Annotated in this window: 57 protein-coding genes, 1 tRNA gene and 2 pseudogenes (2 of these 60 running past the window's edge); 32 read left to right on the top strand and 28 right to left on the bottom strand. The window is 51.2% G+C overall.

Going from position 1 to position 57216, the window contains the following annotated elements:
• The 5 genes from argP to scpC form a co-directional block, all read left to right on the top strand.
• Positions 1-651 carry the 3' portion of a DNA-binding transcriptional regulator ArgP gene (gene argP / locus A9180_RS16915; RefSeq protein WP_000828349.1) on the top strand. It extends 243 nt beyond the left edge of the window, so 651 of the gene's 894 nt are visible here — the last part of the coding sequence; its start codon lies beyond the left edge, outside the window; its stop codon occupies positions 649-651.
• A 203-nt stretch (positions 652-854) separates the two neighbouring features.
• Positions 855-2999: a methylmalonyl-CoA mutase gene (gene scpA / locus A9180_RS16910; protein WP_064529770.1), complete on the top strand. Its 2145-nt coding sequence runs from the start codon at positions 855-857 to the stop codon at positions 2997-2999.
• Entirely contained in the window at positions 2992-3987 is a 996-nt protein-coding gene (gene meaB, locus A9180_RS16905) for a methylmalonyl Co-A mutase-associated GTPase MeaB (RefSeq protein WP_064529769.1), read from the top strand. The genes scpA and meaB overlap by 8 nt, the downstream gene beginning before the upstream one ends.
• 10 nt (positions 3988-3997) lie before the next feature.
• Positions 3998-4783, top strand: a complete 786-nt coding sequence (scpB, locus tag A9180_RS16900; protein WP_064529768.1) for a methylmalonyl-CoA decarboxylase — start codon at positions 3998-4000, stop codon at positions 4781-4783.
• A 25-nt stretch (positions 4784-4808) separates the two neighbouring features.
• A complete protein-coding gene (scpC, locus tag A9180_RS16895) occupies positions 4809-6287 on the top strand; it encodes a propionyl-CoA:succinate CoA transferase (RefSeq protein ID WP_064529767.1) in 1479 nt (492 codons plus the stop codon).
• Here the strand turns inward: scpC and srsR are convergent.
• From srsR to argO, 3 genes are all read right to left on the bottom strand, one after another.
• On the bottom strand, positions 6284-7180 hold the full coding sequence (gene srsR / locus A9180_RS16890; protein ID WP_064529766.1) for a LysR family transcriptional regulator SrsR: 897 nt from the start codon (positions 7178-7180) through the stop codon (positions 6284-6286). The genes scpC and srsR overlap by 4 nt on opposite strands.
• Before the next feature lie 170 nt (positions 7181-7350).
• A complete protein-coding gene (locus tag A9180_RS16885) occupies positions 7351-8091 on the bottom strand; it encodes an oxidative stress defense protein (protein ID WP_064529765.1) in 741 nt (246 codons plus the stop codon).
• 92 nt (positions 8092-8183) lie between these two features.
• Positions 8184-8819, bottom strand: a complete 636-nt coding sequence (gene argO / locus A9180_RS16880; RefSeq protein ID WP_074399610.1) for an arginine exporter ArgO — start codon at positions 8817-8819, stop codon at positions 8184-8186.
• A 115-nt stretch (positions 8820-8934) separates the two neighbouring features.
• On the opposite strand from argO, the gene A9180_RS16875 reads away from it, so the two are divergent.
• Positions 8935-9978: a C4-dicarboxylate TRAP transporter substrate-binding protein gene (locus A9180_RS16875; protein ID WP_064529764.1), complete on the top strand. Its 1044-nt coding sequence runs from the start codon at positions 8935-8937 to the stop codon at positions 9976-9978.
• 41 nt (positions 9979-10019) lie between these two features.
• On the opposite strand, the gene mscS is transcribed toward A9180_RS16875, so the two are convergent.
• The 4 genes from mscS to epd form a co-directional block, all read right to left on the bottom strand.
• The gene (gene mscS, locus A9180_RS16870) at positions 10020-10895 is read right to left on the bottom strand and encodes a small-conductance mechanosensitive channel MscS (RefSeq protein ID WP_064529763.1); all 876 of its coding nucleotides are present in this window, start codon (positions 10893-10895) and stop codon (positions 10020-10022) included.
• Between the two features lie 361 nt (positions 10896-11256).
• The gene (gene fbaA / locus A9180_RS16860; protein ID WP_000034372.1) at positions 11257-12336 is read right to left on the bottom strand and encodes a class II fructose-bisphosphate aldolase; all 1080 of its coding nucleotides are present in this window, start codon (positions 12334-12336) and stop codon (positions 11257-11259) included.
• A gap of 90 nt (positions 12337-12426) precedes the next feature.
• Positions 12427-13590: a phosphoglycerate kinase gene (gene pgk, locus A9180_RS16855; RefSeq protein WP_064529761.1), complete on the bottom strand. Its 1164-nt coding sequence runs from the start codon at positions 13588-13590 to the stop codon at positions 12427-12429.
• Positions 13591-13638: 48 nt separating this feature from the next.
• Positions 13639-14658, bottom strand: coding sequence for an erythrose-4-phosphate dehydrogenase (gene epd, locus A9180_RS16850; RefSeq protein WP_064529760.1), 1020 nt, complete (start codon positions 14656-14658; stop codon positions 13639-13641).
• 372 nt (positions 14659-15030) lie between these two features.
• Here epd and A9180_RS16845 point away from each other — a divergent pair, with 372 nt between their 5' ends.
• From A9180_RS16845 to A9180_RS16825, 5 genes are read left to right on the top strand one after another with little or no spacing between them, the layout of a single operon-like run.
• Entirely contained in the window at positions 15031-15462 is a 432-nt protein-coding gene (locus tag A9180_RS16845) for a PPC domain-containing DNA-binding protein (RefSeq protein WP_064529759.1), read from the top strand.
• 22 nt (positions 15463-15484) lie between these two features.
• Positions 15485-16063: an ECF transporter S component gene (locus A9180_RS16840; RefSeq protein ID WP_064529758.1), complete on the top strand. Its 579-nt coding sequence runs from the start codon at positions 15485-15487 to the stop codon at positions 16061-16063.
• Positions 16064-16771, top strand: a complete 708-nt coding sequence (locus tag A9180_RS16835) for an energy-coupling factor transporter transmembrane component T (RefSeq protein WP_064529757.1) — start codon at positions 16064-16066, stop codon at positions 16769-16771. It abuts the gene before it with no gap.
• Positions 16759-17436, top strand: coding sequence for an ABC transporter ATP-binding protein (locus tag A9180_RS16830; RefSeq protein WP_064529756.1), 678 nt, complete (start codon positions 16759-16761; stop codon positions 17434-17436). The genes A9180_RS16835 and A9180_RS16830 overlap by 13 nt, the downstream gene beginning before the upstream one ends.
• On the top strand, positions 17430-18107 hold the full coding sequence (locus A9180_RS16825) for an ABC transporter ATP-binding protein (protein WP_064529755.1): 678 nt from the start codon (positions 17430-17432) through the stop codon (positions 18105-18107). Before A9180_RS16830 ends, A9180_RS16825 begins: the two co-directional genes overlap by 7 nt.
• Here the strand turns inward: A9180_RS16825 and A9180_RS16820 are convergent.
• Genes A9180_RS16820 through cmtB form a run of 6 tightly spaced genes read right to left on the bottom strand, consistent with a single transcriptional unit; the run spans position 18079 to position 23433 of the window.
• Entirely contained in the window at positions 18079-18792 is a 714-nt protein-coding gene (locus A9180_RS16820) for a nucleoside/nucleotide kinase family protein (protein WP_064529754.1), read from the bottom strand. The genes A9180_RS16825 and A9180_RS16820 overlap by 29 nt on opposite strands.
• The gene (gene fumE / locus A9180_RS16815; protein WP_064529753.1) at positions 18789-19298 is read right to left on the bottom strand and encodes a fumarase E; all 510 of its coding nucleotides are present in this window, start codon (positions 19296-19298) and stop codon (positions 18789-18791) included. Before fumE ends, A9180_RS16820 begins: the two co-directional genes overlap by 4 nt.
• A gap of 21 nt (positions 19299-19319) precedes the next feature.
• The gene (gene glpX / locus A9180_RS16810) at positions 19320-20285 is read right to left on the bottom strand and encodes a class II fructose-bisphosphatase (protein ID WP_064529752.1); all 966 of its coding nucleotides are present in this window, start codon (positions 20283-20285) and stop codon (positions 19320-19322) included.
• Positions 20282-21559, bottom strand: coding sequence for a zinc-binding dehydrogenase (locus A9180_RS16805; RefSeq protein ID WP_064529751.1), 1278 nt, complete (start codon positions 21557-21559; stop codon positions 20282-20284). The genes glpX and A9180_RS16805 overlap by 4 nt, the downstream gene beginning before the upstream one ends.
• Positions 21560-21573: 14 nt before the next feature.
• A complete protein-coding gene (gene cmtA / locus A9180_RS16800) occupies positions 21574-22962 on the bottom strand; it encodes a PTS mannitol transporter subunit IICB (protein WP_064529750.1) in 1389 nt (462 codons plus the stop codon).
• A gap of 27 nt (positions 22963-22989) precedes the next feature.
• Positions 22990-23433 (bottom strand): PTS mannitol transporter subunit IIA, encoded by a 444-nt coding sequence (gene cmtB, locus A9180_RS16795; protein ID WP_064529749.1) that lies wholly within the window; start codon positions 23431-23433, stop codon positions 22990-22992.
• A gap of 377 nt (positions 23434-23810) precedes the next feature.
• Here cmtB and A9180_RS16790 point away from each other — a divergent pair, with 377 nt between their 5' ends.
• Entirely contained in the window at positions 23811-24719 is a 909-nt protein-coding gene (locus tag A9180_RS16790) for a prohibitin family protein (RefSeq protein WP_064529748.1), read from the top strand.
• Positions 24720-24936: 217 nt separating this feature from the next.
• Here the strand turns inward: A9180_RS16790 and tkt are convergent, their stop codons facing one another.
• Entirely contained in the window at positions 24937-26928 is a 1992-nt protein-coding gene (tkt, locus tag A9180_RS16785; protein ID WP_064529747.1) for a transketolase, read from the bottom strand.
• A gap of 277 nt (positions 26929-27205) precedes the next feature.
• Here tkt and loiP point away from each other — a divergent pair, with 277 nt between their 5' ends.
• Positions 27206-27964, top strand: a complete 759-nt coding sequence (gene loiP, locus A9180_RS16780) for a metalloprotease LoiP (protein WP_064529746.1) — start codon at positions 27206-27208, stop codon at positions 27962-27964.
• Between the two features lie 246 nt (positions 27965-28210).
• On the opposite strand, the gene speB is transcribed toward loiP, so the two are convergent.
• From speB to yqgD, 6 genes are all read right to left on the bottom strand, one after another.
• Positions 28211-29131, bottom strand: coding sequence for an agmatinase (speB, locus tag A9180_RS16775; RefSeq protein ID WP_000105566.1), 921 nt, complete (start codon positions 29129-29131; stop codon positions 28211-28213).
• A gap of 135 nt (positions 29132-29266) precedes the next feature.
• Positions 29267-29998: a hypothetical protein gene (locus A9180_RS16770; protein WP_064529745.1), complete on the bottom strand. Its 732-nt coding sequence runs from the start codon at positions 29996-29998 to the stop codon at positions 29267-29269.
• Positions 29999-30143: 145 nt separating this feature from the next.
• Positions 30144-32120 carry a biosynthetic arginine decarboxylase gene (speA, locus tag A9180_RS16765; RefSeq protein ID WP_064529744.1) on the bottom strand — a complete coding sequence of 659 codons (1977 nt, stop codon included), beginning with the start codon at positions 32118-32120 and terminating at the stop codon, positions 30144-30146.
• 8 nt (positions 32121-32128) lie between these two features.
• Positions 32129-32260 carry an acid stress response protein YqgB gene (gene yqgB / locus A9180_RS16760; protein ID WP_002461303.1) on the bottom strand — a complete coding sequence of 44 codons (132 nt, stop codon included), beginning with the start codon at positions 32258-32260 and terminating at the stop codon, positions 32129-32131.
• Positions 32261-32353: 93 nt separating this feature from the next.
• A complete protein-coding gene (locus tag A9180_RS24955; protein WP_274540060.1) occupies positions 32354-32497 on the bottom strand; it encodes a hypothetical protein in 144 nt (47 codons plus the stop codon).
• Between the two features lie 110 nt (positions 32498-32607).
• Positions 32608-32859 (bottom strand): protein YqgD, encoded by a 252-nt coding sequence (gene yqgD, locus A9180_RS24950; RefSeq protein WP_064529737.1) that lies wholly within the window; start codon positions 32857-32859, stop codon positions 32608-32610.
• A gap of 55 nt (positions 32860-32914) precedes the next feature.
• On the opposite strand from yqgD, the gene metK reads away from it, so the two are divergent.
• The 8 genes from metK to ruvX all read left to right on the top strand — a co-directional run bounded on the left by metK (position 32915) and on the right by ruvX (position 40136).
• Positions 32915-34069, top strand: a complete 1155-nt coding sequence (gene metK / locus A9180_RS16745; RefSeq protein WP_064529736.1) for a methionine adenosyltransferase — start codon at positions 32915-32917, stop codon at positions 34067-34069.
• Positions 34070-34504: 435 nt separating this feature from the next.
• Positions 34505-35899 carry a galactose/proton symporter gene (gene galP / locus A9180_RS16740; protein ID WP_064529735.1) on the top strand — a complete coding sequence of 465 codons (1395 nt, stop codon included), beginning with the start codon at positions 34505-34507 and terminating at the stop codon, positions 35897-35899.
• Positions 35900-35975: 76 nt separating this feature from the next.
• Positions 35976-36473 (top strand): SprT family zinc-dependent metalloprotease, encoded by a 498-nt coding sequence (locus A9180_RS16735; protein ID WP_064529870.1) that lies wholly within the window; start codon positions 35976-35978, stop codon positions 36471-36473.
• 94 nt (positions 36474-36567) lie between these two features.
• The gene (endA, locus tag A9180_RS16730) at positions 36568-37275 is read left to right on the top strand and encodes a deoxyribonuclease I (RefSeq protein WP_000286500.1); all 708 of its coding nucleotides are present in this window, start codon (positions 36568-36570) and stop codon (positions 37273-37275) included.
• Between the two features lie 78 nt (positions 37276-37353).
• Positions 37354-38085 carry a 16S rRNA (uracil(1498)-N(3))-methyltransferase gene (rsmE, locus tag A9180_RS16725; RefSeq protein WP_064529734.1) on the top strand — a complete coding sequence of 244 codons (732 nt, stop codon included), beginning with the start codon at positions 37354-37356 and terminating at the stop codon, positions 38083-38085.
• 12 nt (positions 38086-38097) lie between these two features.
• A complete protein-coding gene (gshB, locus tag A9180_RS16720) occupies positions 38098-39048 on the top strand; it encodes a glutathione synthase (RefSeq protein ID WP_064529731.1) in 951 nt (316 codons plus the stop codon).
• Between the two features lie 108 nt (positions 39049-39156).
• Positions 39157-39720, top strand: coding sequence for a YqgE/AlgH family protein (locus A9180_RS16715; protein WP_064529727.1), 564 nt, complete (start codon positions 39157-39159; stop codon positions 39718-39720).
• On the top strand, positions 39720-40136 hold the full coding sequence (gene ruvX, locus A9180_RS16710; protein ID WP_064529726.1) for a Holliday junction resolvase RuvX: 417 nt from the start codon (positions 39720-39722) through the stop codon (positions 40134-40136). Before A9180_RS16715 ends, ruvX begins: the two co-directional genes overlap by 1 nt.
• Before the next feature lie 228 nt (positions 40137-40364).
• On the opposite strand, the gene A9180_RS16705 is transcribed toward ruvX, so the two are convergent.
• Positions 40365-41345 carry a PilT/PilU family type 4a pilus ATPase gene (locus A9180_RS16705; protein ID WP_074399608.1) on the bottom strand — a complete coding sequence of 327 codons (981 nt, stop codon included), beginning with the start codon at positions 41343-41345 and terminating at the stop codon, positions 40365-40367.
• A 17-nt stretch (positions 41346-41362) separates the two neighbouring features.
• On the opposite strand from A9180_RS16705, the gene yggS reads away from it, so the two are divergent.
• The 5 genes from yggS to hemW are packed head-to-tail and all read left to right on the top strand — an operon-like array spanning position 41363 to position 44668.
• A complete protein-coding gene (yggS, locus tag A9180_RS16700; protein WP_064529725.1) occupies positions 41363-42067 on the top strand; it encodes a pyridoxal phosphate homeostasis protein in 705 nt (234 codons plus the stop codon).
• A gap of 17 nt (positions 42068-42084) precedes the next feature.
• A complete protein-coding gene (yggT, locus tag A9180_RS16695) occupies positions 42085-42651 on the top strand; it encodes an osmotic shock tolerance protein YggT (RefSeq protein WP_001094831.1) in 567 nt (188 codons plus the stop codon).
• Complete coding sequence (gene yggU / locus A9180_RS16690; RefSeq protein ID WP_001277222.1) at positions 42648-42938, top strand: DUF167 family protein YggU; 291 nt, start codon at positions 42648-42650, stop codon at positions 42936-42938. Before yggT ends, yggU begins: the two co-directional genes overlap by 4 nt.
• Positions 42939-42945: 7 nt before the next feature.
• Positions 42946-43539 (top strand): XTP/dITP diphosphatase, encoded by a 594-nt coding sequence (locus A9180_RS16685; protein WP_064529720.1) that lies wholly within the window; start codon positions 42946-42948, stop codon positions 43537-43539.
• On the top strand, positions 43532-44668 hold the full coding sequence (gene hemW / locus A9180_RS16680) for a radical SAM family heme chaperone HemW (protein WP_064529718.1): 1137 nt from the start codon (positions 43532-43534) through the stop codon (positions 44666-44668). The genes A9180_RS16685 and hemW overlap by 8 nt, the downstream gene beginning before the upstream one ends.
• Before the next feature lie 64 nt (positions 44669-44732).
• Here the strand turns inward: hemW and A9180_RS16675 are convergent.
• The 5 genes and pseudogenes from A9180_RS16675 to trmB all read right to left on the bottom strand — a co-directional run bounded on the left by A9180_RS16675 (position 44733) and on the right by trmB (position 49027).
• Positions 44733-45740, bottom strand: a pseudogene (locus A9180_RS16675) (DUF1202 family protein).
• Between the two features lie 116 nt (positions 45741-45856).
• A complete protein-coding gene (gene ansB, locus A9180_RS16670) occupies positions 45857-46903 on the bottom strand; it encodes an L-asparaginase 2 (RefSeq protein ID WP_000394132.1) in 1047 nt (348 codons plus the stop codon).
• A gap of 175 nt (positions 46904-47078) precedes the next feature.
• A complete protein-coding gene (locus A9180_RS16665; protein ID WP_064529717.1) occupies positions 47079-47798 on the bottom strand; it encodes a DUF2884 domain-containing protein in 720 nt (239 codons plus the stop codon).
• Between the two features lie 183 nt (positions 47799-47981).
• Positions 47982-48308 (bottom strand): YggL family protein, encoded by a 327-nt coding sequence (locus A9180_RS16655; RefSeq protein WP_064529714.1) that lies wholly within the window; start codon positions 48306-48308, stop codon positions 47982-47984.
• Entirely contained in the window at positions 48308-49027 is a 720-nt protein-coding gene (trmB, locus tag A9180_RS16650; protein ID WP_064529713.1) for a tRNA (guanosine(46)-N7)-methyltransferase TrmB, read from the bottom strand. Before trmB ends, A9180_RS16655 begins: the two co-directional genes overlap by 1 nt.
• A gap of 160 nt (positions 49028-49187) precedes the next feature.
• On the opposite strand from trmB, the gene mutY reads away from it, so the two are divergent.
• The 4 genes from mutY (at position 49188) to nupG (ending at position 53142) form a co-directional block, all read left to right on the top strand.
• A complete protein-coding gene (mutY, locus tag A9180_RS16645) occupies positions 49188-50240 on the top strand; it encodes an A/G-specific adenine glycosylase (RefSeq protein ID WP_064529712.1) in 1053 nt (350 codons plus the stop codon).
• A gap of 26 nt (positions 50241-50266) precedes the next feature.
• Complete coding sequence (locus A9180_RS16640) at positions 50267-50542, top strand: oxidative damage protection protein (RefSeq protein WP_000091700.1); 276 nt, start codon at positions 50267-50269, stop codon at positions 50540-50542.
• A gap of 64 nt (positions 50543-50606) precedes the next feature.
• On the top strand, positions 50607-51686 hold the full coding sequence (gene mltC, locus A9180_RS16635) for a membrane-bound lytic murein transglycosylase MltC (RefSeq protein ID WP_064529711.1): 1080 nt from the start codon (positions 50607-50609) through the stop codon (positions 51684-51686).
• A 199-nt stretch (positions 51687-51885) separates the two neighbouring features.
• Positions 51886-53142, top strand: coding sequence for a nucleoside permease NupG (gene nupG, locus A9180_RS16630; protein ID WP_064529710.1), 1257 nt, complete (start codon positions 51886-51888; stop codon positions 53140-53142).
• Positions 53143-53190: 48 nt separating this feature from the next.
• On the opposite strand, the gene speC is transcribed toward nupG, so the two are convergent.
• On the bottom strand, positions 53191-55326 hold the full coding sequence (gene speC, locus A9180_RS16625) for an ornithine decarboxylase (protein WP_064529709.1): 2136 nt from the start codon (positions 55324-55326) through the stop codon (positions 53191-53193).
• 401 nt (positions 55327-55727) lie between these two features.
• Here speC and A9180_RS16620 point away from each other — a divergent pair, with 401 nt between their 5' ends.
• Both A9180_RS16620 and A9180_RS16615 read left to right on the top strand, forming a co-directional pair.
• Positions 55728-56435: a DUF554 domain-containing protein gene (locus A9180_RS16620; RefSeq protein WP_064529708.1), complete on the top strand. Its 708-nt coding sequence runs from the start codon at positions 55728-55730 to the stop codon at positions 56433-56435.
• 105 nt (positions 56436-56540) lie between these two features.
• Positions 56541-56616: transfer RNA gene (locus tag A9180_RS16615), tRNA-Phe, on the top strand.
• A gap of 199 nt (positions 56617-56815) precedes the next feature.
• On the opposite strand, the pseudogene A9180_RS16610 reads toward A9180_RS16615, so the two are convergent.
• A pseudogene (locus A9180_RS16610) lies at positions 56816-57216 on the bottom strand (VasL domain-containing protein) (its annotated part continues 706 nt past the right edge of the window); the annotation flags it as partial.

Here is a 57216-nt window from a genome sequence, read left to right as displayed (position 1 = left end):
GGCGATGAACAAACGGGTTCCACCCCACTACTGCTCTCGCTGGCAGTCAACGCCGACAGTCTGGCAACCTGGTTGCTTCCGGCACTGGCTCCTGTACTGGCTGATTCGCCCATTCGCCTGAACTTACAGGTGGAAGATGAAACTCGCACCCAGGAACGCCTGCGTCGTGGTGAAGTGGTCGGCGCGGTGAGTATTCAACATCAGGCGCTGCCTAGTTGCCTGGTTGATAAACTTGGCGCGCTCGACTATCTGTTCGTCAGCTCCAAACCGTTTGCCGAGAAATACTTCCCCAACGGAGTAAGCCGCTCTGCGCTGCTCAAAGCACCGGTAGTCGCCTTTGACCATCTTGACGATATGCATCAGGCATTTTTGCAGCAAAACTTCGATCTGCCGCCAGGTAGCGTACCGTGCCATATCGTTAACTCGTCCGAAGCCTTCGTGCAACTCGCTCGTCAGGGTACAACCTGCTGTATGATCCCACACCTGCAAATTGAAAAAGAATTGGCCAGCGGAGAGTTGATTGACCTGACGCCCGGGCTATTCCAACGGCGAATGCTCTACTGGCATCGCTTTGCCCCAGAAAGCCGCATGATGCGTAAAGTCACTGATGCTTTGCTCGACTATGGTCACAAAGTGCTTCGTCAGGATTAATCAATCAGTTAACGTCTGGTAGCACATATCAGGCGTTTTTCTTTTTTCCTTTTTTATTCTTTGAATAACGTCACAAAACAGACAAATCTCACACGGCAAAAAAAGACGCCCCATTACATTTTTTTTGCTGGCGACAAACCCGTATAAAAAGCTCACCGTAAGCGCAAACCCCCTAATTTTTATTGCGTTTTATGGAGCAAATAATGTCAAACGTGCAAGAGTGGCAACAGCTTGCCAACAAGGAGTTGAGCCGTCGGGAGAAAACCGTCGACTCGCTGGTTCAGCAAACGGCGGAAGGGATCGCCATCAAGCCACTGTATACCGAAGCCGATCTCGACAATCTGGAAGTGACCGGTACCCTTCCTGGCTTGCCGCCCTACGTTCGTGGTCCCCGCGCCACTATGTATACCGCCCAACCGTGGACCATCCGTCAGTATGCCGGTTTCTCGACAGCAAAAGAGTCCAACGCTTTTTATCGCCGTAACCTGGCTGCCGGGCAAAAAGGTCTTTCCGTAGCATTTGACCTTGCCACTCACCGTGGCTATGACTCCGATAACCCGCGCGTGGCGGGCGATGTTGGCAAAGCGGGCGTCGCTATCGACACCGTAGAAGATATGAAGGTGCTATTCGACCAAATCCCGCTGGATAAAATGTCGGTTTCGATGACCATGAACGGTGCAGTCCTGCCAGTGCTGGCCTTTTATATCGTGGCGGCAGAAGAGCAAGGCGTTCCCCCTGATAAACTGACGGGTACAATTCAGAACGATATCCTCAAAGAGTACCTCTGCCGCAATACCTATATTTACCCACCGAAACCTTCTATGCGCATTATCGCTGACATTATCGCCTGGTGTTCCGGCAATATGCCGCGCTTCAATACCATTAGTATCAGCGGCTACCACATGGGCGAAGCTGGTGCGAACTGCGTGCAACAGGTGGCGTTTACTCTCGCCGATGGGATTGAGTACATCAAAGCCGCTCTCTCTGCTGGCTTAAAAATTGATGACTTCGCCCCGCGCCTGTCATTCTTCTTTGGTATCGGCATGGACCTGTTTATGAACGTCGCCATGCTGCGCGCCGCACGTTATCTCTGGAGCGAAGCAGTAAGCGGATTTGGCGCCAAAGATCCGAAATCGCTGGCGCTGCGCACCCACTGTCAAACCTCCGGCTGGAGTCTCACCGAACAGGATCCCTATAACAACGTTATCCGCACCACAATTGAAGCGTTGGCAGCCACCCTTGGCGGAACTCAGTCGCTGCATACAAATGCCTTTGACGAAGCGCTTGGTCTGCCGACCGATTTTTCGGCACGTATTGCCCGTAACACCCAGATCATTATTCAGGAAGAGTCTGAACTCTGTCGCACCGTCGATCCACTGGCCGGTTCTTATTACGTTGAGTCGCTAACCGATCAGATCGTGAAACAGGCCAGAGCCATCATTGATCAGATCGACGAAGCCGGAGGCATGGCGAAGGCGATCGAAGCAGGTCTGCCAAAACGGATGATCGAAGAAGCGTCTGCCCGTGAACAGTCGTTGATCGACCAGGGTAAACGCGTGATCGTCGGCGTCAACAAGTACAAGCTGGATCACGAAGATGAAACTGATGTCCTTGAAATCGACAACGTGATGGTACGTAACGAGCAAATTGCTTCGCTGGAACGCATTCGCGCCTCCCGTGATGATGCCGCCGTAACTACCGCGCTGAACGCCTTGACTCACGCTGCACAGCATAACGAAAACCTGCTGGCTGCCGCTGTTAATGCGGCTCGCGTTCGCGCGACGCTGGGTGAAATATCCGATGCGCTGGAAGCCGCTTTTGATCGTTATCTGGTACCGAGCCAGTGTGTTACTGGCGTCATTGCGCAAAGCTATCATCAGTCGGAAAAATCAGCCTTCGAGTTTGATGCAATTGTTGCGCAAACGGAGCAGTTCCTCGCGAATAATGGCCGTCGCCCACGCATTCTGATCGCCAAAATGGGACAAGATGGACACGATCGCGGGGCGAAAGTCATTGCCAGCGCCTATTCCGATCTTGGTTTCGACGTTGATTTAAGTCCTATGTTCTCCACGCCGGAAGAGATCGCCCGCCTGGCAGTGGAAAACGATGTTCATGTGGTGGGCGCGTCCTCGCTTGCAGCTGGACATAAAACGCTGATCCCGGAACTGGTTGAAGCCCTGAAAAAATGGGGGCGCGAAGATATTTGCGTGGTCGCCGGTGGCGTTATTCCGCCGCAAGATTATGCCTTCCTGCAAGAGCGTGGCGTGGCGGCGATTTACGGCCCTGGTACTCCCATGCTCGACAGCGTGCGTGATGTGCTAAACCGGATTAGCCAACATCATGATTAACGAAGCCACGCTGACAGACAGCATTCGGCGCCTACGTCTGGGTGAGCGTGCTACGCTCGCCCAGGCCATGACGCTGGTTGAAAGCCGCCACTCTCGCCATCAGGCACTCAGCACTCAACTGCTTGATGCCATCATGCCGTTTTGTGGTAACGCCCTGCGACTGGGCGTTACCGGCACGCCAGGAGCAGGAAAAAGTACCTTTCTTGAAGCCTTCGGCATGTTACTGATTCACCAGGGGCTTAAGGTCGCAGTGATTGCCGTCGATCCCAGCAGCCCTGTAACCGGTGGCAGCATCCTTGGGGATAAAACTCGTATGACCGAACTGGCGCGTGCCGATGCAGCGTTTATTCGCCCGGTTCCGTCATCTGGTCACCTTGGCGGCGCCAGTCAGCGGGCGCGGGAGTTAATGCTGTTATGTGAAGCGGCGGGTTATGACGTGGTGATCGTTGAAACCGTCGGCGTCGGGCAGTCAGAAACGGAAGTCGCCCGCATGGTGGACTGCTTTATCTCGCTACAGATTGCCGGTGGCGGCGATGATCTCCAGGGCATTAAAAAGGGTTTGATGGAGATGGCAGATCTGATTGTCATCAACAAAGATGATGGTGATAACCACACGAATGTCGCCATTGCCCGCCATATGTACGAAAGCGTTCTGCATATTCTGCGTCGAAAATATGACGAATGGCAGCCCCAGGTCCTCACCTGTAGTGCACTGGAAAAATGCGGCATCGATGAGATTTGGCGCGCAATTATCGATTTCAAAACCGCACTGACCACCAGCGGTCGTTTACAACAGGTGCGGCAACAACAATCGATGGAATGGTTGCGTAAACAGACCGAAGAAGAGGTGCTGCACCACCTGTTCACTAATGAAGATTTCGATCGCTATTACAGCCAAACGCTATTAGCGGTCAAAAATAATATGCTCTCGCCGCGCACAGGTTTACGGCAGCTCAGTGATTTTATCCAGACTCAGTATTTTAATTAAGGGAATTTTTATGTCTTATCAGTATGTTAATGTAACCATCATCAGCAAAGTGGCGGTCATTGAGTTTAACTATACCCGCAAACTCAATGCGTTAAGTAAAGTCTTTATTGATGATTTGATTCAGGCATTAAACGATCTCAACCGTCCAGAAATCCGCTGCATCATTCTGCGCGCCCCAAGTGGTTCCAAAGTCTTTTCCGCAGGTCACGACATTCATGAGTTGCCATCAGGAGGTCGCGATCCGCTCTCTTACGATGATCCACTACGTCAAATTACCCGCGTGATCCAAAAATGCCCTAAACCGGTAATTTCGATGGTCGAAGGTAGCGTCTGGGGTGGCGCATTTGAAATGATCATGAGTTCTGATCTGATCATCGCCGCCAGTACTTCTACCTTCTCAATGACGCCAGTCAACCTGGGCGTACCGTATAACCTGGTGGGGATCCACAACCTGACTCGCGACGCGGGTTTCCACATTGTCAAAGAGCTGATTTTTACCGCTTCGCCAATCACCGCCCAACGCGCGCTGGCTGTTGGCATTCTCAACCACGTTGTTGAGGCCGACGAACTGGAAGATTTCACCTTACAAATGGCTCACCACATTTCCGAAAAAGCACCGTTAGCCATTGCAGTAATCAAGGAAGAGCTGCGCGTACTGGGTGAAGCACACACCATGAATTCAGATGAATTTGAGCGTATTCAAGGGATGCGTCGGGCGGTTTATGACAGCGAAGATTATCAGGAAGGTATGAACGCCTTCCTGGAAAAACGTAAACCTAATTTCGTCGGTCATTAATGATCCACGAACTAAGGAGCAAAGGATGAATATTACCCGGACAAGGATGACCGCCGATGAAGCGGCGGAAATTATCCAGCACAACGATATGGTGGCATTCAGTGGTTTTACCCCTGCGGGTTCGCCCAAGGCTCTTCCTGTCGCCATTGCCCGTCGCGCCAATGAACAACATGAGGCGAAAAAACCGTATCAAATTCGCCTGCTGACCGGAGCGTCGATTAGTGCCGCCGCCGATGACATTCTCTCTGAAGCTGACGCCGTTTCATGGCGCGCGCCATATCAGACATCATCGGGATTACGTAAAAAGATCAATCAGGGGGCGGTTAGTTTTGTTGATCTGCATTTGAGCGAAGTGGCGCAAATGGTCAACTACGGCTTTTTCGGCGACATTGATGTTGCGGTAATTGAAGCCTCAGCCCTCGCTCCGGATGGTCGCGTCTGGTTAACCAGTGGGATCGGTAATGCCCCGACCTGGTTGCTGCGTGCAAAGAAAGTGATCATTGAGCTCAATCATTATCACGACCCTCGCGTCGCAGAACTGGCGGATATTGTGACTCCTGGTGCACCACCGCGGCGCAATAGCGTTTCGATCTTCCATGCGATGGATCGCGTCGGTACACGTTATGTACAAATCGATCCGAAAAAAATTGTCGCCGTCGTGGAAACCAACTTACCTGATGCAGGTAACTCGCTGGATAAACAAAATCCCATGTGCCAGCAAATCGCCGACAATGTGATCACCTTTTTGTTGCGTGAAATGGCGCAGGGGCGCATTCCGCGGGAATTTCTGCCACTGCAAAGTGGGGTAGGCAACATCAATAATGCGGTAATGGCGCGCCTGGGTGAAAACCAGGATATTCCTCCGTTTATGATGTATTCGGAAGTGCTACAGGAGTCTGTGGTTCATCTTCTGGAAACCGGTAAAATTACCGGCGCCAGCGCCTCCAGTCTGACAATTTCTGCCGACTCACTGCGCAAGATTTACGCCAATATGGATTACTTCGCCAGCCGCATTGTGTTACGTCCGCAGGAGATTTCCAATAACCCAGAAATTATCCGCCGCCTTGGTGTTATCGCTCTGAATGTCGGCCTCGAGTTTGATATTTACGGACACGCCAACTCAACGCACGTAGTCGGCGTTAATTTAATGAATGGTATCGGTGGTAGCGGCGATTTTGAACGCAATGCTTACTTGTCGATCTTTATGGCGCCATCTATCGCCAGGGAAGGTAAAATCTCAACCATCGTGCCTATGTGCAGCCATGTTGATCACAGCGAACACAGCGTGAAAGTGATCATCACAGAACAAGGGATCGCCGACTTGCGTGGCCTCTCTCCACTTCAGCGCGCGCGCACAATCATCGATAACTGCGCGCATCCTATGTACCGTGACTATCTGCATCGCTATCTGGAGAATGCGCCCGGCGGGCATATTCACCACGATCTTAGCCACGTTTTCGATCTGCATCGTAATTATCTCGAAACTGGCTCAATGCTGGGTTAATCGCTCGTACCGTCACGATCTTCAGCAATTTGCTGTAGCAGCGTGGCGGTATAGCGATGATTTTTCAGTGAATAAAGATATTCCTGCATATACATTGGCGTATGCGGTGCATCAAAATATTTCAACGTAGCTGGGTTCACCAGCCGCCATGCAAAATGTGGGATCACCGTAAGAAAATGTCCATGCTCAACGGCGCTGATTTTGGCCATAAAACTGTATGGGCGATAAATAATTGTTGGATTGATCCCACAAGGGCGCATGTTCGCATCAATCATCGCTTCATAATTAGCACGGTTTTGAAAGCGCATCTGTAACCAGGGCAGCTCCTGTAATAACTCCTGCTCCTGACGCTCTTCATAACGGCGAGAAACGAGAAACCCCAGTCGTAGCGGCGGTAGTTCACTCATTGTTAGATTATCCAACCCCTGTACACGAGCGGAAACATGCTGCGGAGAGATAATAAAATCAAGCTGACGATAGAACAGATTGTCGATAACCTCATTTTCGCTGAACTCAACCGGCTGGGCCGTCACACCTTCATACTTATCCCCCAGGCTAATTAACTGATCAAAAATAATCGTCGGATAAGTATTATCGATACCAATCACAATTTCACGAGAACGACGTCCGGAATTATGAATTTCATTATCGATAGCAGAAAGCCGTTGGTAAACCGGGAAGAGTTTTTGATAAAGCTCCTGCCCGGCTTTATTAAGACTGATATTATTATCTTTACGGGTAAATAATGTATAACCAATTTGTTCCTCCAGGGCGGAAATACTTTTGCCGAACGGTGAAGCAGTCATATGTAACTTTTCTGCCGCCCGGGCAATATTATTGGTTTGCGCTAATAAAATAAAATTGCGCATCTTTTTCGAAATAAAAATATCCATCGCCGCTTCCTCCAAACATCCCTGTCCGCTTAACCGTTTCAGTCAGTTCATCCTTAATGAAATCGCAAGCAAAAATAGGTGCTTACGTCATGGTTTTACAGAAAATTACAGAAAAAAGAGGCGATATCAGATAAAGACATTAGCCCGACAAATAAGTCGGGCTACAAGTATTATTGTGCGGCAGGTGTTTTAGCGGGCTGTTGATCCACTGGTTCTAACTGGAAGACCACATCGACCTGATCATCAAACTGAATAGCGGCCTGCTCGTAAGTTTCCTGGGCGGAAACCGGCGCGGCATCGGCTTTCATCATGCGTACCATTGGGCTGGGCTGATAATTGGAAACATGGTAGCGCACGCTATATACCGGCCCCAGTTTGCGATTAAAGCCGTTCGCCAGCTCCTGAGCCTGATGAATCGCGTTATCAATCGCTGCCTTACGCGCTTTGTCTTTATAGGCATCCGGCTGCGCCACGCCCAACGACACAGAACGAATTTCGTTGAGTCCGGCCTTCAACGCGCCATCCAGCAAGGAATTCAGTTTGTCTAACTGACGAAGCGTGACTTCCACCGTTCTCACGGCACGGTAGCCTTTCAGGATACTTTTACCATCCTGGTAATCGTAGTCTGGCTGGGTACGCAAATTCGCGGAACTGATATCTTTTTTCGCGATCTGATTGAGTTCAAGGAAAGAGATATATTGCGCGACGCGCTCATCCGCCTGCTTCTTGGCAGACGCGGCATCCTTCGCCGTCACGTTAACTTCAATAGCAAGAATAGCGATATCAGGCACCGCATCAACGCTTGCCGTTCCTGAAGTGACAATGTGCGGACCATCCGGTAGTTCATTGGCCTGTACTGCCATCCCGCTGAAACCCATCAATGCCGCCAGGGCGATAACTTTGAACTTCACGTTAGTCTCTCCGTGTTAATTGACTTGCCCAAAATTCAGGACCTCTGGAGGCAAGCTTAGCGTCTCTGTTTTATTTTTCCATCAGATAGCGCCTAACTGAACAAGGCTTGTGCATGAGCAATACCATCTTTCGCCAGTTGCAGAGCAATAAACCACATAACGCAGCCCACCACAAAATTGATGATGCGCTGTGCTTTTGCCGTGCGCAGACGCGGTGCCAGGCAGGCCGCTAATAACGCCAGGCCAAAAAACCACAGGAAAGAGGCGCTAATCGTCCCGAGCGCAAACCAACGTTTTGGCTCGACATCAAGCTGCCCGCCCAGGCTGCCCAATACCACAAAGGTATCCAGGTAAACATGCGGATTCAGCCAGGTTACCGCCAGCATAGTGGCAATAATTTTCCAACGTCCCTGCTTCCTCACTTCAGCACTGACCAGCTCAATATTACTGCTCATCGCCGTTTTAAAAGCACCAAAGCCATACCACAGCAAGAAAGCCACACCGCCCCAGGTCACCAGCGCCAGCAACCACGGTGACTGCATCAATAACGCGCTACCACCAAAAATCCCGGCGCAAATCAGGACCAAATCGCTCATCGCGCAGAGCAAGGCAATCATAATGTGGTACTGGCGGCGAATGCCCTGATTCATCACAAAAGCATTTTGTGGGCCGAGCGGCAGGATCATAGCCGCACCAAGTGCAAGGCCTTGAAAGTAATAAGATATCACGTAATTTATTCCGGGCTAATTATCTGATGCGCAGACTATAGCGCGGGAATAACATTAGGGATAATTGATAATATTAATATAGTATAAGTTTAATTAATAAACTGAGGGAACAGATATGCACTACCGACAATTACTCCCCTTTCTTTTATCAGGATTACTTCTGATATCTCCCCCCAATTTTGCCACAGAAAAAATCCTGCGCTATACCGATCATGAACCCTTTGGTGGAATGCGTACCCAACTGATTCAAGAGACATTTTTTGCAGAAATTGAAAAAGAGTCGCAGGGACGTTTGAAAATTGAACCACACTGGAACGGTGAAACCGCCATCAGCTATGATGCACTGGCGACGATAAGCGATGGCGGCAAAGCTGATATGGGTATAGTGGTGCCGGAATACACAGCGAAACAATTACCGCTTCATCAAATCTTCAAGAGCTTTGCTATTGGCCCGGATCATGGAGCCAGTCAGGTTGAATTCTTTCGTCGCGTATATGCGGAAATTCCCGAATTTAACGCTGAACTTGAGCGTAACAATGTCGTGAACTTACAATTTTTCCTTGGCTACCCGGTAGGCTTTTTTTCCACCAAACCCATTCAGACATTAACCGATCTTCAGGGAACCACCTGGCGCACAGCCAGTTTCTGGCATCGGGCTTATTTAAGTCATACGGGAGCAAAAACCGTAACCTTACCGTGGAATGAGCAAATCACAACAGCCCTCCGTGACGGGCAACTCGATGGCTTAATGGTCAATCTCGATAGCGGATATGACATCCATGCTGAACGTGCTGCGCCGAATGTGTTGCTATCTCCTTCGCTCTGGCTCGGCCATGTTTATCTTTTGACGATGAATAAACACACCTGGGAAAGCCTCAGTACTCAAGATCGCGAGGCGATTCAACGAGCAGCCATTACAACCCAGAAGGCGCTAGGCCAGGCATTAGATAACAATCTGATCAACATGGTAAAAACGCTCGAGCAGGAAGGTGTACATGTTCGCTATCTGAAAAAATCAGAACTGGACGCCTGGCAGAAAGCGATTGATTATCAGCAAGAGCAAACTCAGTGGGTAGAAAAGCAAAAGACTGAAGGCGTGGACAATGCCGGGGAAGTCATACAAAAAGTTGCCAATATACTTGATGAAACAATGCGTTAATTGGGTAATGCGCCCATAACTTCTATGGGCGCTTTACATGATTAACGTGTTACCGCTTCGCGCTCTTTATTTTCTTTCACTCGCTTGAAGTTCACATCCATTTGCGGATACGGGAAGCTGATACCTGCGGCATCAAACTCGCGTTTAATACGTTCCAGCACATCCCAGTAAACGTTTTGCAGATCGCCGCTGTTGCTCCAGACACGGACGACGAAATTAATCGACGATGCACCAAGTTCGTTCAGGCGTACGGTCATTTCGCGATCTTTCAGAATACGATCGTCAGACTGAATAATATCGGTCAGGATTTGCTTAACCTGATCGATATCGGAATCATACGCCACGCCAATAATAAATTCGTTGCGGCGTGCAGGCTCACGGGAGAAGTTAATAATATTTCCGGCAATAATTTTTCCGTTCGGAATAACAATTATTTTACCGTCTGCAGTACGCATGGTGGTGGAGAAAATCTGTACGCTCTGCACTGTACCGGCAACACCGCCGAGGTCGACATATTCACCGGCACGGAACGGGCGGAACAGCACCAGCAACACGCCAGCGGCCAGGTTAGACAGAGAACCCTGCAACGCCAAACCTACAGCCAAACCTGCGGCACCCAGCACGGCGATAACCGATGCGGTTTGAACGCCCACGCGACCTAACGCTGCGATCAGCGTAAAGGCAATAATCGCATATCGGGCTAATGCAGAGATAAAATCAGCAACGGTGGCATCTATGTTACGGGAGATCATCAGGCGATTCACCGCGTTGGAGATCATCCGCGCGATAATCAAACCAATGATGATGATCGCGAGAGCCGCCACGATGTTTACAGCATAACTCAGCAACAGCGCCTGGTTGTTCACCAACCAGGAACCTGCACCGTGTATGCTATCGACAACATTCAAATCTTCCATTCAATATTCCTTTTCAACTGACTCAAAATGGAGAAATACACTCCGCCGCCTTATGACGGGCTGTCTGACAAGGGTAAACAATAAAGCATAATTTTGCCAAATAGATCACAGATTTCTTAGGTGCATCACCTTGCTTTTGGCGAAAAAATCCCCTCTATCCTGGCGGCCTCAGATTGTTGACAAAGTGCGCTTTGTTCATGCCGGATGCGGCGTGAACGCCTTATCCAGCCTACGCAAGCATGCAAATTCAATATATTGCAGAGATCACGTAGGCCTGATAAGCGCAGCGCATCAGGCAATTTTGCTTTTGGCGAAAAAAAGACCCGCAGAGCGGGCCTTGAGAAAAGCAGAAAGGAATATCTTACAGAACGTCGATCGCGTTCAGTTCCTGGAATGCTTTTTCCAGACGAGCGATCATTGAAGTCTGACCGGCACGCAGCCATACGCGCGGATCGTAGTATTTCTTGTTCGGCTGATCTTCGCCTTTCGGGTTGCCCAGCTGGCCCTGCAGGTAAGCTTCGTTCGCTTTGTAGTAGTTCAGAACACCTTCCCAGGTCGCCCATTGGGTGTCGGTATCGATGTTCATTTTAACTACACCGTAGCTTACGGAGTCTTTGATTTCCTGAGCAGTAGAACCGGAACCGCCGTGGAATACGAAGTTCAGGCTGTTGTGCGGCAGGTTGTGTTTCTTGGAAACATATTCCTGAGAGTCGCGCAGGATGGTCGGGGTCAGAACGACGTTACCCGGCTTGTATACGCCGTGTACGTTACCGAAGGAAGCTGCGATGGTGAAGCGCGGGCTGATTTTGCTCAACTCGGTGTATGCGTAATCAACGTCTTCCGGCTGGGTGTACAGTGCAGAAGCGTCCATGTGGCTGTTGTCCACGCCGTCTTCTTCACCACCAGTGCAACCCAGTTCGATTTCCAGAGTCATGCCGATTTTGGACATGCGCTCCAGGTATTTAGAGCAGATTTCGATGTTCTCTTGCAGAGATTCTTCAGACAGGTCGATCATGTGAGAAGAGAACAGCGGCTTACCAGTAGCAGCGAAGTGTTTTTCACCCGCGTCCAGCAGACCGTCGATCCACGGCAGCAGTTTCTTCGCGCAGTGGTCGGTATGCAGGATAACCGGAACACCATAGTGTTCAGCCATCTGGTGAACGTGATGCGCACCAGAGATCGCCCCCAGGATAGCAGCGCCCTGCGGAACGTCAGATTTCACGCCTTTACCAGCGATAAAGGAAGCACCACCGTTGGAGAACTGAACGATAACCGGCGCTTTAACTTTAGCAGCGGTTTCCAGTACGGCGTTGATGGAGTCAGTACCGACGCAGTTTACTGCTGGCAGTGCGAAGTTGTTTTCTTTTGCTACCTGGAAAACTTTCTGTACGTCATCACCAGTGATTACGCCAGGTTTTACGAAATCAAAAATCTTAGACATGTCTCTTGTCCTGTATCGTCGGGCTGTAGAAAAAGTGCGTGCTACATGAGCGCGCTGAAACAAGGGCAGGTTTCCCTGCCCTGTGATTTTTTACTTCTTAGCGCGCTCTTCGAGCATCGCTACTGCAGGCAGTACTTTACCTTCCACGAATTCGAGGAATGCGCCGCCGCCAGTGGAGATGTAGGAGATTTTGTCAGCAATGCCGAACAGGTCGATTGCTGCCAGAGTGTCACCGCCACCAGCGATGGAGAACGCTTCGCTGTCTGCGATAGCGTTAGCCACGATTTCAGTACCTTTACGGAAGTTCGGGAATTCGAACACGCCAACCGGGCCGTTCCACAGAATGGTTTTCGCATTCTTCAGGATTTCAGCCAGTTCCTGAGCGGAAGCGTCGCCGATATCCAGGATCTGCTCGTCAGCTTTCACGTCGTTAACAGATTTCAGAGTAGCCGGAGCAGTTTCAGAGAACTCGGTTGCTACGCGAACATCAGACGGAACCGGAATGTTGCAGGTAGTCAGCAGACGTTTAGCTTCGTCAACCAGGTCAGCTTCGTACAGGGATTTACCCACATCGTGGCCTTGTGCCGCGATAAAGGTGTTAGCGATACCACCACCAACGATCAGCTGGTCAGCGATTTTAGACAGGGAGTCCAGAACGGTCAGTTTGGTAGAAACTTTAGAACCACCAACGATAGCCACCATCGGACGAGCCGGTTCTTTCAGCGCTTTACCCAACGCGTCCAGTTCAGCTGCCAGCAGCGGACCTGCGCACGCAACGTCTGCGAACTTACCGATACCGTGAGTAGAAGCCTGCGCACGGTGAGCAGTACCGAATGCGTCCATTACGAATACGTCGCACAGTGCAGCGTATTTTTTGGACAGGGTTTCGTCGTCTTTCTTCTCGCCTTTGTTGAAGCGAACGTTTTCCAGAACAACCAGTTCACCTTCAGCAACGTCAACGCCGTCGAGGTAATCTTTAACCAGGCGAACCGGGTTAGACAGTTTTTCTTTCAGGTAGTTAACAACCGGCAGCAGAGAGAATTCTTCGTTGTACTCGCCTTCGGTAGGACGACCCAGGTGGGAAGTGACCATCACTTTTGCGCCTTGTTTCAGGGCCAGTTCGATGGTTGGCAGAGAAGCACGGATACGCGCGTCGCTGGTTACTTTCCCGTCTTTTACTGGTACGTTCAGATCCGCACGGATAAATACACGTTTCCCAGCAAGATCCAGATCGGTCATCTTAATTACAGACATGGTGAATCCTCTCGTTGATTCTAAAAGTTTTGCAGACGCGCACGCGTCTTACCTGAAAGCAACAGCGGCCATGGCTAACGTTGTGTCTAGCATTCGGTTAGCAAAGCCCCATTCGTTATCGCACCAGACCAACGTTTTGATCAGGTGTGCGCCACTGACCCGGGTTTGAGTGCCATCGACAATGGCACTGTGCGGATCGTGGTTAAAATCTATCGAGACTAACGGCAATTCCGTATAGTCAACTATACCATGAAATGCACCTTGTGCTGCTTTTTGCAGCAACTGGTTGACTTCATTGGCTTTTACAGGTTTCTTCACCGTCACGCTTAAATCGATTGCCGTCACATTAATGGTTGGCACACGCACCGCAATCGCTTCAAAACGATCGTTAAACTGCGGAAAAAATCGTGTGATACCCGCGGCCAGTTTGGTATCGACCGGAATGATCGACTGACTGGCTGCCCGGGTGCGGCGCAGGTCAGGATGGTACGCATCAATAACCTGTTGATCGTGCATGGCGGAGTGAATTGTGGTCACAGTGCCGGACTCAATACCGTACGCATCATCTAACAATTTGATGACGGGAATTATGCAATTCGTGGTACAGGAAGCGTTAGAAACGATGCGGTGTTCCGCACGAAGTTGATCCTGATTGACGCCATAAACAACCGTAGCGTCAAGATCGTTACTGCCAGGATGTGAAAAGAGCACTTTTTTGGCCCCGGCGGCAATGTGCGCTTCGCCATGCTCGCGGGTGCCATATACGCCGGTGCAGTCGAGAACCACATCAACACCGAGTTCACGCCAGGGAAGCGATTGCAGTGAGCGTTCATGCAATACGCGGATGGCATCGTCACCAACAAAAAGTTGGTCGCGTTCCTCACGGACTTCCCATGCAAAACGGCCATGGCTGGTGTCATATTTCAACAAATGCGCCATGCCCGCAGCATCCGCCAATTCGTTGATTGCCACCACGGTAATTTCCGCCCGACGTCCTGATTCATACAAAGCACGAACCACATTACGCCCGATGCGACCGAAGCCATTTATCGCTACGCGTACGGTCATAGATCTCCTGCAAGGCTTTCCCTGAGCAAATTTGCCAGACAGAGTAATCCAGCAAATCGTTCGGGGAAACCTTACCTGTCGCAAACTGCGACTGATTGGTTAATTGTCGAACATTTAATCGACTGAAACGCTTCAGCTAGGATAAGCGAAACATGGAATAAAAGGAATGATTGTCCAGTCAAAGAAGACAATTATCTGACTTACGTCACATTTTCAGGCCTGATGCGTTGGAATTTATTCCACTTTTGCAGAATCACGAATAAGCGTAGCAAAATCTTTTCGTTGTGCCGTCACAAACCCTGATTTATATCAGAATATGACTGATACAGCGTCGATATCATCCGCAATACGTCCGAGTTTCGGAGTACTCCAATGATGACATTGCCCTACCCTTATTCTTCCTCCGCACGCTTTTACACGCTGCGCCTGCTCCCCGGGCAGGAAGTTCTCTCCCTATTACATTCCTTCGCGCAACAGCAACAGCTCCACGCCGCATGGATTGCCGGTTGTACCGGCAGTCTAACTGACGTCGCCTTGCGCTATGCCGGGCAAGAAAACACCACTCTCCTCAGTGGAAAATTTGAAGTGATCGCACTGAACGGCACGCTGGAACACACTGGCGAGCATCTTCATCTCTGCGTTTCGGACCCACACGGCGCGATGCTTGGCGGCCACATGATGCCTGGCTGTACCGTTCGTACCACGCTTGAACTGGTGATCGGCAGCCTTGAGGAACTGGCGTTTAGCCGCCAGCCTTGCGCGCTTTCTGGTTACGACGAGTTGCATATTTCCCCCATTAAATAACTATTTTCAGAGAGGTTTTCTTATGGCGCGTCGCCACTTTTCCAGTCAGGCTCTGGTGCTGATCGTTATCTCTATCGCCATCAACATGATCGGCGGTCAACTTGCCAGCATGGTTAAATTACCTATTTTTCTCGACTCAATCGGTACACTTATTAGCGCGGTACTACTTGGCCCGGTTATTGGAATGTTGACCGGCTTACTAACCAATTTACTCTGGGGATTACTGACTGACCCAATCGCCGCGGCGTTTGCTCCTGTGGCAATGGTTATTGGTCTGGTTGCAGGTTGGCTGGCGCGGGCGGGTTGGTTTCGCACTCTGCCGAAAGTCATTGTCAGCGGCGTGATGATTACCCTGGCGGTCACCGTCGTTGCTGTGCCACTCCGTACTGCGCTGTTCGGCGGCGTGACAGGAAGCGGAGCCGATTTGTTCGTCGCCTGGATGCACTCGATGGGGCAAAACCTGGTGGAGTCGGTGGCAATTACGGTAATGGGCGCGAACCTGGTCGACAAAATTCTCACGGCGGTGATTGTCTGGCTTTTACTCCGACAACTGCCGATTCGCACCACTCGCCATTTTCCGGCAATGGCTGCCGTGCGCTAAATGCATCCGTTTACTTCCTTAACGCTGTGGGCGCTGGCGGCCTGCACTACGCTTATCCTGCCCGCACAGACAATATTGCCGGTCTATAGCGCGGCGACTTTTTTCTGTCTTATTGCGCTAAAGGCCACGCGGCGGCGAGCAAAATATGTCGCCTGGCTGATGTTCTCGCTGGGGGCCGGGCTATGGCTGGTGCACGGTGGCTGGCTGACTGAATGGCTAAGTGGCACACCGCGCTCTGCAGAACAGTGGGCGCATGCAATTACGCTCTGGCTGCGGATTCTGGCTATCGTTTCAACCTCGCAGTTGTGGATGCAATACGTCCCCGTGCAACGTTTTATCCGCGCTTTGTTTGCTTCTCGCCTGCCGCCGGGCGTCGCTTATCTTTTTGCCGGGCCGTTGTTGGTCGTGGAGCAATTAAAACGGCAATTAGCGATTATTCATGAAGCGCAGCGCGCTCGCGGCGTGCCGCTGGATGAGAGCTGGTATCAGCGTTTACGCGCGATGCCCGCGTTAATTATTCCGCTGACTCATAATGCGCTTAACGATCTGGCAGTCCGCGGTGCGGCGCTGGATATGCGGGCATTTCGAATCCACAACCGACGTACAACGTTGTGGGCGCCGCCTGATAGTAACCTGGAAAAAATGGCGCGTTACATCATGATCTTGCTGATGCTGGCAGAACCCGGAGTGTGGCTATGGTTACGTTAGAACAGTTTTGCTATTTCCCTGCACACTCAACAAATCCTCCGTTCATTTATGACTTTCACTATGCCAAACCGGGGATGATCGCCATCTTTGGTAACAACGGCTGTGGCAAAAGTACGCTGGCGCAACTGATGGCGGGCTGGTATCCGGATTTTCTGCCCGGAGAAATTGCAGGCACGGGAACGCTTCTCGGTACACCCATTGGGCAGCTCCCGCTTAATGAACAATCCGCCACTATCCAGCTCGTCCAGCAATCGCCCTATTTACAGCTCTCCGGTTGCACCTTTAGCGTGGAGGAAGAGATCGCGTTTGGGCCAGAAAACCTGTGTCTTGCTGAAGCAGAGATTATGGCGCGAATTGACGCTGCCCTGACCCTGGCTGAGTGCCTGCCGTTGCGCCATCGCCACCCTGCAACACTCTCCGGTGGGGAAACCCAACGCGTGGTGATTGCCTGCGCCATCGCCATGCAACCAAAGCTATTAATTCTTGATGAAGCCTTTAGCCGCCTGACGCCGCAGGCCAGCGAAATGTTGTTGCAGCGTTTGCAACACTGGGCGCTGGAACGCGGTTCGCTGGTTATTCTTTTTGAACGTCATCGCACACCTTTCCTGAACTATTGCCAACAAGCGTGGCAACTGCAAAACGGAGCGATCCAGCCATTATGTTAACGTTAAATCAGGTAACTTATCGCTGGCCTGGCGCGGCAACGGATTGTCTTTGCGATATTTCTCTGCAACTCAAACAAGGTGAATGGCTGGCGCTGACTGGCGACAATGGCGCGGGAAAATCGACACTGTTGCGAGTAATGGCCGGTCTTCTTACGCCCACAGCCGGTACGGTTATGCTGCAACAACAGGCGATGAAAAACCTGAAGAACCGCCAACGTGCGGCAAACATTGGCGTATTGTTTCAGGAAGCGGAAAACCAGTTGTTTCACAGTACCGTCGCCGAGGAAATCGCATTTGGCTTGAAACTGCAAAAATGCCCGGCGGATGAAATCGCTCAACGCACCAATGCTGCCCTGCAATGCTGTCAGTTAGCAGACGTTGCCTGCGTGCACCCGTTAGATCTGCATAGTGCGCAGCGACGGATGGTCGCCGTCGCCTGCCTGGAAGCACTCTCTCCGCCACTATTACTACTGGACGAGCCGAGTCGGGATTTTGACGAAAATTGGTTGAGCGCGTTTGAAAGCTGGCTGGAAAAGTGCCGCCAGCGAGGCACGAGCGTCGTAGCAATCAGTCATGACGCCGCATTTACCCGGCGTCATTTCTCTCGCGTTGTGCGACTGGAAGGCGGTGTAATAAGAGACGTTAATCCACCAGGCGATATTCACCCGTAGCGGTCATCATTAAGGTTAAATTTGCGGGCTGACTCTGTTCAAGCACCCGACGAACATTCGGCCCGTCGGTACGTTCATAAAAGGCTTCTGCGTCTGCCTGCGATAATCCGCCCGCCAGCTTGCGCCCCACCAGACGCTCCCGCAATGCAGATGCGGGCGCTTTGATAAATATCGAGAAATCACAAAATTGCGCTAACGTGCGCCACTGCTCGTCATCCAGTAATAGCCAGTTTCCTTCGACGATGACGAGCGGCGCGGTAACGTGCAACGCATCTTCAACAGGATCATGTTTTTGTCGATCATACTGCGGCCACGTACAGTTACCCTGCGCGGCCTGACGTAGATTCTCCGCCAGTTTTGCCACATCGAACGTCTGCGGCGCACCTTTGTAAGGGCGTAGCTGATGTTCATCCAGCCAGGTGTTGTAATGGTGAAAGCCATCCATCGGTAGTGTCTGAATAGCGGGTAGTTCGGGGTCTTGTTGCGCGAGATATTCCCAGAAGGTAGTTAAGGTGGACTTACCCGTCCCCGGTGGAGCACACAGAAATACCACCGTACGCCGCTGCGGATTTACCGTCTGTAAGGCCGCCAGCATACGCAGTAGCGGTTTATGTACATTTTCAATTTCATCATCAGAGTACTGCGCCTGTACCTTTAGTCCATTCACCGTCAGTTCGATTTTCACGGCGTGAATTCCTTTAAAGTTGTCGTTACTGCCAGCGTCAGCGCCGTTTTGACCATCCCGCTAAAACGTGCCTCTGACCAGACGGCGAAATCGGCGAACTTCATCGCTTTTAACGCGTCATAGAGCGTCGCATTGCGGGTTATGCTATTGAGGTTGCTGATAAAATCCCAGGTAATGTCATCGTTAAATCCGGGCATTTCATCCTGTTCGTTCAGGTAATGCCAGAACTGGGAAAAATGCGTGATATCGGCGTACAGCCATTTATCCATTTTCCCCAGCGCATAAATCAAACGCAGCGCAACATCAATATCGTCAAGCGGGCCGCTTTGGGCGAGCAACGGCTTCACTGCATATTCGACGATCTCTTCATCGTTATCGACAAACAGCGACGGCAGAAACTGGCGTATCCCCTGGAGCAAAATGGCATGCGCAGTTTTCATAAATGAAAATAAATTGTCCTGTGCATCCAGTTGCTCAAGCACATCATCTTCTGTCAGCGTCGCCATTGGTCTTCCGATAGATCACCATCAATGCAGGGAGTCTATTATATTACACGTTTGGTCCGCGCCGCCGATTAGTAATGTCTGCGTCCGCACCCCATTCGCCGTCTGTTGGATACCGTTCACCAGCTCTCCGCCCGTTACACCCGTGGCGCTAAAGAGGATATCGTTACCCTTCACCAGTTCGTCGAGCGAGTACACACGGTTCACTTCAACACCCATTTCCCTGCAACGCTGGCGCTCTTGTTCTGCAATTTGCCTATTTTCGGTGTAGTCGCCTTTGGCCTGGCAAACATCGATTAATTCCGCCTGCATATCCCCGCCTAACGCTTTAACAGCACAGGCAGAAATAACGCCTTCCGGTGCGCCGCCGATGGTGTACATCACATCGTAAGGATTATCCTGCCAGCAGGTCAGCACGCTGGCGGCGACATCGCCATCTGGCAGAGCAAAAACCTTCACGCCCAGTTGTGCCGCTTCCTCAATTGCGGCCCGAAGACGGGGTTTATCCAGCGTAACCATGCGAAGCTGGTCCAGTGGTTTACCCAACACGTTTGCCACGTTGCGCAGGTTGTCCGTCAGAGGCAAAGACAGATCAATCGCGCCCGCAGCCAGTCGATTAACAACCAGCTTTTTCATATACATATCGGGCGCGTGTAACAGGCTGCCTCGTGGGGCAAAGGCCATGACCGCCAGCGCATTGCTCTGCCCCATCGCCACCATCCGCGTGCCTTCAATCGGATCAACCGCGATATCGACTTCTGGCCCATCACCCTTACCCACCTCTTCGCCAATCCACAGCATCGGCGCATGGTCAATTTCCCCCTCGCCGATAACTACTCGCCCACGAAAAGCAACGTCGTTCAACGCCTGACGCATCGCAGTAACCGCCAGACCATCAATTTTATTTTTGTCGCCACATCCGGTTTGCGGCCAGGCAGCCAACGCTGCCTGTTCCGTAACGCGAAATAATGGCCACGCCAGGGACATCATTGCGCGGCCTCCCCAATATCAACGCCAAATTGCGCCAGCAGATATTTCTCGGCCTGTTCATTCCAGATGCCGTGCGTTTCCTCAACCAGCCGCGCCAGTTCTTTAAACAGCGGATCGGTTTTCCCTTTTTCGGCAAAATCGGCAATGGCGGTGAGCGGCATGGTCACGCCGTTATAAATGAGTTTTTTACCGCCAGGGATATCCGGCAGATTGAGCACGGTTTCTGGCACCGCATCCAGCCCACCGATATGGGTCACCATAAACGACGGCTGCAACTGCCCCGTGGCGCTAAGGGCAATCGCCTCTTTCATGTCGTCCGTTGAACCGCCGGATGTACCGACGACGTGCGTGCTGTTGTAATGGACGTTGTAGAAATTAAACGGCACTTTGAAGTTTTTATCCGTCGGCCCGGCAAAGAAGTTCAGGCAGCCATCTTCCGCCAGTAATTCGTCAGCCATCTCAACGACAGCAGGCACCGCCGCATAAACAAAAATGTCATCGAACCCGACATCTCCTGTAAGCGCCCGCAGCATCTGGACAGGATCGCTCATCCCTTTGGTATTCACATATACCAGCTCAATGCCTTTACTGGCCGCCAGCTCCACCGGTAGCAGCTTCTGCACCTGCGCCAGTCGTTTTTCGTCGATATCGACCACCACCACCCGCGACGGTTGTATATCGCCGTTAATAGCATAATCGATAGCGCCAATCCCCATCGGGCCAGCACACGCCAGCAGAGCAATATTGCCGCCAGGTTTGACGCCCATGCGATGTTCATAAACATATTGCGTAGTGTGATAATTGGCATGATAAGCGCCAATAATGCAGCACATCGGCTCCGCCAGCGACGCCGCAGCAAAATAAGAGCCGTGATACGGTAATACGCAGCCCAAATTAATCGCGATTTCGGGAATAATCATATAGGTGGCGTTACCGCCAAAATATTCGTAGCTGTAGCCCGCTGAATATCCGCTTGGTAGCCCCATTGCCGGTTGCAATACAAATCGCTGACCTTTTTTATATTTGTCGGTGAGATTTTTACCCACCTCAACAATCACGCCAGCGCATTCATGCCCGGTAATGACCGGATGATTTTCTAAATCGTCGGGTACTCGTTTATGTTCGCTGCCGAGCAACGCCGCTTTCCATGTCGATAAACAGACGCTGTCGGAAATAACACTGACCAAAAGTTCGTTATCAGTAATTTCGGGCAACTCAAATTCGCGCAGACGGACATCCCGCTTGCCATAAATAGCAGCAACTTTAGTTTTCATTTTTACCTCGGCAATCAGTTTTTATGTTCAGCGGTTAATTGACTAAATAAAGTGTCGAGTTTTGGATCGCCAATATAGTTATTAATCAATATCAGCGGCTTATCCGTCACGCGCTTCACTCGCCCTTCCAGACTGGCGTGAGTGACGACGATATCAGCATCCGCAGGTACGTTTTCGATGGCGTAATGTTTTACTTCAATTGCCAGCCCTGCTTTTTCCAGACGCTTACGGAAGGTGGTTGCGCCCATCGCGCTAGAGCCCATCCCCGCATCGCAAACAAAGGCAATACGCTTAATACGGCTTAACGAGAATGCACCTTCCTGCTTCATTGCTTTAACCGCATTGGCAGACTCGGTAAATTCATCTTCACTCTCAGTTTCCACTGTTTTTTCCATCTTCAGTATCAGGGAAGTGATGACAAAAGACACCAGCGTGCCTACCGTAACTCCGGCAATCGTCGCCAGGAACGAGCCTTTCGGCGTCAGCGCCAGGTAGGCAAAGATAGACCCCGGGCTTGGGCCAGCAACCAGACCACCGTCCAGCAAATTAAACATCCAGGTGCCAGACATACCGCCCGCAATCATGGCGATAATGGTCAGCGGCTTCATCAGCACATACGGGAAATACAGTTCGTGTATCCCACCGAGGAAGTGAATAATCATCGCACCAGGTGCAGAGCGCTTACTCATCCCTTTACCAAACAGAGTGAATGCCAGCAGCAGCCCTAAGCCAGGCCCCGGGTTGGACGCCACCATAAAGAAGATGGATTTACCGTTAACCGAAGCCTGTTGCATCCCCAACGGGTAATAGACGCCTTGATCGATCGCGTTATTGAGGAAAAGCACTTTCGCCGGTTCATTGATAACAGACAGCAGAGGCAGATAGCCCGCATGTACCAGCGCCTCAATACACTCTTTGACGAAAGTATTGGCAATTAACACCGCCGGGCCGATAACTTCAAAACCCAACAGACAGAGGATCATCCCCGCGATACCTAATGAGAAGTTATTGATAACCATCTCAAAACCAGCAGGTATACGTTTTTCCAGTGCCTTATCGACATATTTGATGACCAGACCACCTAACGGTCCCATAATCATCGAGCCCAGGAACATCGGAATTTCAGCACCGACAATAACACCGATAGTACCGATTCCGCCCATGACCGCGCCGCGTTTACCGCCGACCAGATGACCACCGGTAGAACCAATCATCACGGGCAATAAATAGGTAATCATCGGGCCGACAATTTTGGCGAAATGTTCGTTAGGCAGCCAACCAGTAGGAATAAATAATGCAGTAATAAAACCCCAGGCAATAAAAGCACCAATATTGGGGATGACCATTGCAGTCAAAAATCCCCCAAAAGCCTGGACCTTTGCACGAGCAGACTTGTTTTCCATAATATTATCCTGTAGAGGAGAGAGTCATTATCCGCGGTTGATAATGTCCGCTAATTGTTTTTCTGATGTTGCTGTTAATAGTTGTTCGAGTATTTCTTCTTCGCACAGTAATTCACTTAACGCCTGAATAGCGTCAATGTGTGAATCGGCATCGGCAGCCGAAAGCCCGATGAGTAATTTAATCGGTTCGTCATTCTCAGGAAAATACACAGGCTGTTCGAGTAATGTCAGCGACATCCCGGTTTTAAGCGCCCCACATTCCGGTCGCGCATGAGGCATTGCTACACCTGGGGCGAGAATATAATAAGGGCCATTGTTAATAGTGGAATCTTTAATGGCCTGAATGTAATTCTCGCTGATATAGTTTTTATCCAGCAATGATGCCATCGAAAAATCGATAGCTTCCTGCCAGTCTTTTGCTGAATGTATAACTGAGATTGATGACTCTGGAAAATAATCAATAAGCCGCATAAATCATCCTTATTTTATTTTTAGGGTACCGTCCAGCGGTAAAAATAAAATACGCGTGAGATTTAATGAAAGCAATTGGGTGCGTGAGAATAAAAATCCCACAAACCAAAATAATAAAACGTTAAATAACAATTAGATGGAATTGATATTTTTAAAGTCAACTTTGTATTTGTTATATACATCACATAATTAACATTTTATGCGTTGCCATATTTGTGATAAATATCACTATTTGTTTATTGAATGTTCGAAAACGTACTTATTTAACCCAATGTTTTTTCGTTCGCCCTCTTTATAGATTCTGAATTCTCACCTGTTGGCTGTTTTCTCTTCACCTTATGTGACATATTCCCACACTTTACTCAAGGAAGATTCACATGAAAGCGCCTGTTTCAATAACCGCATTTCGCCCACAAAAATCTATTGCTATCGCCATTGGCGTTCTTGCCGTGGTTGTGCTGCCATTTCTCTCATATTACACCGTTAATGAAGGCGAACGCGGCATTTTGCTGCGCTACGGAAAAATAGTAAAAGTCGCCGAGCCGGGTCTGGGTTTTAAGATCCCGTTTATGGAAAGCGTGGAGAAAATTTCCACGCGTAATCAGGCCGTGGTCTATCAGGGATTACAGGCCTACAGCCGCGACCAGCAACCGGCACAAATGACAGTATCAGTCAGCTTCCACATTAAACCTTCAGAAGCTGGCGCGGTATATACCACCTATAACACCATTGAAGCATTAAAAGATCGCCTGATTGTCCGTCAGTTGCCAACTCAACTGGAGAACGTTTTCGGCCAATATACGGCCATCAGCGCCGTGCAGGATCGTACAAAGCTGGTTCAGGATCTGCAAAATGCCATGCGTAAAGCCGTTGTTGGGCCGGTGGTGATTGACGGGGTACAAATTGAAAATATCGATTTTTCTGACGCTTATGAGAAGTCGATTGAAGATCGAATGAAAGCGGAAGTCGCCATTGCCACACGTAAACAAAATCTGGAAACGGAGAAAATCCAGGCGCAAATTGCGGTAACTCAGGCTCAGGCAGAAGCTGACAGTAAACTGGCCGCAGCTAAAGCGGAAGCGGAGACTATTCGCGTAAGAGGCGCGGCTGAAGCTGAAACTATTCGTTTAAAAAGTGCGGCAGAAGCAGAAGCTATCCGCCTGCGCGGTGAAGCCCTGCGGGACAATCCGGGTCTTGTGGCCCTCACCACTGCCGAACGCTGGGACGGCAAATTACCCGATACTATGATCCCCGGCAGTACCGTTCCGTTTATCTCCACCAAGTAAAAAGAGCCGCGTTTGCGGCTCTTGAGACTGATGGCAAAGGCTAAATTGCCTGATGCGCTACGCTTATCAGGCCTACACAGTCCCTGCAATATATTGAATTTGCATGATTTCGTAGGCCGGATAAGGCGTTCACGCCGCATCCGACATGAACAACGCGCACTTTGCCAACAATATGAAGGGCCGCATTTGCGGCCCTTCTCACAAAGCATCTTACCGATTACAGCAGTTCTTTTGCTTTCGCAACAACGTTGTCAACGGTGAAGCCGAACTCTTCAAACAGCAGCTCTGCCGGAGCAGATTCACCGAAGGTAGTCATACCGACGATAGCGCCATTCAGGCCAACATACTTGTACCAGTAGTCAGCAATGCCTGCTTCCACTGCAACACGAGCGGTAACTGCTTTCGGCAGTACGGATTCACGGTAAGCCGCATCCTGCTTGTCGAATGCGTCGGTAGACGGCATGGAAACCACGCGCGCTTTGACGCCTTCGGCAGTCAGTTTTTCGTAGGCAGCGACAGCCAGTTCAACTTCAGAACCGGTAGCGATGAAGATCAGTTCTGGCTGACCAGCGCAGTCTTTCAGCACATAGCCACCGCGCGCGATGTTTGCCAGCTGCTCTTCTGTACGTTCCTGCTGCGCCAGGTTCTGACGGGAGAGGATAAGCGCAGTCGGGCCGTCCTGACGCTCAACGCCGTATTTCCACGCTACTGCGGATTCAACCTGGTCGCACGGACGCCATGTAGACATGTTCGGGGTCACGCGCAGAGAAGCCACCTGTTCAACCGGCTGGTGAGTCGGGCCATCTTCGCCCAGACCGATGGAGTCGTGGGTGTAAACCATCACCTGACGCTGTTTCATCAGCGCAGCCATACGTACGGCGTTACGTGCGTATTCCACGAACATCAGGAAGGTGGAGGTATACGGCAGGAAGCCACCGTGCAGGGAGATACCGTTGGCAATCGCGGTCATACCGAACTCGCGAACACCGTAGTGGATGTAGTTGCCCGCAGCATCTTCGTTGATTGCTTTAGAACCAGACCACAGAGTCAGGTTGGATGGCGCCAGGTCAGCGGAACCGCCGAGGAATTCCGGCAACAGCGGGCCGAACGCTTCGATAGCATTCTGAGACGCTTTACGGCTGGCGATTTTCGCCGGGTTAGCCTGCAATTTAGCGATGAACTCTTTCGCTTTCGCGTCGAAGTCAGACGGCATTTCGCCTTTCATACGACGAGTGAATTCAGCAGCTTCCTGCGGATAAGCTTTCGCGTAAGCCGCAAACTTCTCGTTCCATGCGGATTCTTTCGCCTGGCCTGCTTCTTTCGCATCCCACTGAGCATAGATTTCAGACGGGATTTCGAACGGCGCGTATTTCCAACCCAGCTGTTCGCGGGTCAGTGCAATTTCAGCGTCGCCCAGCGGCGCGCCGTGGGAGTCATGAGTACCGGCTTTGTTCGGTGAACCGAAACCGATGATGGTTTTACACATCAGCAGGGACGGTTTGTCAGTCACTGCGCGCGCTTCTTCTACGGCGCGTTTAATGGATGCTGCATCATGACCGTCGATGTCGCGAATAACGTGCCAGCCGTAGGCTTCGAAACGCATTGCGGTATCGTCGGTGAACCAGCCTTCAACGTGACCATCAATAGAGATGCCGTTGTCATCGTAGAACGCAATCAGTTTACCCAGCTTCAGCGTACCTGCCAGAGAGCAAACTTCGTGGGAAATGCCTTCCATCATGCAGCCGTCGCCCATGAAGGCGTAGGTGTAGTGGTCGACAATGTCGTGACCCGGACGGTTAAACTGCGCCGCCAGCGTTTTTTCTGCAATCGCCATACCGACTGCGTTGGCAATACCCTGACCCAGCGGACCAGTGGTGGTTTCTACACCAGCGGTGTAACCCACTTCCGGGTGGCCCGGCGTTTTGGAATGCAGCTGACGGAAGTTTTTCAGCTCGGATATCGGCAGATCGTAACCAGTGAGGTGCAGCAGGCTGTAGATCAGCATGGAGCCGTGGCCGTTGGACAGCACGAAGCGGTCACGGTCAGCCCAGGACGGATTCTGCGGGTTGTGTTTCAGGAAATCACGCCACAGGACTTCGGCAATGTCAGCCATACCCATCGGGGCGCCCGGGTGACCGGATTTGGCTTTCTGTACTGCGTCCATGCTCAGCGCACGAATAGCATTGGCAAGCTCTTTACGTGAGGACATTTTGACTCCAGATCGGATGATGAAGGGCACGCCCTTAACGACTTGACGACAGCGCGTTTTGGGCTACGCCGGAAAATTTGCCAACAATTTACCGCAAGCCGCGCGTCATGTACATGGAACATCCTTTTGCCGTTTCAGAAATCTCTGGATCATGCTCGCATGTTGCGCAATCTGCTCGCTCGTCCGCTGCGCTTTTCCTTATACTCAGGATGAGCGTCGATTCACCTGCAAACGGCGCATTTTTAGAATAATCCTGACCTTGTGCGGAAGAGAAAACATGAAAATTCGCGCCTTATTGGTAGCAATGAGTGTGGCAACGGTGTTGACCGGTTGCCAGAATATGGACTCCAGTGGACTGCTCTCATCAGGAGCGGAAGCTTTTCAGGCTTACAGTTTGAGCGATGCGCAGGTGAAAGCCCTGAGCGATCAGGCATGCCAGGAGATGGACAGCAAGGCGACGATTGCGCCAGACGGTAGTGAATATGCTAAACGTCTGACCACCATTGCTACTGCGCTGGGGAATAACATCAACGGTCAGCCAGTAAATTACAAAGTGTATATGGCGAAGGATGTGAACGCCTTTGCAATGGCCAACGGCTGCATCCGCGTCTATAGCGGCTTAATGGATATGATGACGGATAACGAAGTCGAAGCGGTGATCGGTCACGAAATGGGGCACGTGGCGTTAGGCCATGTGAAGAAAGGGATGCAGGTAGCACTTGGTACCAACGCTGTGCGAGTTGCGGCGGCATCGGCGGGTGGAATTGTCGGCAGTTTGTCACAGTCACAACTCGGTGACCTGGGCGAGAAATTAGTCAATTCGCAATTCTCCCAGCGCCAGGAAGCAGAAGCGGATGATTACTCTTATGATCTTCTTCGCCAGCGTGGCATCAGCCCGGCAGGCCTTGCCACCAGCTTTGAAAAACTGGCGAAGCTGGAAGACGGCCGCCAAAGCTCAATGTTTGACGACCATCCGGCCTCCGCCGAACGCGCCCAGCATATTCGCGACCGTATGAGCGCGGATGGGATTAAGTAAGCGTTTTATTACGCCGGATGCGGTGCCTGGTGCATCTTATCCGGCCTACGGGTGCCGAGCGTAGGTCGGATAAGGCGTTCACGCCGCATCCGACATTAATGGCACATTTGTTACCCTGTGCGCATTGCCGGATGCGATGCCTGGTGCATCTTATCCGGCCTACGGGTACCGAGCGTAGGGCGGATAAGGCGTTCACGCCGCATCCAACATTAATAGCACGTTAGCCGTGCGCATCTTATCCGACGCTTACTCGCCCTTTTTCGCCGCCTGAATATACAGCATCTCCAGCGCCAGCGTCGCCGCAGCCAGAGCGGTGATTTCTGACTGATCGTATGCCGGAGCCACTTCCACTACGTCCATCCCAACGATGTTGAGATCTTTCAGACCACGTACCAGTTTAATGGCGCGATCGGAGGTCAGGCCGCCAATCACCGGCGTACCAGTTCCCGGCGCAAATGCAGGATCCAGGCAGTCGATATCAAAGGTCAGGTAAACCGGCATATCACCTACAATCTGCTTCACCTGAGCGATAACGTCATCCACGCTGCGATCGTTCACCTGGCAGGCGTCCAGCACGGTAAAGCCGTTGTCTTTATCGAACTCGGTACGAATACCAATCTGTACGGAATGATTCGGGTCGATCAGACCTTCTTTCGGCGCGGTATAGAACATGGTGCCGTGGTCAAATTCACAACCGTTAGCGTAGGTATCGGTGTGGGCGTCAAAGTGCACCAGCGCCATTTTGCCGAAATGTTTCGCATGGGCGCGCAGCAGCGGCAGCGTAACAAAGTGGTCACCACCGAAGGAGAGCATACGTTTACCAGCAGCCAGCAGTTTTTCTGCGTGCGCCTGCAGTTTCTCGCTCATTTCACGGGCATCGCCGAAGGCATACACCAGATCGCCGCAGTCCACGACGTTCAGACGCTCACGCATGTCGAAATTCCACGGGAAGCGGTTGTGTTCCCAGGCCAGATTAGTTGAAACCTGACGGATCGCCGCCGGACCGTGGCGTCCACCCGCACGACCAGAGGTGGCCATATCGAACGGCACGCCGGTAATCACCCAGTCAGCGTCACTGTCGTACGGCTGGAAGTTCATCGGCAGGCGTAAAAAACCAAAGGCGTTGGAAACCAGTGAGTTATCGTATTGATGACCTAAGGTGCTCATGGATGGACTCCTATTACAAAGTCGATATAAAAAAACCCTTCCGCGTCGTTAGGCCCGACGAGGAAGGGTTGGATTTGCGAAACACAAGTTTGTGCTAATTATCGCCTTAAATGGGCGAGGCATCAAGCGAGGTTGCTATTTACGACACGGTGGCGGCGCATAGCCATTGTTGTCTGCCGGAAAGGCTTGCGCAGAGCACGGCGGCAGCGAGTTTTTCGCCGGGCCTTGCAATTCAAAGGCGGCAAAGCCGATTACCCCGGTATTACGCACATCGCCTTGCGCTGAATTAGCGGCGTAGGAATCAGCAACGTTGGCGAACTGAAAGGCTGCTTCGGTATGTTTATCTTTACGGAAACCTTTAATCGCTAACGACTCACCGGCATTCACAATATAGCCATTGTTATTCAGCGAACCTTGTTTACCATTCAGAACATCCAGGCCATCAACCGTAGCAACAATCTCGTAGTTGGTGTTACGACTGTAATTACGGACATATAATTGATAATTCATTCCTACCCTGGCATGAACAATATATCGCGGTTCATTATTTGATGAATCATACACTCGCGTAATAGGTAACGAATTAAAATTAGCATCGCGAATAGCATATTCCAGTTCGTTAATCCGAATGCTATAAACGCGGTCGTAGCCGGAAGGAACATTAGTCGAATAACTAATAACGATCATCTCTGCCGGATCGCGCCAGGCGCGTTCAGCAGATACGCCCTGAACCGTTGAGTGCACATCCCCACCCCAGGCGGTGCCGACATTGCCAGATGCGCTGCTATTATACTGCGCATTACTGGCGCACCCCGCCAGCAGCACAATTAATCCTATCAATGCACCGCGTAGTTTCCATTTTTTCATAACCGTTCCCTCTGCATTTAATTAATGCAGCGATTGTAGGGAGATTATTTAAGAAGAAAAGCAGCCAATTTATTTTTAAGAATATATAAAAAGAAAACGGGCCGATTTAATCATTTAAATCGGCCCGCCAGTGGAATAATCTTAATTATTCATCTTCAAGATAGGTATAACCGTACAAACCTGCCTCGAACTCTTCCAGGAACTGTTGTTGCAGTTCAGCATCAAGATCGGTGTTCTTCACTTGATCACGGAACTGGGTTAACAGTGTTTTCGGATCGAGCTGCACATATTGCAGCATATCCGCCACGGTATCACCTTCATCAGACAGTTCCACTTCTACGCTACCGTCAGGGAAGACAAACACATCAACCGCTTCGGTATCACCAAACAGGTTGTGCATGTTGCCGAGGATCTCCTGATATGCGCCGACCATAAAGAAACCGAGCATCGGCGGATTCTCCGGATCGTATTCCGGCATTGGCATTGTCGTGGCAATACCGTCACCATCGATATAGTGATCGATAGCACCGTCAGAATCACAGGTAATATCCAGCAGCACAGCGCGGCGTTCCGGCACTTGATCCAGCCCTTCCAGCGGCAGAACCGGGAATAGCTGGTCGATCCCCCATGCATCCGGCATCGACTGGAACAACGAGAAGTTGACGTACATCTTGTCCGCCATACGTTCCTGCAATTCGTCGATAATCGGACGATGCGCACGGTTTTGCGGATCCAGTTGCTTCTGCACTTCGTGACACATACTCAGATAGAGCTGTTCCGCCCATGCGCGCTCTTGCAGGCTAAAGGTGCCGGAAGAGTATCCGATGTGGATATCGTGCAAGTCCATCTGGCTGTCATGCAGCCACTCACGAAGAGAGCGGCGAGTCCCCGGTTCGTGCATTTCCTGCCAGGTTTCCCACATGCTTTGCAGTGCGCGCGGCGCGTCATCTGCGGGCGCGGTCGGCACCGTGTATTCGTTACGTTCCACGCCGATGATATTAGACACCAGCACGGTATGGTGAGCAGTCACCGCACGACCCGATTCGGTGATCACCGTCGGATGCGGCAGACCATTTTCTTCACAGGCATCGCCAATCGCCCAAATGATATTGTTGGCGTATTCATTGAGGCCGTAGTTCACCGAACAATCGGACTGCGAACGAGTACCTTCATAATCCACGCCCAGACCGCCGCCGACGTCAAAGCACTGAATATTAACGCCGAGCTTGTGCAGCTCAACATAGAAGCGCGCGGATTCACGAACGCCGGTGGCGATATCGCGAATATTCGCCATCTGCGAACCAAGGTGGAAGTGCAACAATTGCAGGCTGTCGAGACGCCCTGCTTCACGCAGCGTTTCAACCAGTTGCAGTACCTGAGTCGCAGCCAGGCCGAACTTCGATTTTTCCCCGCCGGAGGACTGCCATTTGCCCGAGCCCTGTGAAGCCAGACGCGCACGCACGCCCAGACGAGGAACGACATTCAGACGTTCTGCTTCATCCAGCACAATAGCGATTTCTGACATCTTCTCAATGACCAGATAGACCTTGTGACCCATCTTCTCGCCAATCAGCGCCAGACGGATATATTCGCGGTCTTTATAACCATTACAGACGATGACGCTGCGGGTCATGCCTGCATGCGCAAGCACCGCCATCAACTCTGCTTTCGAGCCTGCTTCCAGTCCCAGCGGTTCGCCAGAATGAATCAGGGACTCAATCACGCGGCGATGCTGGTTAACTTTAATTGGATAAACGAGGAAGTAGTCGCCGTTATAGCCGTAAGATTCACGCGCACGTTTAAACGCGGCGTTAATGGAACGCAAACGGTGCTGCAGGATCTGCGGGAAACAGAACAGTGCAGGCAGACGCTGGCCCTGCGCTTCGCGGGTTTTCACCAACTGCGCGAGATCAACGCGAGCTTCCGGGACGTCCGGGTCCGGGCACACGCTGATGTGGCCCAACTCGTTAACGTCATAGTAGTTATTGCCCCACCAGGCAATATTGTAAGTACGCAGCATCTTGCTGGCTTCCTGGGAGCTCATTGCAACCTCCTGCATGGAGCGTAGTACACCGTGTTCGCCCGCTGACGAAGGCAAACTCATAGACATGTCGTCAGACATAGCGAACCTCAAATTATTTTATTAAGTGTAAAACAGTTAACCACTATCGCAGCCTCAAACTGCGATAACAACCCATAAGCACACGGATTTTCCAGCAGCGTATGCTGACGCTCCGACTGCGCAATCGGTTTCTTTTTCATAACATTATTAAGCACATAACCGAACGTAAGTGTGACAGTTCGGCGAAACCACGAGAAAACTCTTGTTTTTACAAGAGCGCCCTTGTTCAGTCCTCAATAACTGTTGCCAGCTCTTGAATCCTGAGAAGCGCCGAGATGGGTATAACATCGGCAGGTATGCAAAGCAGGGATGCAGAGTGCGGGGAACGAATCTTCACCAGAACGGTGAGACTGATTAAGCAGCAGACAACGGTTCATTATTTCGTATCACCTCCACGGCCGCCTGTTAAGACGAACCAACAAGCCAAAACTCTGATTTCAACCCGGCTGGAAGTGGCAACACGAAAGAATCGTCGTGTGCTTTTTATTTAAGCCGCGCGCCGCGTTTTATACCCCACAATGGCAGAAAATTGCAAAAGATAAATACGCAGAATGCCAGCATTGTCAGGAAAAATTTCCAGCCACGTTTTTAACAGAATGAGACACGATTCAAAAAAAAGTGGAAATCGGGTGAAGGATTGACCTAAAATAGCCATCCAGATGTTAATCCATCCATACTGATTAACACTCAGACTGCCAGTGTTTTTAACCTGTCGAGTCGTGGTAGGATCCGCTACCACAGAAAATCCACACAACAGTTTGAGCTAACCAAATTCTCTTTAGGTGATATTAAATATGGCAAAACACCTTTTTACGTCCGAGTCCGTCTCTGAAGGGCATCCTGACAAAATTGCTGACCAAATCTCTGATGCCGTTTTAGACGCGATCCTCGAACAGGATCCGAAAGCACGCGTTGCTTGCGAAACCTACGTAAAAACCGGCATGGTTTTAGTTGGCGGTGAAATCACCACCAGCGCCTGGGTAGACATCGAAGAGATCACCCGTAACACCGTTCGCGAAATTGGCTATGTGCATTCCGACATGGGCTTTGACGCTAACTCTTGTGCGGTCCTGAGCGCCATCGGCAAACAGTCTCCTGACATCAACCAGGGCGTTGACCGTGCCGATCCGCTGGAACAGGGCGCGGGTGACCAGGGTCTGATGTTTGGTTACGCAACCAATGAAACCGACGTGCTGATGCCAGCCCCAATCACCTATGCACACCGTCTGGTACAGCGTCAGGCCGAAGTGCGTAAAAACGGCACTCTGCCGTGGCTGCGCCCGGACGCGAAAAGCCAGGTGACCTTCCAGTATGACGACGGCAAAATCGTCGGCATCGATGCTGTCGTGCTTTCCACTCAGCACTCTGAAGATATCGACCAGAAATCTCTGCAAGAAGCGGTGATGGAAGAGATCATCAAGCCGATTCTGCCGGCTGAATGGCTGACTCCCGCTACCAAATTCTTCATCAACCCGACCGGACGTTTTGTTATCGGCGGCCCGATGGGCGACTGCGGCCTGACTGGTCGTAAAATTATCGTTGATACCTACGGCGGCATGGCACGTCACGGTGGCGGCGCGTTCTCTGGTAAAGATCCATCAAAAGTGGACCGTTCTGCAGCCTACGCAGCACGTTATGTAGCGAAAAACATCGTGGCTGCGGGCCTGGCTGACCGTTGCGAAATCCAGGTTTCCTACGCAATCGGCGTGGCAGAGCCGACTTCCATCATGGTGGAAACTTTCGGTACTGAGAAAGTGCCTTCTGAACAGCTGACCCTGCTGGTGCGCGAGTTCTTCGACCTGCGTCCATACGGTCTGATTAAGATGCTGGATCTGCTGCACCCGATCTACAAAGAGACTGCAGCATACGGTCACTTTGGCCGCGAACATTTCCCGTGGGAAAAAACCGACAAAGCGCAACTGCTGCGCGATGCTGCCGGTCTGAAATAATCTTTCATTACCCGCTTTCAAAGGCCAGCCTCGCGCTGGCCTTTTCTTTTACCTCACCGCGGTGGATAGGCGTTCACGCCGCATCCGGCAAAAAAGCCGCCCGCAATATAACTTCATTCTTCCTGAACACCTTTACCCGTAAATTATCACCACCACTGAAACCGATTACATCAACGATACCAGCCAATCATTCCTACTATTTTCATCGTATTATTAAGTTTTCACAGTTGTTACATTTCTTTTCAGCAAAGTCTTAATTGCAGATAACATCACTTAATCTATGATGATATAACTCAATTATTTTCATGCACTTAAATTATAACAATAATGAATGTTAGTGTAATCGATTACACTGATGTGATTTGCTTCACATCTTTTTACGTCGTACTCACCTATCTTAATTCACAATAAAAAATAACCATATTGGAGGGCATCATGCCTGACGCTAAAAAACAGGGGCGGTCAAACAAGGCAATGACGTTTTTCGTCTGCTTCCTTGCTGCTCTGGCGGGATTACTCTTTGGCCTGGATATCGGTGTAATTGCTGGCGCACTGCCGTTTATTGCAGATGAATTCCAGATTACCTCGCACACGCAAGAATGGGTCGTAAGCTCCATGATGTTTGGTGCGGCGGTCGGTGCGGTAGGCAGCGGCTGGCTCTCCTTTAAACTCGGGCGCAAAAAGAGCCTGATGATCGGCGCAATCCTGTTTGTTGCCGGTTCGCTGTTTTCTGCCGCTGCGCCGAACGTTGAAGTGCTGATTCTTTCCCGCGTGCTGCTGGGACTGGCGGTGGGTGTGGCCTCCTATACCGCGCCGCTTTACCTCTCCGAGATTGCGCCAGAGAAAATTCGCGGCAGTATGATCTCGATGTATCAGTTGATGATCACTATCGGGATCCTCGGTGCTTATCTTTCTGATACCGCCTTCAGCTACACCGGCGCATGGCGCTGGATGCTGGGTGTGATTATCATCCCGGCAATTTTGCTACTGATTGGCGTCTTCTTCCTGCCAGACAGTCCACGTTGGTTTGCTGCCAAACGCCGCTTTGTTGATGCCGAACGCGTGCTGATGCGCCTGCGCGACACCAGCGCGGAAGCCAAACGCGAACTGGATGAAATCCGTGAAAGTTTGCAAGTTAAACAGAGCGGTTGGGCGCTGTTCAAAGAGAACAGCAACTTCCGCCGCGCGGTGTTCCTTGGCGTACTGTTGCAGGTGATGCAGCAATTCACCGGGATGAACGTCATCATGTATTACGCGCCGAAAATCTTCGAACTGGCAGGATATACCAACACAACTGAACAAATGTGGGGGACCGTGATCGTCGGCCTGACCAACGTACTCGCCACCTTCATCGCTATCGGCCTTGTTGACCGCTGGGGACGTAAACCAACATTGACGCTGGGCTTCCTGGTAATGGCAGTGGGCATGGGCGTACTGGGTACAATGATGCACATCGGTATTCACTCACCGTCGGCGCAGTATTTCGCCATCGCCATGCTGCTGATGTTTATTGTCGGTTTTGCCATGAGTGCCGGTCCGCTGATTTGGGTACTGTGCTCCGAAATTCAGCCGCTGAAAGGCCGCGATTTTGGCATCACCTGCTCCACTGCCACCAACTGGATTGCCAACATGATCGTTGGCGCAACGTTCCTGACCATGCTCAACACGCTGGGTAACGCCAACACCTTCTGGGTGTATGCTGCTCTGAACGTACTGTTTATCCTGCTGACATTGTGGCTGGTACCGGAAACCAAACACGTTTCGCTGGAACATATTGAACGTAATCTGATGAAAGGTCGTAAACTGCGCGAAATCGGCGCTCACGATTAATCTCCTCAGGCTTCCTCCCGTCATGGAGGAAGCCACCTCTTGCAGTCATCTTTTCTTCGCTCTATCCTCTGCCGCTATGAAAACATCCCGTCTCCCTATCGCCATCCAACAGGCCGTTATGCGTCGCCTGCGGGAAAAACTCGCCCAGGCCAACCTGAGGCTGGGGCGTAACTATCCGGAGCCAAAACTCTCTTACACCCAGCGCGGAACCTCTGCCGGAACAGCCTGGCTGGAAAGCTATGAAATTCGCCTCAATCCCGTTTTGCTGTTGGAAAACAGCGAGGCTTTTATAGAAGAAGTGGTGCCGCACGAACTGGCACATTTGCTGGTATGGAAACATTTCGGGCGCGTGGCGCCACATGGCAAAGAGTGGAAGTGGATGATGGAAAGCGTGCTGGGCGTTCCCGCCCGTCGTACGCATCAGTTCGAACTGCAATCCGTGCGTCGCAACACCTTCCCCTACCGCTGTAAGTGCCAGGAACATCAGCTTACCGTACGCCGCCATAATCGCGTAGTTCGTGGCGAGGCCGTCTATCGCTGTGTTCACTGCGGTGAACAGCTGGTTGCGAAATAACCACCTGAACTATCAGGAACTTTCCTGATCTGGCTGATTGCATACCAAAACAACTTTCGCTACGTTGCTGGCTCGTTTTAACACGGAGTAAGTGATGTACCGTTATTTGTCTATTGCTGCGGTGGTACTGAGCGCAGCATTTTCCGGCCCGGCGTTGGCCGAAGGTATCAATAGTTTTTCTCAGGCGAAAGCCGCGGCGGTAAAAGTCCACGCTGACGCGCCCGGTACGTTTTATTGCGGATGTAAAATTAACTGGCAGGGCAAAAAGGGCGTTGTTGATCTGCAATCGTGCGGCTATCAGGTGCGCAAAAATGAAAACCGCGCCAGCCGCGTAGAGTGGGAACACGTCGTTCCCGCCTGGCAATTCGGTCACCAGCGCCAGTGCTGGCAGGACGGTGGACGTAAAAACTGCGCTAAAGATCCGGTCTATCGCAAGATGGAAAGCGATATGCATAACCTGCAACCGTCAGTCGGCGAGGTGAATGGCGATCGCGGCAACTTTATGTACAGCCAGTGGAATGGCGGTGAAGGCCAGTACGGTCAATGCGCCATGAAGGTCGATTTCAAAGAAAAAGCTGCCGAACCACCAGCGCGTGCACGCGGTGCCATTGCGCGCACCTACTTCTATATGCGCGACCAATACAACCTGACACTCTCACGCCAGCAAACGCAGCTGTTTAACGCCTGGAACAAGATGTATCCGGTCACCGACTGGGAGTGTGAGCGTGACGAACGCATCGCGAAGGTGCAAGGCAATCACAACCCGTATGTGCAACGCGCTTGCCAGGCGCGAAAGAGCTAACCTACACTAGCGAAATTCTTTTTGTTAACCCTACCCCACGCGCGCAACCGCGTGGGGAGACGACGCGGATTTTTAACCATGCGTATCCCCCGCATTTATCATCCTGAACCACTCACCAGCAATTCGCAGATCGCGCTTTGTGAAGATGCCGCTAACCATATCGGGCGCGTCCTGCGTATGGGGCCGGGTCAGGCATTACAGTTATTTGACGGCAGCAACCAGGTCTTTGATGCAGAAATCACCAGCGCCAGCAAAAAAAGCGTGGAAGTTAAAGTGCTGGAGGGCCAGGTAGACGATCGTGAATCCCCCTTGCATATTCACCTCGGTCAGGTGATGTCGCGCGGAGAAAAAATGGAATTCACTATCCAGAAATCGATAGAACTTGGTGTAAGCCTCATTACGCCACTTTTTTCTGAACGCTGCGGCGTTAAACTGGATAGTGAACGTCTGAACAAGAAGCTCCAGCAGTGGCAGAAAATTGCAATTGCCGCCTGCGAGCAGTGTGGTCGTAATCGGGTACCTGAAATCCGTCCGGCAATGGATCTGGAAGCCTGGTGTGCAGAGCAAGATGAAGGCTTGAAACTCAATCTTCACCCGCGCGCCAGTAACAGCATCAACACGTTGCCGTTGCCGGTCGAACGTGTCCGCCTGCTGATTGGCCCGGAAGGCGGTTTGTCGGCAGATGAAATTGCCATGACTGCCAGCTATCAATTTACTGATATCCTGTTGGGACCTCGCGTTCTGCGTACTGAGACAACAGCGCTCACCGCCATTACCGCGCTACAAGTGCGTTTTGGCGATCTGGGCTAACGGAGAAGAATAATGATCAAGCTCGGCATCGTGATGGACCCCATCGCAAGCATCAACATCAAGAAAGATTCCAGTTTCGCTATGTTGCTGGAAGCACAGCGTCGTGGTTACGAACTTCACTATATGGAGATGGCCGATCTCTATTTGATCAATGGTGAGGCTCGCGCTCGTACGCGTACTTTGAGCGTCGAACAGAACTACGACAAATGGTACGAGTTCACGGGTGAGCAGGATCTGCAACTGGCCGATCTCGACGTGATTCTGATGCGTAAAGATCCGCCGTTTGATACCGAGTTTATCTACGCGACCTATATTCTGGAACGCGCCGAAGAGAAAGGGACGCTGATCGTTAACAAGCCGCAGAGCCTGCGCGATTGTAACGAAAAACTGTTTACCGCCTGGTTCTCAGACTTAACGCCAGAAACGCTGGTCACGCGTAATAAAGCGCAGTTGAAAGCGTTCTGGGAAAAACACAGCGACATCATTCTTAAGCCGCTGGATGGTATGGGTGGTGCATCTATTTTCCGCGTGAAAGAAGGCGATCCGAACCTTGGTGTCATTGCCGAAACCTTGACCGAACACGGCACTCGCTACTGCATGGCACAAAATTATCTGCCAGCTATTAAAGATGGTGACAAGCGAGTGCTGGTGGTGGATGGCGAACCAGTACCGTACTGCCTGGCGCGTATTCCGCAGGGCGGTGAAACCCGTGGTAATCTGGCTGCCGGTGGTCGTGGCGAACCTCGTCCGCTTACTGAAAGCGACTGGAAAATCGCCCGTCAGGTAGGACCGACGCTGAAAGAAAAAGGGCTGATTTTTGTTGGTCTGGATATTATCGGTGACCGACTGACTGAAATTAATGTCACCAGCCCAACCTGTATTCGTGAGATTGAAGCAGAGTTTCCGGTGTCTATCACCGGAATGTTAATGGATGCTATTGAAGCACGATTACAGCAGCGATAACCCTGTTTAGCGAGAGGGATCTCGTTGAGACTATGAGTGACAGCGCCCTTCTTTCCACGCATACTGGGCGCTGTTGCTTTTTTGAACCAGGAAACAGAACCTCTGACAATGAATTTACAGCATCACTTTCTTATTGCCATGCCTGCTCTCCAGGATCCGATTTTCCGTCGTTCCGTGGTCTACATTTGCGAACATAATACCAATGGAGCAATGGGGATCATCATTAACAAGCCACTGGAAAATCTCAAAATTGAAGGGATTCTGGAAAAGCTGAAGATCACGCCGGAGCCGCGTGATGAATCTATCCGCCTGGACAAACCGGTTATGCTTGGCGGCCCGCTGGCTGAAGATCGCGGGTTTATTTTGCATACTCCGCCCTCCAATTTTGCGTCCAGCATTCGTATTTCAGACAACACGGTGATGACCACTTCCCGCGACGTGCTGGAAACACTCGGCACCGATAAACAACCTGCTGACGTGATAGTAGCTCTTGGTTACTCCTCCTGGGATAAAGGTCAACTGGAACAAGAAATTCTCGATAATGCCTGGCTAACCGCCCCGGCAGATCTGAATATTCTGTTCAAAACGCCGATAGCCGACCGCTGGCGCGATGCGGCAAGATTGATTGGTGTTGATATTCTCACCATGCCTGGTGTGGCAGGGCATGCCTGATGAGCGGAACCTTACTCGCCTTCGATTTTGGCACTAAAAGCATTGGCGTGGCGGTCGGTCAACGCATTACCGGCACCGCTCGCCCTTTGCCTGCAATTAAAGCACAGGACGGTACGCCGGACTGGAACCTTATTGAGCGTTTACTAAAAGAGTGGCAGCCAGACGAAATCATTGTCGGTTTGCCGCTGAATATGGACGGCACCGAGCAACCATTAACCGCCCGGGCGCGTAAATTCGCCAACCGTATTCATGGCCGTTTCGGTGTTGAAGTGAAGCTACATGACGAGCGTCTTAGCACCGTGGAAGCGCGTTCCGGTCTGTTTGAACAGGGCGGCTATCGGGCGCTCAACAAAGGTAAAGTCGACTCTGCCTCTGCGGTTATCATTCTCGAAAGTTATTTCGAACAGGAATATTAAGGCGATTCACAAACCTGGTGGATTGTAGTTAACGTCATCGTTCCGTCTTGCCGGATGCGGCGTGAACGCCTTATCCGGCCTACATGTGACAACGAACGTAGGTCTGATAAGACGCGTCAGCGTCGCATCAGACATTCATTGCCGGATGCGGCGTAAATAACTACGTTTGTAGGCCTGATAAGCGTAGCGCATCTGGCATATTTACGATGCTAATCAACCACTTTAGCCTCACAAGCGCCCTTCTTTCACCCGCTGCTGATAACTCTGCTGAAAAGTTAACATCCCCACCTGCTGCCCGGTTTGAATAACGTGTGGCAACTGGTGGGTTTTCCCTTCGCGAATCAAATTCCCCACCGCTGGTGTGTTAATCAGCAATTCAAACAGCGCCACACGTCCTTGCTGTTTATCCACTTCCAGCTTTTGTGACAACACCGCCCGTAAACTACCGGCCAGTTGATTACGCACGGGATCTTTTTCCTGCGCCGGAAACGAATCTACCAGTCGCTCAATCGCTTGCGCTGCGCCGCGCGTGTGTAATGTCGCCAGCACCAGATGCCCGGTTTCTGCCGCCGTCAGCGCCAGACGTATCGTTTCGCTGTCGCGCAACTCTCCTAGCAAAATCACATCAGGATCTTCCCGCAATGCCGCGCGAAGCCCCGCTGCAAACGATATACAGTGCAAACCAATCTCCCGCTGCTGGATCAAACACCGCTGGCTGGCATAGAGATATTCGACAGGATCTTCCAGCGTCAGGATATGCGCATCGGCATGTTGATTAAGATAGCCAACCATTGCCGCCAGCGTAGTGGATTTGCCATTCCCCGTCGCTCCCGTCACCAGAATCAGGCCATTTTCACTCTTGAGTAATTCCGGCAATATCGGTGGTGCGCCAAGCTGTTCGAGTTGTGGGCAATGCGAAGGCAATAGCCGTAATGCCAGCGAAATGCCTTGCCGCTGCGCGAATGCGCTGCCACGCAACCGCTGTTTTTCGGCCAACGACACGGCAAAATCAAGCTGACCATTCTCAAGCAACATCGCCCGCTGATCGTCATCCAGCCACTCCCGTAGCAACTCTTCGACGTCCGGCGCGTCAAATGGCGCGGCCTCCATTCTCCCATGAATGCGCCATCGTGCGGGCCAGGCGCTGCACAGGTGTAGATCAGAGACGTTATGCTTTACACTAAGGGCCACAATTTCTTCCATATTCATACTAAGATCCTCGGAAAATGAACGATATTGCGCATAACCTGGCACAGGTCCGGGACAAAATCTCAACGGCTGCAACGCGTTGCGGCCGTTCTCCAGAAGAAATTACGCTGCTTGCAGTCAGCAAAACAAAGCCTGCGAGCGCCATCGCAGAAGCCATTGATGCCGGGCAGCGTCAATTTGGTGAAAACTACGTTCAGGAAGGGGTAGATAAAATTCGCCACTTTCAGGAGCAGGGCGTAACAGGATTAGAATGGCATTTTATTGGTCCGTTGCAGTCCAACAAAAGCCGCCTGGTAGCAGAGCATTTCGACTGGTGTCATACCATTGACCGCCTGCGTATCGCCACCCGCCTTAATGATCAGCGTCCGGCAGAACTTCTGCCTCTTAACGTACTGATTCAAATAAATATCAGCGATGAAAACAGTAAGTCAGGCATTCAACTGGCGGAACTGGACGAACTGGCGGCAGCGGTCGCAGAATTACCGCGTCTGCGCCTGCGTGGACTGATGGCTATCCCGGCGCCTGAGTCAGAATATGTAAGGCAGTTTGAAGTTGCACGCCAAATGGCTGTAGCATTTGCCGGACTGAAAACGCGCTACCCGCATATCGACACGCTCTCTCTGGGAATGTCGGACGATATGGAAGCCGCTATTGCGGCAGGTAGCACGATGGTTCGCATCGGCACTGCCATCTTTGGTGCACGTGATTACTCTAAAAAATAAGGAATCTTAAGAACGCCATGAATACGTTGACTTTCCTGCTTTCAACGGTCATTGAGCTGTATACCATGGTGCTGTTATTACGCATCTGGATGCAGTGGGCTCATTGTGATTTTTATAACCCTTTCTCACAGTTTGTGGTGAAAGTAACACAGCCGATTATCGGGCCACTGCGCCGCGTTATTCCGGCAATGGGGCCGATTGATAGCGCCTCACTGCTGGTCGCGTACATTTTGAGTTTTATCAAAGCCATCGTGCTGTTCAAAGTGGTGACCTTCCTGCCAATCATCTGGATTGCAGGTTTACTGATTCTGCTGAAAACCATCGGCCTGCTGATTTTCTGGGTCCTGCTGGTGATGGCGATTATGAGCTGGGTAAGCCAGGGTCGTAGCCCGATTGAATATGTGCTGATTCAACTTGCCGATCCACTGCTGCGTCCGATTCGCCGCCTGCTGCCGGCTATGGGTGGGATTGATTTCTCGCCGATGATCCTCGTTCTGCTGCTGTATGTCATTAATATGGGCGTCGCAGAAGTGCTGCAGGCGACCGGAAACATGCTGCTGCCGGGGCTGTGGATGGCGTTATGAGTGCCGTAACAGTAAACGATGATGGTCTGGTTTTACGGCTTTATATTCAGCCGAAAGCCAGCCGTGATTCTATTGTCGGTTTACATGGCGACGAAGTAAAAGTCGCCATTACCGCGCCGCCGGTTGACGGCCAGGCCAACAGCCATCTGGTAAAGTTTCTCGGCAAGCAGTTCCGGGTCGCGAAAAGCCAGGTGGTGATTGAGAAAGGCGAACTTGGCCGCCATAAACAAATTAAAATCATTAATCCGCAACAAATCCCGCCAGAAATCGCGGCGTTAATTAATTAGGTATCCTATGCAAAAAGTTGTCCTCGCAACCGGCAATGCCGGTAAAGTGCGTGAGCTGGCGTCGCTACTCAGCGACTTCGGTCTTGATATTGTGGCCCAAACAGAACTCGGCGTAGATTCAGCTGAAGAAACTGGCCTGACCTTTATCGAAAACGCGATTCTGAAAGCACGCCACGCGGCAAAAGTGACCGGTTTACCAGCAATTGCCGACGACTCTGGTCTGGCAGTTGATGTGCTTGGTGGCGCACCGGGCATTTACTCCGCGCGTTATTCCGGTGAAGACGCGACCGATCAAAAGAATCTGCAAAAACTGCTGGAAACCCTGAAAGACGTACCGGACGACCAACGTCAGGCGCGCTTCCACTGCGTGCTGGTATATATGCGCCACGCAGAAGATCCGACTCCGCTGGTGTGCCACGGCAGCTGGCCGGGCGTGATTACTCGTGAACCGGCGGGTACTGGCGGCTTTGGTTATGATCCAATCTTCTTCGTGCCTTCCGAAGGTAAAACCGCTGCCGAACTGACCCGTGAAGAAAAGAGCGCCATTTCTCACCGTGGCCGGGCGTTGAAACTGCTGCTGGACGCTTTACGTAATGGTTAAATTACCGCCGCTGAGTCTCTACATTCACATCCCATGGTGCGTGCAGAAATGTCCGTACTGCGATTTCAACTCTCACGCGTTGAAAGGGGAAGTGCCGCACGACGATTATGTTCAGCATCTGCTTTGCGATCTGGACAACGATGTGGCTTACGCCCAGGGCCGTGAAGTGCAGACAATCTTTATTGGCGGCGGTACGCCGAGCCTGCTTTCTGGCCCGGCGATGCAAACGCTGCTGGACGGCGTGCGTGCGCGTTTGCCGCTGGCAGCGGATGCAGAAATTACAATGGAAGCGAATCCTGGAACGGTAGAAGCCGATCGCTTTGTCGATTATCAGCGTGCTGGTGTGAATCGCATCTCCATTGGCGTTCAGAGTTTTAGCGAAGAAAAGCTGAAACGACTTGGGCGCATTCATGGCCCGCAAGAAGCGAAACGGGCTGCGAATCTGGCAAGCGGGCTGGGGCTGCGTAGTTTTAACCTCGATTTGATGCATGGGCTGCCAGATCAATCACTGGAAGAGGCGCTGGGCGATCTGCGCCAGGCCATTGAACTGAATCCGCCGCATCTTTCCTGGTATCAACTGACCATCGAACCCAATACGCTGTTTGGCTCGCGCCCTCCTGTACTGCCGGACGACGACGCGTTATGGGATATTTTCGAACAGGGGCATCAGCTTTTAACCGCAGCGGGCTATCAGCAGTATGAAACTTCCGCTTACGCCAAACCCGGTTATCAGTGCCAGCACAATCTCAACTACTGGCGATTTGGCGACTACATCGGTATTGGCTGCGGCGCGCATGGCAAAGTGACCTTCCCTGATGGTCGCATTCTGCGTACCACCAAAACGCGGCACCCGCGTGGTTTTATGCAGGGGCGGTATCTGGAAAGCCAGCGCGATGTTGAAACCGCAGATAAACCGTTCGAATTCTTTATGAATCGCTTCCGTTTGCTGGAACCTGCGCCGCGCGTGGAGTTTAGCCAGTATACTGGCCTTTCTGAAGAAGTTATTCGCCCACAGTTAGACGAGGCTGTCGCTCAGGGCTATATCACAGAATGTGCGGATTGCTGGCAAATAACGGAACACGGGAAGTTGTTTTTAAATTCACTGCTGGAGCTTTTTCTGGCGGAATAAAGTTGTGTAGCCGGATGCGGTGTGAACGCCGCATCCGGCTACAAGTCATGCGTCATTTCAATAATTATTTAATCACCCCATTGCGCCGCAATTGGTCGGTGTCTTTTTTCCACTGTCCGCAAGCCTGGTTGATATCGTCAATCTTCATTAATATCGTGACTTTTTTACTGTTTATTTCTGAAACTTTCATCGTTAATGGATATTGCCCTTTCTCGAGCTTTATCCAGTCATCCTGCAATTTACGGCTGAGTTTTTCTGATTGTAGAAAAGTCTGTCGCCGCTGTTCGTTGATATCAAAATCCCGTTTCTGCTGAATCGGCACTTCATAACACTCTTCACTCTGTTTATGACATGCCGCAATCGCCGGTTGATAAACCTCTCTGTCATATTTAACTGCGAACGCCTCGCTATCATTCTGTTTATTAAAATCATCCCGCTGTTGGTGTATTTTTTTAAAGGCGTCTTCGCGGGTCATTTGTTTGCCATTTACGTCTTTTCCCCAATAAGCATCTGCTGCTTTCTGCGCCGCCACCATTTGCTTATCAAGTTCTTTTACATCCTTTTCCAGCGCTGGAATCGAGTTCTTCTGGGTATTCAACGCTGACTCAAGCTGACTAAAGCGATAGTTGAAATCTTCGCTATTCACAATCAGGTACTTATTATTCGTTTTGATATCGTCGACCACCCGCCCACTATCGCTGGCTGCCGCCTGAAAAGAGTAAAAGTTCACTGTCCAGCCAGACGCGGGCGTTCCTTTACTGGTTAACATCGCAGAGAATTTTACCGGTTTATCTTTCGTCTAGGTCTGTTCCAGCAGTTCATAATCTGTCAACTGACCGACCCAGGTATAGAGATCGTCATTGGAAGAGACATCGCCTTCCGCTGACCAGGTGGCCTGATTGCCCTTTGCATCAAGATTTTTTAAGGTGATGGCATCAAGCTTGAGAATACCGTGATACTGCTTTTTGAATTGAGCTTTTAAGACATTTTCAGTTGGCGGTTCGCCATCGGCCCAGCTGTAACCTGACGTCAACACGAGCAACGCCGTGCCTACAATCCATTGCTTTTTCACCGGAACACCCTCACGCGGAATAATTAATTCCAGTGATTATCATTAGGGTAATAAAAATTGGCAATGGACGTGAGTCTGAAGTGAAAAAGCCCCGGCACGATACCGGGGCGAGGTAATTAGTACTGATTGAAGATCTGCTGGATCTGCTGCGGATCTTTGGTTTGTGTCAGAGCCAGTTGCAGCAGAACGCGCGCTTTTTGCGGGTTCAACGTGCCAGAGGCAACGAAACCGTATTTCGCATCATCCACTTCGGCATCCTGAGTGGTAGCGCCCGTCGGTACGCGGGAAGAACGCACTACTGCAGTGCCGTTTTTCGCGGCGGTTGCGAGGGTGTCAAATACGGTTTTATACAGATTGCCGTTACCCACACCGGCGCTAACGATACCGTCGTAGCCTGCATCTACCAGTGCTTTTGCCGGAAGATCGGATGCGTTGGCGTAGTTATAAACAATACCGACTTTCGGCAGTTCATTTAGCTTAGAGACATCGAACGGCGTGTCGCTGGTGTGCTTACGTGCCGGAGTACGTTGGTAGTCAATCTTACCGTTGTGAATGTATCCCAGCGGACCGTAGTTAACAGACTTAAAGGTCGCTACGTCGGTGGTATTGGTTTTGGTGACGTCACGACCATCCAGCACGGTGTCGTTCATCACCACCAGCACACCACGATTAGCAGAGGCTTTATCTGCCGCAGTTACTACCGCGTTATACAGGTTGAATGGACCATCTGCGCTCATGGAGGTGGACGGGCGCATTGCGCCAACCATCACCACCGGCTTGTCGCATTTCACGGTCAGGTCGAGGAAGTAAGCGGTTTCTTCCATCGTGTCAGTACCGTGGGTAATAACGAAGCCGTCAGTCTTATCGCAGTCGGTGTTAATTTTTTTCGCCAGTGTCAGCCAGACATTATCGTTCATGTCCTGGGAGCCGATATTAACAACCTGCTCGCCTTTAACGTTCGCAATGTCCTTCAGTTGCGGCACCGCATTGACCAGATTTTCTACGCCAACTTTACCCGCTGTGTAGTTAGATTTGGTTGCGGAGTCACCACCACCGGCAATCGTCCCGCCGGTCGCTAAAATGGTGATATTCGGTAATGCTAATGCTGCACCACTAAAACCCATAACCAGTGCGGCAAGTGCCGTCTTTTTGAAAAACTCCATTTCATTCCTCCAGTTACGTGAACGCTACGTATTATCCCTTAGCATTGCATGGGAAATTTGACGTTAAACAATTTACAACGTGAATGATTTTTGGAGTTCTATAAAGTTAGAGGCAGGTAACAAAATGAAGAATTAAGCGGCATAAAAAAGCTTTATGCCGTCTTAAACTAGAGGATTATTTCAAATTCCCGACCAGGGCTTTACGGCTGTCTTCCAGAGTCACAACACGGCTACAGACATCTTTGCCAAATTGCTGGAAATCTTTTTCCTGCTTTTTCCACTCGGTTTGGATTGAGTATTGCAGTCCCCCCAGGCTTCCCAGCACATTCTGTAACGGGTTACCGCCGCTTTTCAGCACCGCTTTCGCGCCCATTTCATTAATGCTGTCCTGCAAAATTCCGCCCATCGCCTGATTCACTAACTGCTGGCCTTCGGCGCGAACCTGATCAATGGCTTTATAGTGGAACGTCAGGCCATCGCTGCGCGTTTCGATAATGCGATTCATCTGTTCTTTCAGCTGCGCATCAAGTTTGGTCAGACGGCTGCGCATTTTGCTGCTTTCGCCCATCTCCTGAACGATAATTTTATCCAGCGCCACGCGCGCTTTCTCTACGCGGCTTTTCGCGCCTTCATCAATCCACGGCAGCGTGCTGCGCAGTTCCGCCTGATAATCCTTCGCTTGTTCGCGCTGGGCGGCGCTCAGAGAATATTGCTTGCCGTTGTACATCACATTGCCGTCTGGCGTGATCACCAGGTTGCCATTTTCGCCCTTCACCTGCACGGTTTGCGGGCTGACAATCACATCGTCACGCGGCGTAACGCTGCACTGGTAGTCGGCGTGAGCGGTCATTGCCGTCACTGAAAGTGCTGCCGCCAGCAGCATTTTGCGCATCATAGTCTTCCCTCAAGAACAAATCAGGCCAGCATTTGCTGGCCCCAGATTGATAACAAAGTGCGCGTTGTTGATGCCGGATGCGGTGTAAACACCTTATGCGGCCTACTCGATCGTGCATCTTTGTAGGCCTGATAAGCGTAGCGCATCAGGCAGTTTTGCATTTGTCATCGCCCGTATGCTTTCTTAGTCCCACCAAACGTCGAAAAGTTCGCTGGTGCGTACTTCATCCAGGTTACGCTCTTCCAGCCACTTACGCACGACAGCCTGATGTTCTTCGGTGCATTTGCCGATTTCCTGCATGCAGATCAGACCTTCCCAGGCCAGATAACCGCTGCCGTCAAAGGCCAGTTTGTTCGGTTCGATAACCTCGTTAATAAAGTCATCAACGGTTTTATCAATCTGTTCTTCCGATGTACCTTCCGGGAATCGCCATGCCACCGAAAATCCTAATTCCTGGAATTCGTCGATGTGCATTTTTTTACGCAGACGACGGCTACGGTTCTTTGCCATTATTTCACCCTCTCGAACATTAAGTCCCATACTCCGTGACCAAGACGATGACCACGTTGTTCAAATTTCGTTACCGGACGAGATGCCGGGCGCGGTACGTAATCATTGCTCTCAGACAGGTTTTTATAACCGTCAATGGAAGACATAACTTCAAGCATATGTTCCGCATAAGGTTCCCAGTCGGTCGCCATATGGAATACGCCACCCAGCTGCAGTTTGCTTTTTACCAGTTCAGCAAACGGTACCTGAACGATACGGCGTTTATTATGGCGCGCTTTGTGCCACGGGTCAGGGAAAAAGAGCTGCACCATACGCAATGAATTGTCAGGAATCATTTTATGCAGCACTTCAACCGCATCGTGACACATCACGCGCAGGTTGGTTAAGCCCTCTTCATGCGCAGAAGCCAGGCACGCACCAACGCCCGGTGAATGCACTTCAATGCCGAGGAAGTCCTGCTCGGGGCGATCTTTGGCCATTGCCACCAGCGACGCGCCCATGCCGAAACCAATCTCAAGCGTCACCGGCGCTTCACGGCCAAAAAGCGCAGGGAAATCCAGCATATCTTCGCTGAACTCAACGCCCATCACCGGCCAGTAGTTTTCCAGCGCATGTTCCTGGCCTTTGGTCAGTCGCCCCTGGCGGCGCACAAAACTACGGATACGGCGCAGCGGGCGGCCGTTTTCATCAAATTCCGGTGAGATGACGTCGTTTTTCATAAAGGTTTAGTCGCTTGTGAAAGTGGTCTGAAAACGGGCATTATCCAAAGTTAGTTGCCGGATGCAAGCATGATAAGGCCGTGGCTGCGGAAAGTTCCGGTTTACACCCCGCCGCTGCTGTGCTGCAATCTTGCCCCCAACAACAGTGAATTCGGTGACCATGCAAGCGTCGCAATTTTCAGCCCAGGTTCTGGACTGGTACGATAAATACGGGCGGAAAACGCTGCCCTGGCAAATTGACAAGACGCCCTACAAAGTATGGCTCTCAGAAGTGATGTTGCAACAAACTCAGGTTGCGACCGTAATCCCCTATTTTGAACGCTTTATGGCGCGCTTCCCGGCGGTGACCGATCTCGCCAACGCACCGCTGGACGAGGTTCTGCACTTATGGACCGGGCTTGGCTATTACGCCCGCGCGCGCAATCTGCATAAAGCGGCACAGCACGTTGCCACCTTACACGGTGGTAAATTCCCGGAAACCTTTGAGGAAGTCGCGGCGCTGCCTGGCGTCGGACGCTCCACCGCAGGCGCGATCCTCTCGCTTTCTCTGGGTAAGCACTTTCCGATTCTCGACGGTAACGTTAAACGCGTGTTAGCACGCTGCTATGCTGTAAGCGGCTGGCCAGGGAAAAAAGAGGTCGAGAATAAACTGTGGAATCTGAGCGAGCAGGTTACGCCCGCCGTCGGCGTGGAGCGGTTTAATCAGGCGATGATGGATTTGGGCGCGATGATTTGTACACGCTCGAAGCCGAAATGTTCGCTCTGCCCGCTACAAAATGGTTGTATTGCCGCCGCCAACAATAGCTGGTCGCTTTATCCGGGCAAAAAGCCGAAACAGACTCTGCCAGAGCGCACGGGCTACTTTCTGCTGTTACAGCACGAAGATGAAGTGTTGCTGGCGCAGCGTCCGCCAAGCGGATTGTGGGGTGGCTTATACTGTTTCCCGCAGTTTGCTGATGAAGAAAGTTTGCGACAATGGCTGGTGCAACGGCAGATCAATGCCGATAACCTGACGCAACTCACCGCGTTTCGGCATACCTTCAGCCATTTCCATTTAGATATTGTGCCTATGTGGCTTCCCGTGTCGTCATTCACCGGCTGCATGGATGAAGGCAATGCGCTCTGGTATAACTTAGCGCAGCCGCCGTCAGTTGGCCTGGCGGCACCCGTGGAGCGTTTGTTACAGCAGTTACGCACTGGCGCGCCGGTTTAGCGCGTGAGTCGATAAGAGGATAATTTATGAGCAGAACGATTTTTTGTACTTTCCTGCAGCGTGAAGCAGAAGGTCAGGATTTTCAGCTGTACCCCGGCGAACTGGGAAAACGCATCTATAACGAGATCTCCAAAGAAGCCTGGGCACAGTGGCAGCACAAACAAACCATGCTGATTAACGAAAAGAAACTCAACATGATGAATGCCGAGCACCGCAAGCTGCTGGAGCAGGAGATGGTCAACTTCCTGTTCGAAGGTAAAGAGGTGCATATCGAGGGCTATACGCCGGAAGATAAAAAATAAAAACAGTGCCGGAGCACGCCTCCGGCAACTTGCATAAAAACAAACACAACACGCACCCGGAATGATGAAAAAATATCTCGCGCTGGCTTTGATTGCGCCGTTGCTCATCTCCTGTTCCACGACCAAAAAAGGCGATACTTATAACGAAGCCTGGGTCAAAGATACCAACGGTTTTGATATTCTGATGGGGCAGTTTGCCCACAATATTGAGAACATTTGGGGCTTCAAAGAGGTGGTGATCGCCGGTCCTAAGGACTACGTGAAATACACCGATCAATATCAAACCCGCAGCCACATCAACTTTGATGACGGTACGATCACTATCGAAACCATCGCCGGGACAGAACCTGCTGCGCACTTGCGCCGGGCAATAATCAAAACGTTATTGATGGGGGATGATCCGAGTTCGGTCGATCTCTATTCCGACGTTGATGATATAACGATTTCGAAAGAACCTTTCCTTTACGGTCAGGTAGTGGACAACACCGGGCAGCCTATTCGCTGGGAAGGTCGTGCGAGTAACTTCGCGGATTATCTGCTGAAGAACCGTCTGAAAAGCCGCAGCAACGGGCTGCGTATCATCTACAGCGTCACCATTAATATGGTGCCGAATCACCTTGATAAACGTGCGCACAAATATCTCGGCATGGTCCGCCAGGCATCACGGAAATATGGCGTCGATGAGTCATTGATTCTGGCGATTATGCAGACCGAATCCTCCTTTAACCCGTATGCGGTCAGCCGTTCCGATGCGCTGGGATTAATGCAGGTGGTACAACATACTGCCGGGAAAGATGTGTTCCGCTCGCAGGGGAAATCCGGCACGCCGAGCCGCAGTTTCTTGTTTGATCCTGCCAGCAATATTGATACCGGCACCGCGTATCTGGCGATGCTGAACAATGTTTATCTCGGCGGAATTGATAACCCAACATCGCGGCGTTATGCCGTCATCACCGCCTATAACGGCGGCGCAGGCAGCGTGCTGCGAGTCTTTTCGAATGATAAGATTCAGGCTGCCAATATTATTAACACCATGACGCCGGGCGATGTTTATCAGACGCTGACGACCCGCCATCCGTCTGCGGAATCTCGCCGCTATCTTTATAAAGTGAACATGGCGCAAAAATCTTACCGCCGTCGATAATTTCACCTTTGCCTCTGACAATACTCCGAGGCAAAGTGTTATACACATCACAATTTTGCCCTGCAAATTGAGATTATTTGCAATTATTTGCCACGGGTAACAAAAAAACAGTCAGTGAAGTTGATAGAATCGCATCATCTTGCACGGTCAAATGTGCTTTTTAAAACACTCATCCGCATTATGATGTGAGGAAATTAACATGAATCTTAAGCTGCAGCTGAAAATCCTCTCTTTTCTGCAGTTCTGTCTGTGGGGAAGTTGGCTGACGACCCTCGGCTCATATATGTTTGTTACCCTGAAGTTCGACGGTGCTTCCATTGGCGCAGTTTATAGCTCACTGGGTATTGCTGCGGTCTTTATGCCTGCGTTGCTGGGGATTGTGGCCGACAAATGGTTAAGTGCGAAATGGGTGTATGCTATTTGTCACACCATCGGCGCAATCACCCTCTTCATGGCGGCGCAAGTCACCACGCCGGAGGCGATGTTCCTCGTTATCCTGATTAACTCGTTTGCCTATATGCCAACGCTTGGGTTAATCAACACTATCTCCTACTATCGCCTGCAAAATGCCGGGCTGGATATTGTGACTGATTTCCCACCAATCCGTATCTGGGGCACCATCGGCTTTATTATGGCGATGTGGGTGGTGAGCCTGTCTGGCTTCGAATTAAGCCACATGCAGCTGTATATTGGCGCAGCCCTTTCCGCCGTTCTGGTGCTGTTTACCTTTACGCTGCCGTATATTCCGGTTGCTAAACAGCAAGCGAATCAGAGCTGGACGACGTTGCTGGGGCTTGATGCTTTCGCGTTGTTTAAAAACAAGCGTATGGCGATTTTCTTCATCTTCTCGATGTTGCTGGGCGCGGAACTGCAGATTACCAACATGTTCGGTAATACCTTCCTGCACAGCTTCGACAAAGACCCGATGTTTGCCAGCAGCTTTATCGTGCAACATGCGTCAATCATCATGTCGATTTCGCAGATCTCTGAAACTCTGTTCATTCTGACCATCCCGTTCTTCTTAAGCCGCTATGGCATTAAGAACGTAATGATGATCAGTATTGTGGCGTGGATCCTGCGTTTTGCGCTGTTTGCTTACGGCGACCCGACTCCGTTTGGCACCGTACTGCTGGTGCTGTCGATGATTGTCTACGGCTGCGCATTCGACTTCTTCAACATCTCTGGTTCAGTGTTTGTCGAAAAAGAAGTTAGCCCGGCAATTCGCGCCAGTGCGCAGGGGATGTTCCTGATGATGACCAACGGCTTCGGCTGTATTCTCGGCGGCATCGTGAGCGGTAAAGTGGTTGAGATGTACACCCAAAACGGCATTACCGACTGGCAGACCGTATGGCTGATTTTCGCAGGTTACTCCGTGATTCTGGCCTTCGCGTTCATGGCGATGTTTAAATACAAACACGTTCGTGTCCCTGCCGGCACACAAACTGTTAGCCACTAATTACGCAAAGAAAAACGGGGCGCCAGAAGGTGCCCCGTTTTTTTATTCTTACTTCAACACATAACCGTACAACCGTTTCATTCCATCCGCATCGGTTTCGCTATAGACACCTTGTAGCTCCGGCGAAAACCCCGGCAGCAAATTCACGCCTTCTTCAAGCGCGAGGAAATAACGCTGGACCGCTCCGCCCCACATTTCTCCAGGCACCACGCAAAGCACGCCAGGTGGATACGGCAGCGCGCCTTCCGCCGCAATTCGCCCTTCGGCATCACGGATGCGCACCAACTCCACTTCACCACGAATATAGGCGTTATGCGCATCCTGGGGATTCATCACCACTGGTGGGAAACTCTGCTGGCGGAACATCGCTTTTTGCAGGTCTTTGACGCCAAAACTGACATAAAGATCATGCATCTCCTGACACAGCTGGCGCAGAGTGTAGTCGCGATAGCGCACCGGATATTTGTTATAAACACTCGGCAGCACCTCAGACAGCGGCGAGTCATCCTCAATATGCTGTTCAAACTGAGCCAGCATCGCCACCAGTTGCGCCAGCTTCTCATGACTTTCCGCCGGAGTTAATAAGAACAGAATGGAGTTGAGATCGCATTTTTCCGGCACAATGCCGTTCTCACGCAGATAATGCGCCAGAATCGTCGCCGGAACGCCAAAATCGCTATATTCGCCGGTTTCGGCATCGATTCCCGGCGTGGTCAGTAACAGCTTGCACGGATCAACAAAATACTGGTCTGCGGCATATCCCTCAAAGCCGTGCCACTTCGCCCCTGGCTCAAAGCTGAAGAAACGGCGGTCACTGGCCAACACTGATGTCGGATAATCCTGCCACAATTTGCCATCAACAACAGGTGGAATAAACGGGCGGAACAGCTTACAGCGCGCAAGAATCGCCTTCCGCGCTTCAATCCCCATATCAACACACTCTGCCCACAGCCGACGCCCGCTCTCCCCTTCATGGATTTTGGCATTCACGTCCAGCGCAGCAAACAGCGGGTAAAACGGGCTGGTTGAGGCGTGTAGCATAAAGGCATTGTTCAACCGCTTATGCGGGCAAAAACGCGCCTGCCCGCGAATATGGTTATCTTTTTTATGGATCTGCGACGTCTGCGAGAATCCCGCCTGCTGTTTATGCACCGACTGGGTAACAAAGATCCCCGGATCGTTTTGGTTAAGTTCTAACAGCAGTGGCGAGCTATCTGCCATCATCGGGATAAACTGCTCGTACCCGCCCCATGCAGAATCAAATAGAATGTAATCACACAGATGCCCAATGGTATCGATCACCTGGCGGGCGTTGTAGATAGTGCCGTCATAGGTTCCCAGCTGAATAATCGCCAGGCGGAACGGGCGCGGCAGTTCGGCTTTTTCTGGCGCAACGTCGCGAACTTGCTGGCGCAGATACTCTTCATTAAAACAGTGCGCATCAATCCCGCCGATAAAACCGAATGGGTTGCGTGAGGCTTCCAGATACACCGGCGTCGCCCCGGCCTGAATCAGCGCACCGTGATGATTCGACTTATGATTGTTACGATCGAATAGCACCAGATCGCCACGCGTTAACAGTGCATTTGTCACAACCTTATTCGCCGCCGAGGTGCCATTAAGGACAAAATAGGTTTTATCGGCATGAAAAACTTTGGCTGCGAATTTCTGCGCATCCTTCGCGGAACCTTCATGAATAAGCAAATCACCCAGTTTCACATCGGCATTACACATATCGGCGCGAAAGACATTCTCGCCAAAGAAATCGTAAAAATGACGTCCTGCAGGATGCTTTTTAAAGAACGCGCCATGTTGATGCCCTGGACAAGCGAAAGTGCTATTGCCCATCTCAACGTACTGGGTCAGTGTGTCATAAAATGGCGGCAGCAAATTCTCTTCATACTGACAGGCTGCGGATTCCAGCTCCAGCCACTGCTGCTCGTTGCCGTTGATAATCGCCGTAACACCCAAGGGTAGTTCAACAGCATCTTCGGAATACAAAAACACCGGCAGATGAAAACCGGTGCGCTTAAGTAACGCAAGAATGCCACTGCGACTATCCGCAGCGGTAATGACGACTGCCGCGACGTCCGTAAAATCAGTATCTTCCAGCGCCACCACGCGGCGATGGGTAGAAAGTCGGGAAACCAGTTCACCACTGGCGGCAATACTCATTGATTTCATAAGCGCAAAACCCGTTTCGGGGAAATAAAAATACCGGGCAAGGTGGAAAACCCTGCCCCATGAGATGTGGGTCAAACTGGTCACCAGCTCCGACCGCCAGACATCAGTAAAAGCAGAAACGCTCTGATTTTACTGTTGTCCTGCAGTGAGCGTGCGTTAACGTCACCGCATAAAAAGCAGCGTCGCAGAACAGGAGACATTTCGCGCGAAACGGCGATAAGCGAAAGGATGTAAGGAGGCGGCGTGCATCAGGCAAACTCCGTACAGGAAGGAGAAAATTCGCGCAATCATTGCACCTTTCACCAGCGTGTGCAAGCCAGGACTTTGCGACCAGACAAGCCACCTGACGGCGAATACGTTCATAATAGAGAAATCTGATAATACAGTTAACAGGAACTCTTGTGGTCATCGGTCCTTTTATCAACGCAAGTGCAGTACTCATTGGCGGCGTACTTGGCGCTCTACTTAGCCAACGCTTACCGGAGCGGATCCGCGTCTCGATGACGTCCATTTTTGGGCTGGCATCGCTGGGAATTGGTATTTTACTGGTGGTGAAATGCGCCAACCTTCCCGTCATGGTATTAGCAACACTGCTGGGGGCCTTGGTTGGCGAGTTGTGTTTGCTGGAGAAGGGAATCAATAACGCAGTGAGCCGAGCGCAAAGTCTGTTTCGCTCCTCACATAAAAACACAGCGCATGAATCGTTTATTCAGAATTTTGTGGCGATCATTGTTCTGTTCTGCGCCAGCGGTACGGGTATTTTCGGCGCGATGAACGAAGGAATGACGGGCGATCCGAGTATTTTAATCGCCAAGTCGTTTCTCGATTTCTTTACTGCAATGATTTTCGCCTGCTCGCTTGGCATTGCGGTATCGGTAATAAGCATCCCGTTATTGATCATCCAGTTAGCCCTCGCCAGTTGCGCCACACTGATACTCCCCATGACCACACCGTCGATGATGGCGGACTTCAGCGCCGTCGGGGGATTACTGTTGTTAGCAACCGGCTTGCGTATCTGCGGCATCAAAATGTTTCCGGTGGTCAACATGCTACCCGCTCTGCTACTGGCAATGCCTCTTTCCGCCGCCTGGAGCGCCTGGTTTGCCTGACAATATGTGCAATAGCGGCAAAGTGATGATAGATTGTGCAGTCTGCAGTAAATTGAAGAAATTTGATTGACGAGACGAGGCGAATCAGGTTTAATGCGCCCCGTTGCCCGGATAGCTCAGTCGGTAGAGCAGGGGATTGAAAATCCCCGTGTCCTTGGTTCGATTCCGAGTCCGGGCACCAAATTTATAAGGCCTCGCTGCAAAGCGGGGCTTTTTCTTTTTCTGCCTGTAGTAGATTTCTTTTAGTTCCCCCGATCAGATGATGTTGTACACGGCATTCCTTGCGCATCAGATTGCTCAATGATTATTACGAGCGTTCATAGTGATATTCAGTCAGCCGCCAATCCCGGAAGGCATGGTTATTCCGATAAAGGGCAAAGTCACTCATAAACATTCGCGCCTTTTATCTTCAAAGCATTCTGTCTAATGTCGGCATATCTGGTGATGAGCTGTTTCAGGTGCATCTCTGCCTCAGCCCCTGCGGCAGGAGGAAGCGGTTGTCCTGCCGACGACTGTTCCAGTATCCGCAGCTGCTCTTCAGCCGGAATGGATTGATTAAAAAACTGCATCGTTGAAAACACCACTGACTTCAGCTCACTGACCGTCATGTATTTCCCCTTATGCTCATCCAGCCCGTTCAGTCGTTCACTCAGTTTCTGTAGAGTAACCATTCCCTGATGCCAGCCATTCAAATTTCCTGTTGGCAATGCAGCAATATTAAATTGTTGCTGCCACTGCTGTATCAGGGGCTTTGCGCGCTCCGGCCATATCGCCTGGGCCT

It is taken from the genome of Escherichia sp. B1147, assembly GCF_001660175.1.
Lineage (GTDB): Bacteria > Pseudomonadota > Gammaproteobacteria > Enterobacterales > Enterobacteriaceae > Escherichia > Escherichia whittamii.
Note: the sequence above shows the minus strand (reverse complement) of the source record. Positions and strands in the feature narration are given on the sequence as shown.

Coding starts and splice junctions, on each gene's coding strand:
- scpA (WP_064529770.1), top strand. CDS start 855: ATGTCAAACGTGCAAGAGTGGCAACAGCTTGCCAACAAGGAGTTGAGC.
- meaB (WP_064529769.1), top strand. CDS start 2,992: ATGATTAACGAAGCCACGCTGACAGACAGCATTCGGCGCCTACGTCTG.
- scpB (WP_064529768.1), top strand. CDS start 3,998: ATGTCTTATCAGTATGTTAATGTAACCATCATCAGCAAAGTGGCGGTC.
- scpC (WP_064529767.1), top strand. CDS start 4,809: ATGAATATTACCCGGACAAGGATGACCGCCGATGAAGCGGCGGAAATT.
- srsR (WP_064529766.1), bottom strand. CDS start 7,180: ATGGATATTTTTATTTCGAAAAAGATGCGCAATTTTATTTTATTAGCG.
- A9180_RS16875 (WP_064529764.1), top strand. CDS start 8,935: ATGCACTACCGACAATTACTCCCCTTTCTTTTATCAGGATTACTTCTG.
- mscS (WP_064529763.1), bottom strand. CDS start 10,895: ATGGAAGATTTGAATGTTGTCGATAGCATACACGGTGCAGGTTCCTGG.
- fbaA (WP_000034372.1), bottom strand. CDS start 12,336: ATGTCTAAGATTTTTGATTTCGTAAAACCTGGCGTAATCACTGGTGAT.
- pgk (WP_064529761.1), bottom strand. CDS start 13,590: ATGTCTGTAATTAAGATGACCGATCTGGATCTTGCTGGGAAACGTGTA.
- epd (WP_064529760.1), bottom strand. CDS start 14,658: ATGACCGTACGCGTAGCGATAAATGGCTTCGGTCGCATCGGGCGTAAT.
- A9180_RS16845 (WP_064529759.1), top strand. CDS start 15,031: ATGATGACATTGCCCTACCCTTATTCTTCCTCCGCACGCTTTTACACG.
- A9180_RS16840 (WP_064529758.1), top strand. CDS start 15,485: ATGGCGCGTCGCCACTTTTCCAGTCAGGCTCTGGTGCTGATCGTTATC.
- A9180_RS16835 (WP_064529757.1), top strand. CDS start 16,064: ATGCATCCGTTTACTTCCTTAACGCTGTGGGCGCTGGCGGCCTGCACT.
- A9180_RS16830 (WP_064529756.1), top strand. CDS start 16,759: ATGGTTACGTTAGAACAGTTTTGCTATTTCCCTGCACACTCAACAAAT.
- A9180_RS16825 (WP_064529755.1), top strand. CDS start 17,430: ATGTTAACGTTAAATCAGGTAACTTATCGCTGGCCTGGCGCGGCAACG.
- fumE (WP_064529753.1), bottom strand. CDS start 19,298: ATGGCGACGCTGACAGAAGATGATGTGCTTGAGCAACTGGATGCACAG.
- glpX (WP_064529752.1), bottom strand. CDS start 20,285: ATGATGTCCCTGGCGTGGCCATTATTTCGCGTTACGGAACAGGCAGCG.
- A9180_RS16805 (WP_064529751.1), bottom strand. CDS start 21,559: ATGAAAACTAAAGTTGCTGCTATTTATGGCAAGCGGGATGTCCGTCTG.
- cmtA (WP_064529750.1), bottom strand. CDS start 22,962: ATGGAAAACAAGTCTGCTCGTGCAAAGGTCCAGGCTTTTGGGGGATTT.
- cmtB (WP_064529749.1), bottom strand. CDS start 23,433: ATGCGGCTTATTGATTATTTTCCAGAGTCATCAATCTCAGTTATACAT.
- A9180_RS16790 (WP_064529748.1), top strand. CDS start 23,811: ATGAAAGCGCCTGTTTCAATAACCGCATTTCGCCCACAAAAATCTATT.
- tkt (WP_064529747.1), bottom strand. CDS start 26,928: ATGTCCTCACGTAAAGAGCTTGCCAATGCTATTCGTGCGCTGAGCATG.
- loiP (WP_064529746.1), top strand. CDS start 27,206: ATGAAAATTCGCGCCTTATTGGTAGCAATGAGTGTGGCAACGGTGTTG.
- speB (WP_000105566.1), bottom strand. CDS start 29,131: ATGAGCACCTTAGGTCATCAATACGATAACTCACTGGTTTCCAACGCC.
- A9180_RS16770 (WP_064529745.1), bottom strand. CDS start 29,998: ATGAAAAAATGGAAACTACGCGGTGCATTGATAGGATTAATTGTGCTG.
- speA (WP_064529744.1), bottom strand. CDS start 32,120: ATGTCTGACGACATGTCTATGAGTTTGCCTTCGTCAGCGGGCGAACAC.
- yqgB (WP_002461303.1), bottom strand. CDS start 32,260: ATGAAAAAGAAACCGATTGCGCAGTCGGAGCGTCAGCATACGCTGCTG.
- A9180_RS24955 (WP_274540060.1), bottom strand. CDS start 32,497: ATGAACCGTTGTCTGCTGCTTAATCAGTCTCACCGTTCTGGTGAAGAT.
- metK (WP_064529736.1), top strand. CDS start 32,915: ATGGCAAAACACCTTTTTACGTCCGAGTCCGTCTCTGAAGGGCATCCT.
- galP (WP_064529735.1), top strand. CDS start 34,505: ATGCCTGACGCTAAAAAACAGGGGCGGTCAAACAAGGCAATGACGTTT.
- A9180_RS16735 (WP_064529870.1), top strand. CDS start 35,976: ATGAAAACATCCCGTCTCCCTATCGCCATCCAACAGGCCGTTATGCGT.
- endA (WP_000286500.1), top strand. CDS start 36,568: ATGTACCGTTATTTGTCTATTGCTGCGGTGGTACTGAGCGCAGCATTT.
- rsmE (WP_064529734.1), top strand. CDS start 37,354: ATGCGTATCCCCCGCATTTATCATCCTGAACCACTCACCAGCAATTCG.
- gshB (WP_064529731.1), top strand. CDS start 38,098: ATGATCAAGCTCGGCATCGTGATGGACCCCATCGCAAGCATCAACATC.
- A9180_RS16715 (WP_064529727.1), top strand. CDS start 39,157: ATGAATTTACAGCATCACTTTCTTATTGCCATGCCTGCTCTCCAGGAT.
- ruvX (WP_064529726.1), top strand. CDS start 39,720: ATGAGCGGAACCTTACTCGCCTTCGATTTTGGCACTAAAAGCATTGGC.
- A9180_RS16705 (WP_074399608.1), bottom strand. CDS start 41,345: ATGAATATGGAAGAAATTGTGGCCCTTAGTGTAAAGCATAACGTCTCT.
- yggS (WP_064529725.1), top strand. CDS start 41,363: ATGAACGATATTGCGCATAACCTGGCACAGGTCCGGGACAAAATCTCA.
- yggT (WP_001094831.1), top strand. CDS start 42,085: ATGAATACGTTGACTTTCCTGCTTTCAACGGTCATTGAGCTGTATACC.
- yggU (WP_001277222.1), top strand. CDS start 42,648: ATGAGTGCCGTAACAGTAAACGATGATGGTCTGGTTTTACGGCTTTAT.
- A9180_RS16685 (WP_064529720.1), top strand. CDS start 42,946: ATGCAAAAAGTTGTCCTCGCAACCGGCAATGCCGGTAAAGTGCGTGAG.
- hemW (WP_064529718.1), top strand. CDS start 43,532: ATGGTTAAATTACCGCCGCTGAGTCTCTACATTCACATCCCATGGTGC.
- ansB (WP_000394132.1), bottom strand. CDS start 46,903: ATGGAGTTTTTCAAAAAGACGGCACTTGCCGCACTGGTTATGGGTTTT.
- A9180_RS16665 (WP_064529717.1), bottom strand. CDS start 47,798: ATGATGCGCAAAATGCTGCTGGCGGCAGCACTTTCAGTGACGGCAATG.
- A9180_RS16655 (WP_064529714.1), bottom strand. CDS start 48,308: ATGGCAAAGAACCGTAGCCGTCGTCTGCGTAAAAAAATGCACATCGAC.
- trmB (WP_064529713.1), bottom strand. CDS start 49,027: ATGAAAAACGACGTCATCTCACCGGAATTTGATGAAAACGGCCGCCCG.
- mutY (WP_064529712.1), top strand. CDS start 49,188: ATGCAAGCGTCGCAATTTTCAGCCCAGGTTCTGGACTGGTACGATAAA.
- A9180_RS16640 (WP_000091700.1), top strand. CDS start 50,267: ATGAGCAGAACGATTTTTTGTACTTTCCTGCAGCGTGAAGCAGAAGGT.
- mltC (WP_064529711.1), top strand. CDS start 50,607: ATGAAAAAATATCTCGCGCTGGCTTTGATTGCGCCGTTGCTCATCTCC.
- nupG (WP_064529710.1), top strand. CDS start 51,886: ATGAATCTTAAGCTGCAGCTGAAAATCCTCTCTTTTCTGCAGTTCTGT.
- speC (WP_064529709.1), bottom strand. CDS start 55,326: ATGAAATCAATGAGTATTGCCGCCAGTGGTGAACTGGTTTCCCGACTT.